This window comes from Nocardioides sp. R-C-SC26 (genome assembly GCF_021246465.1).
GTDB lineage: Bacteria > Actinomycetota > Actinomycetes > Propionibacteriales > Nocardioidaceae > Nocardioides.
Genome location: NZ_JAHRHK010000002.1, coordinates 1 through 57,671 on the forward strand (window position 1 = coordinate 1; position 57,671 = coordinate 57,671).

General features: G+C 69.6%; 50 protein-coding genes (1 of these 50 running past the window's edge). 40 read left to right on the forward strand and 10 right to left on the reverse strand.

Annotation, left to right across the window (positions count from 1 at the left end):
- Window positions 1-219 precede the first annotated feature (219 nt).
- The 18 genes from KSO97_RS01725 to KSO97_RS01810 all read left to right on the forward strand — a co-directional run bounded on the left by KSO97_RS01725 (window position 220) and on the right by KSO97_RS01810 (window position 24,346).
- A complete protein-coding gene (locus KSO97_RS01725) occupies window positions 220-1,005 on the forward strand; it encodes an ABC transporter permease (RefSeq protein WP_232676122.1) in 786 nt (261 codons plus the stop codon).
- A 5-nt stretch (window positions 1,006-1,010) separates the two neighbouring features.
- Window positions 1,011-1,838 carry an ABC transporter permease gene (locus KSO97_RS01730; protein WP_269781863.1) on the forward strand — a complete coding sequence of 276 codons (828 nt, stop codon included), beginning with the start codon at window positions 1,011-1,013 and terminating at the stop codon, window positions 1,836-1,838.
- A gap of 4 nt (window positions 1,839-1,842) precedes the next feature.
- A complete protein-coding gene (locus KSO97_RS01735; protein WP_232676123.1) occupies window positions 1,843-3,138 on the forward strand; it encodes an MCE family protein in 1,296 nt (431 codons plus the stop codon).
- Entirely contained in the window at window positions 3,135-4,166 is a 1,032-nt protein-coding gene (locus KSO97_RS01740; protein WP_232676124.1) for an MCE family protein, read from the forward strand. Before KSO97_RS01735 ends, KSO97_RS01740 begins: the two co-directional genes overlap by 4 nt.
- A gap of 18 nt (window positions 4,167-4,184) precedes the next feature.
- Window positions 4,185-5,162 (forward strand): MCE family protein, encoded by a 978-nt coding sequence (locus tag KSO97_RS01745; protein WP_232676125.1) that lies wholly within the window; start codon window positions 4,185-4,187, stop codon window positions 5,160-5,162.
- Window positions 5,162-6,298 carry an MCE family protein gene (locus tag KSO97_RS01750; protein WP_232676126.1) on the forward strand — a complete coding sequence of 379 codons (1,137 nt, stop codon included), beginning with the start codon at window positions 5,162-5,164 and terminating at the stop codon, window positions 6,296-6,298. Before KSO97_RS01745 ends, KSO97_RS01750 begins: the two co-directional genes overlap by 1 nt.
- Window positions 6,295-7,746: an MCE family protein gene (locus tag KSO97_RS01755; RefSeq protein ID WP_232676127.1), complete on the forward strand. Its 1,452-nt coding sequence runs from the start codon at window positions 6,295-6,297 to the stop codon at window positions 7,744-7,746. Before KSO97_RS01750 ends, KSO97_RS01755 begins: the two co-directional genes overlap by 4 nt.
- The gene (locus KSO97_RS01760) at window positions 7,743-9,044 is read left to right on the forward strand and encodes an MCE family protein (RefSeq protein WP_232676128.1); all 1,302 of its coding nucleotides are present in this window, start codon (window positions 7,743-7,745) and stop codon (window positions 9,042-9,044) included. The genes KSO97_RS01755 and KSO97_RS01760 overlap by 4 nt, the downstream gene beginning before the upstream one ends.
- Entirely contained in the window at window positions 9,011-9,766 is a 756-nt protein-coding gene (locus KSO97_RS01765; protein WP_232676129.1) for a hypothetical protein, read from the forward strand. The genes KSO97_RS01760 and KSO97_RS01765 overlap by 34 nt, the downstream gene beginning before the upstream one ends.
- Window positions 9,763-10,752, forward strand: coding sequence for a J domain-containing protein (locus KSO97_RS01770; protein WP_232676131.1), 990 nt, complete (start codon window positions 9,763-9,765; stop codon window positions 10,750-10,752). The genes KSO97_RS01765 and KSO97_RS01770 overlap by 4 nt, the downstream gene beginning before the upstream one ends.
- A gap of 337 nt (window positions 10,753-11,089) precedes the next feature.
- Entirely contained in the window at window positions 11,090-14,551 is a 3,462-nt protein-coding gene (gene rpoB / locus KSO97_RS01775; protein WP_374198439.1) for a DNA-directed RNA polymerase subunit beta, read from the forward strand.
- Between the two features lie 108 nt (window positions 14,552-14,659).
- Window positions 14,660-18,532, forward strand: a complete 3,873-nt coding sequence (locus KSO97_RS01780; protein WP_308188244.1) for a DNA-directed RNA polymerase subunit beta' — start codon at window positions 14,660-14,662, stop codon at window positions 18,530-18,532.
- Window positions 18,533-18,821: 289 nt separating this feature from the next.
- Window positions 18,822-19,346 (forward strand): DUF4232 domain-containing protein, encoded by a 525-nt coding sequence (locus KSO97_RS01785; RefSeq protein WP_232676135.1) that lies wholly within the window; start codon window positions 18,822-18,824, stop codon window positions 19,344-19,346.
- A 69-nt stretch (window positions 19,347-19,415) separates the two neighbouring features.
- Window positions 19,416-20,657, forward strand: coding sequence for a geranylgeranyl reductase family protein (locus KSO97_RS01790; protein ID WP_232676137.1), 1,242 nt, complete (start codon window positions 19,416-19,418; stop codon window positions 20,655-20,657).
- A 140-nt stretch (window positions 20,658-20,797) separates the two neighbouring features.
- A complete protein-coding gene (locus KSO97_RS01795) occupies window positions 20,798-21,685 on the forward strand; it encodes an NUDIX domain-containing protein (protein ID WP_232676139.1) in 888 nt (295 codons plus the stop codon).
- A gap of 189 nt (window positions 21,686-21,874) precedes the next feature.
- Window positions 21,875-23,137 (forward strand): hydroxyacid-oxoacid transhydrogenase, encoded by a 1,263-nt coding sequence (locus tag KSO97_RS01800; RefSeq protein ID WP_232676141.1) that lies wholly within the window; start codon window positions 21,875-21,877, stop codon window positions 23,135-23,137.
- Entirely contained in the window at window positions 23,137-23,631 is a 495-nt protein-coding gene (locus tag KSO97_RS01805) for a DUF1648 domain-containing protein (protein ID WP_232676486.1), read from the forward strand. Before KSO97_RS01800 ends, KSO97_RS01805 begins: the two co-directional genes overlap by 1 nt.
- A 43-nt stretch (window positions 23,632-23,674) precedes the next feature.
- Window positions 23,675-24,346 (forward strand): VOC family protein, encoded by a 672-nt coding sequence (locus tag KSO97_RS01810; protein WP_232676143.1) that lies wholly within the window; start codon window positions 23,675-23,677, stop codon window positions 24,344-24,346.
- Between the two features lie 43 nt (window positions 24,347-24,389).
- Here the strand turns inward: KSO97_RS01810 and KSO97_RS01815 are convergent, their stop codons facing one another.
- Window positions 24,390-24,569, reverse strand: coding sequence for a DUF5999 family protein (locus KSO97_RS01815; protein ID WP_232676145.1), 180 nt, complete (start codon window positions 24,567-24,569; stop codon window positions 24,390-24,392).
- Window positions 24,570-24,744: 175 nt separating this feature from the next.
- On the opposite strand from KSO97_RS01815, the gene dapE reads away from it, so the two are divergent.
- The 7 genes from dapE to KSO97_RS01850 all read left to right on the forward strand — a co-directional run bounded on the left by dapE (window position 24,745) and on the right by KSO97_RS01850 (window position 30,079).
- Window positions 24,745-25,830, forward strand: a complete 1,086-nt coding sequence (gene dapE, locus KSO97_RS01820; protein WP_232676147.1) for a succinyl-diaminopimelate desuccinylase — start codon at window positions 24,745-24,747, stop codon at window positions 25,828-25,830.
- Window positions 25,830-26,558, forward strand: a complete 729-nt coding sequence (locus KSO97_RS01825) for a TIGR00730 family Rossman fold protein (RefSeq protein WP_232676149.1) — start codon at window positions 25,830-25,832, stop codon at window positions 26,556-26,558. The genes dapE and KSO97_RS01825 overlap by 1 nt, the downstream gene beginning before the upstream one ends.
- A 4-nt stretch (window positions 26,559-26,562) precedes the next feature.
- Window positions 26,563-26,874, forward strand: coding sequence for a DivIVA domain-containing protein (locus tag KSO97_RS01830; RefSeq protein ID WP_232676151.1), 312 nt, complete (start codon window positions 26,563-26,565; stop codon window positions 26,872-26,874).
- A 13-nt stretch (window positions 26,875-26,887) separates the two neighbouring features.
- On the forward strand, window positions 26,888-27,319 hold the full coding sequence (locus KSO97_RS01835) for a hypothetical protein (protein WP_232676153.1): 432 nt from the start codon (window positions 26,888-26,890) through the stop codon (window positions 27,317-27,319).
- Window positions 27,320-27,348: 29 nt separating this feature from the next.
- Window positions 27,349-28,140 carry a M14 family zinc carboxypeptidase gene (locus KSO97_RS01840; RefSeq protein WP_232676154.1) on the forward strand — a complete coding sequence of 264 codons (792 nt, stop codon included), beginning with the start codon at window positions 27,349-27,351 and terminating at the stop codon, window positions 28,138-28,140.
- A 117-nt stretch (window positions 28,141-28,257) separates the two neighbouring features.
- Window positions 28,258-28,425, forward strand: a complete 168-nt coding sequence (locus KSO97_RS01845) for a DUF3117 domain-containing protein (RefSeq protein WP_166191440.1) — start codon at window positions 28,258-28,260, stop codon at window positions 28,423-28,425.
- Window positions 28,426-28,477: 52 nt separating this feature from the next.
- On the forward strand, window positions 28,478-30,079 hold the full coding sequence (locus KSO97_RS01850; protein ID WP_232676155.1) for a M17 family metallopeptidase: 1,602 nt from the start codon (window positions 28,478-28,480) through the stop codon (window positions 30,077-30,079).
- A gap of 34 nt (window positions 30,080-30,113) precedes the next feature.
- On the opposite strand, the gene KSO97_RS01855 is transcribed toward KSO97_RS01850, so the two are convergent.
- On the reverse strand, window positions 30,114-30,773 hold the full coding sequence (locus KSO97_RS01855) for an O-methyltransferase (RefSeq protein WP_232676156.1): 660 nt from the start codon (window positions 30,771-30,773) through the stop codon (window positions 30,114-30,116).
- Window positions 30,774-30,944: 171 nt separating this feature from the next.
- Between KSO97_RS01855 and sigE the strand changes: the two genes are divergently transcribed.
- The 3 genes from sigE to KSO97_RS01870 all read left to right on the forward strand — a co-directional run bounded on the left by sigE (window position 30,945) and on the right by KSO97_RS01870 (window position 33,601).
- Complete coding sequence (gene sigE / locus KSO97_RS01860) at window positions 30,945-31,571, forward strand: RNA polymerase sigma factor SigE (RefSeq protein WP_232676157.1); 627 nt, start codon at window positions 30,945-30,947, stop codon at window positions 31,569-31,571.
- A complete protein-coding gene (locus tag KSO97_RS01865; RefSeq protein WP_232676158.1) occupies window positions 31,568-32,011 on the forward strand; it encodes a hypothetical protein in 444 nt (147 codons plus the stop codon). The genes sigE and KSO97_RS01865 overlap by 4 nt, the downstream gene beginning before the upstream one ends.
- Window positions 32,012-32,080: 69 nt before the next feature.
- The gene (locus tag KSO97_RS01870; protein ID WP_232676159.1) at window positions 32,081-33,601 is read left to right on the forward strand and encodes a S1C family serine protease; all 1,521 of its coding nucleotides are present in this window, start codon (window positions 32,081-32,083) and stop codon (window positions 33,599-33,601) included.
- Window positions 33,602-33,729: 128 nt separating this feature from the next.
- Here the strand turns inward: KSO97_RS01870 and KSO97_RS01875 are convergent, their stop codons facing one another.
- Window positions 33,730-33,972 carry a helix-turn-helix domain-containing protein gene (locus KSO97_RS01875; protein ID WP_232676160.1) on the reverse strand — a complete coding sequence of 81 codons (243 nt, stop codon included), beginning with the start codon at window positions 33,970-33,972 and terminating at the stop codon, window positions 33,730-33,732.
- A 242-nt stretch (window positions 33,973-34,214) separates the two neighbouring features.
- On the opposite strand from KSO97_RS01875, the gene KSO97_RS01880 reads away from it, so the two are divergent.
- Together KSO97_RS01880 and KSO97_RS01885 are read left to right on the forward strand one after the other, a co-directional pair.
- Window positions 34,215-34,829, forward strand: a complete 615-nt coding sequence (locus KSO97_RS01880; RefSeq protein ID WP_232676161.1) for a hypothetical protein — start codon at window positions 34,215-34,217, stop codon at window positions 34,827-34,829.
- A complete protein-coding gene (locus KSO97_RS01885; RefSeq protein WP_232676162.1) occupies window positions 34,826-36,100 on the forward strand; it encodes a ParA family protein in 1,275 nt (424 codons plus the stop codon). Before KSO97_RS01880 ends, KSO97_RS01885 begins: the two co-directional genes overlap by 4 nt.
- 3 nt (window positions 36,101-36,103) lie before the next feature.
- Here the strand turns inward: KSO97_RS01885 and KSO97_RS01890 are convergent, their stop codons facing one another.
- Together KSO97_RS01890 and KSO97_RS01895 are read right to left on the reverse strand one after the other, a co-directional pair.
- Complete coding sequence (locus KSO97_RS01890) at window positions 36,104-37,555, reverse strand: hypothetical protein (RefSeq protein ID WP_232676163.1); 1,452 nt, start codon at window positions 37,553-37,555, stop codon at window positions 36,104-36,106.
- 2 nt (window positions 37,556-37,557) lie between these two features.
- Window positions 37,558-37,986, reverse strand: coding sequence for a hypothetical protein (locus KSO97_RS01895; RefSeq protein ID WP_232676164.1), 429 nt, complete (start codon window positions 37,984-37,986; stop codon window positions 37,558-37,560).
- A 147-nt stretch (window positions 37,987-38,133) separates the two neighbouring features.
- On the opposite strand from KSO97_RS01895, the gene KSO97_RS01900 reads away from it, so the two are divergent.
- The 4 genes from KSO97_RS01900 to KSO97_RS01915 all read left to right on the forward strand — a co-directional run bounded on the left by KSO97_RS01900 (window position 38,134) and on the right by KSO97_RS01915 (window position 41,959).
- Complete coding sequence (locus tag KSO97_RS01900; protein ID WP_232676165.1) at window positions 38,134-39,642, forward strand: wax ester/triacylglycerol synthase family O-acyltransferase; 1,509 nt, start codon at window positions 38,134-38,136, stop codon at window positions 39,640-39,642.
- A complete protein-coding gene (locus tag KSO97_RS01905) occupies window positions 39,639-40,010 on the forward strand; it encodes a hypothetical protein (protein ID WP_232676166.1) in 372 nt (123 codons plus the stop codon). The genes KSO97_RS01900 and KSO97_RS01905 overlap by 4 nt, the downstream gene beginning before the upstream one ends.
- 80 nt (window positions 40,011-40,090) lie before the next feature.
- On the forward strand, window positions 40,091-41,725 hold the full coding sequence (pruA, locus tag KSO97_RS01910; RefSeq protein ID WP_232676167.1) for an L-glutamate gamma-semialdehyde dehydrogenase: 1,635 nt from the start codon (window positions 40,091-40,093) through the stop codon (window positions 41,723-41,725).
- Window positions 41,726-41,749: 24 nt separating this feature from the next.
- On the forward strand, window positions 41,750-41,959 hold the full coding sequence (locus tag KSO97_RS01915; RefSeq protein ID WP_232676168.1) for a hypothetical protein: 210 nt from the start codon (window positions 41,750-41,752) through the stop codon (window positions 41,957-41,959).
- A gap of 149 nt (window positions 41,960-42,108) precedes the next feature.
- Here KSO97_RS01915 and KSO97_RS01920 read toward each other — a convergent pair whose 3' ends face one another.
- On the reverse strand, window positions 42,109-42,591 hold the full coding sequence (locus tag KSO97_RS01920; protein WP_232676170.1) for a DUF2505 domain-containing protein: 483 nt from the start codon (window positions 42,589-42,591) through the stop codon (window positions 42,109-42,111).
- A 60-nt stretch (window positions 42,592-42,651) separates the two neighbouring features.
- Entirely contained in the window at window positions 42,652-43,677 is a 1,026-nt protein-coding gene (locus KSO97_RS01925) for a hypothetical protein (RefSeq protein WP_232676173.1), read from the reverse strand.
- Window positions 43,678-43,779: 102 nt separating this feature from the next.
- On the opposite strand from KSO97_RS01925, the gene KSO97_RS01930 reads away from it, so the two are divergent.
- Window positions 43,780-48,834, forward strand: a complete 5,055-nt coding sequence (locus KSO97_RS01930; RefSeq protein WP_232676175.1) for an NAD-glutamate dehydrogenase — start codon at window positions 43,780-43,782, stop codon at window positions 48,832-48,834.
- Window positions 48,835-49,055: 221 nt separating this feature from the next.
- Here the strand turns inward: KSO97_RS01930 and KSO97_RS01935 are convergent, their stop codons facing one another.
- Window positions 49,056-49,409: a hypothetical protein gene (locus KSO97_RS01935; RefSeq protein WP_232676177.1), complete on the reverse strand. Its 354-nt coding sequence runs from the start codon at window positions 49,407-49,409 to the stop codon at window positions 49,056-49,058.
- 346 nt (window positions 49,410-49,755) lie between these two features.
- Here KSO97_RS01935 and nrdR point away from each other — a divergent pair, with 346 nt between their 5' ends.
- A complete protein-coding gene (gene nrdR / locus KSO97_RS01940) occupies window positions 49,756-50,268 on the forward strand; it encodes a transcriptional regulator NrdR (RefSeq protein WP_232676180.1) in 513 nt (170 codons plus the stop codon).
- Between the two features lie 270 nt (window positions 50,269-50,538).
- Window positions 50,539-53,430 (forward strand): vitamin B12-dependent ribonucleotide reductase, encoded by a 2,892-nt coding sequence (locus tag KSO97_RS01945; RefSeq protein WP_232676182.1) that lies wholly within the window; start codon window positions 50,539-50,541, stop codon window positions 53,428-53,430.
- A 391-nt stretch (window positions 53,431-53,821) separates the two neighbouring features.
- On the opposite strand, the gene KSO97_RS01950 is transcribed toward KSO97_RS01945, so the two are convergent.
- Together KSO97_RS01950 and KSO97_RS01955 are read right to left on the reverse strand one after the other, a co-directional pair.
- A complete protein-coding gene (locus KSO97_RS01950; protein ID WP_232676184.1) occupies window positions 53,822-54,931 on the reverse strand; it encodes a HigA family addiction module antitoxin in 1,110 nt (369 codons plus the stop codon).
- Window positions 54,932-54,981: 50 nt separating this feature from the next.
- Window positions 54,982-55,299: a type II toxin-antitoxin system RelE/ParE family toxin gene (locus KSO97_RS01955; RefSeq protein ID WP_232676186.1), complete on the reverse strand. Its 318-nt coding sequence runs from the start codon at window positions 55,297-55,299 to the stop codon at window positions 54,982-54,984.
- Between the two features lie 356 nt (window positions 55,300-55,655).
- Here KSO97_RS01955 and KSO97_RS01960 point away from each other — a divergent pair, with 356 nt between their 5' ends.
- From KSO97_RS01960 to KSO97_RS01970, 3 genes are all read left to right on the forward strand, one after another.
- Window positions 55,656-55,901 (forward strand): DUF2188 domain-containing protein, encoded by a 246-nt coding sequence (locus KSO97_RS01960; protein WP_232676188.1) that lies wholly within the window; start codon window positions 55,656-55,658, stop codon window positions 55,899-55,901.
- A 7-nt stretch (window positions 55,902-55,908) separates the two neighbouring features.
- Window positions 55,909-56,700, forward strand: a complete 792-nt coding sequence (locus KSO97_RS01965; RefSeq protein ID WP_232676189.1) for a DUF1883 domain-containing protein — start codon at window positions 55,909-55,911, stop codon at window positions 56,698-56,700.
- Between the two features lie 520 nt (window positions 56,701-57,220).
- Window positions 57,221-57,671, forward strand: the 5' portion of a protein-coding gene (locus KSO97_RS01970; protein ID WP_232676190.1) for a tyrosine-type recombinase/integrase. Its footprint extends 203 nt past the window's final position; only the first 451 of its 654 coding nucleotides appear in the window; it begins with the start codon at window positions 57,221-57,223; its stop codon lies off the right edge, out of view.

Genomic DNA, 57,671 nt, shown 5'->3' on the forward strand with positions numbered 1-57,671 from the left:
GCAATGGGATTCCGCGTCGTTCGCAGCGTGAGCCGGGTGGGTGGTGCCGGGAGAATGGCGTGACCCCGCCTCCAGGGTCGTTCCAGGCTGGGATGTCGATGACCCCCGGCGGCAACTGACAGCTATCTCGTAGGATCAGCCGGCTTGGCCGCCCGGGACGCAGTCCCGCCGCGACCGAGCCGAACCACACCGTTCCACTAGACCTGGGAGACCCGACAGGTGGCTTCGCTCACCGCGACACGTGCGCTCGCGCCCTTCAGCGCCGCGGGCAACCTCTTCGCGTTCGCGCTCGACGTGCTGCGCGCGCTGTTCCGCCGACCCTTCCAACTGCGCGAGTTCATCCAGCAGGCCTGGTTCATCGCCTCGGTCACGATCATCCCGACGGCGCTGGTGGCCATCCCGTTCGGTGCGGTGATCGCACTCCAGGTCGGCGCCCTCATCAAGCAGTTCGGTGCCCAGTCGTTCACCGGCTCGGCCTCGGTGCTCGCCGTCATCCAGCAGGCAGGTCCGATCGCCACGGCGCTGTTGATCGCGGGCGCCGGGGGTTCGGCCATCGCGGCCGACCTCGGCGCGCGGAAGATCCGCGAGGAGCTCGACGCGATGATGGTGCTGGGCATCGACCCGATCCAGCGCCTCGTCGTGCCGCGCGTGCTGGCCTGCATGCTCGTCGCGGTCTTCCTCAACGGCATGGTCAGCGTCGTCGGTGTCGCGGGTGGCTACGTGTTCAACGTGGTGCTGCAGGACGGCACCCCTGGCGCCTACCTCGCCAGCTTCACAGCGCTGGCTCAGCTCCCCGACATCTGGGTCGGCATGGTCAAGGCCCTGATCTTCGGTCTCATCGCCGCGATCGTGGCCTCCTACAAGGGCATGAACGCCGGCGGTGGCCCCAAGGGCGTGGGCGACGCCGTGAACGAGTCGGTCGTCATCACGTTCCTGCTGCTCTTCGTCGTCAACTTCATCCTCAGCACGGTGTACCTCGAACTCGTGCCCCCGAAGACAGGCTGACGGCGATGGCGAACTTCAAGGCGGTCTACCAGAAGCCGATGAGCGCCCTGGACGACATGGGCGTCCAGCTGGCGTTCTACCTGCGCGCGCTGGCGGCCACGCCTCGCTCGATCCTTCGCTACCCGCGCGAGATCCTGCGGATCCTGGCCGAGGTCACCCTCGGGTCGGGTGCGCTCGCGGTCATCGGCGGCACGGTCGGCGTGATCATCGGCATGACCTTCTTCACCGGTGCCCAGGTCGGCCTCTCCGGATACGCCGCGCTCGACCAGCTCGGCACCGCGAACCTGGCCGGCTTCGTCTCGGCGTACTTCAACACCCGCGAGATCGCACCGCTGGTCGCGGGCATCGCGCTCGCGGCGACCGTCGGCTGCGGCTTCACCGCGCAGCTCGGTGCGATGCGGATCTCCGAGGAGGTCGACGCCCTCGAGGTGATGGCCATCCCGTCGATGCCGTTCCTCGTCACCACCCGGATCGTCGGTGGCCTGATCGCGATCATCCCGCTCTACGTCGTGGGGCTGCTCTCGTCCTACTTGGCGGCACGCCTGGTCGTGACCGGTTTCTACGGCCAGTCGACCGGTACCTACGACCAGACGTTCAACATGTATCTCCCAGCCGTCGACGTGCTGTGGTCCTTCGGGAAGGTCCTGGTCTTCGCCGTCGTCGTCATCCTGATCCACTGCTACTACGGCTACACGGCCTCAGGCGGCCCGGCAGGAGTCGGCGTGGCCGTGGGACGTGCCGTCCGCACCAGCATCGTGGCCATCAACGTCATCGACCTGCTCCTGTCGATGGCGATCTGGGGGACCACCGTCACCGTGAGATTGGCGGGATAGCGCCATGAATGCAGTCCTTCGCATGCACAAGACGCTCGGCATCGTGTTCATCGCGTTGCTGGTCCTCTCGGCCTACCTGACCTACGCGGTCTTCACCAAGAAGTTCGCCAGCTACGAGGAGGTGACGCTCCGTACCTCGAACATCGGCCTTCAATTGCCTCAGCGCGCCGACGTGAAGGTACGCGGCGTGATCGTCGGCGAGGTGCTGGACTTCCGCTCGACCGAAGCCGGCGCCGAGGTGACCCTGGGTCTCTACCCCGACAAGGCCGACCTCGTCGACCGACGGGTCACCGGGTCGATCCTGCCCAAGACCCTCTTCGGCGAGAAGTACGTCTCCCTGGTGCCGCCCGGCGGCGCGATCGAGCCGATCCGGGCCGGCGCCGTCATCGAGAAGAGCCAGGTCAGCGTCGAGGTCGAGCGCGTGCTCTCCGACCTGTACCCGTTGCTCACCGCCGTGCAGCCCGATCAGCTCAACCTGACGCTGACCGCGGTGGCGAACGCCCTCGAGGGCCGCGGCGAGCTGCTCGGCGAGAACCTCGAGACTCTCGACTCCTACCTCAAGCGGTTCAACCCCGAACTGCCGACGCTCGTGGAGGACCTGCGCAAGACGGCGGAGGTCTCCGATGTGTACGCGGACGTGCTGCCCGAGGTCGCGACGATCCTCGACAACACGATCACCACCACCCAGACGCTCGAGACGCGTGAGCAGAAGCTCAACCAGCTCTTCCGCGACGTCGCCGGTCTCGCCGGCTCCGCGCGTGTCTTCCTCGACGACAACGAGGACAACCTGGTGAGGTTCGCCGAACTGAGCACCGCGACGCTGCGGGTGCTCTCGCGCTACTCCTCGGTCTTCCCCTGCCTGGCCGGTGGCCTGGTCAACGCCGGGAAGCTCGAGGCCGAGGCGTTCCGCAACTACAAGCTCCACATCGTGTTGGAGACGCTGCCGCGCCAGCCGCGCGCCTACGACGCGAATGACGTGCCCGTGATCGGTGAGAACCGCGGTCCGAACTGCCTGCACCTGCCCAATCCGCCGTGGAGCCAGTCGAACCCGAACAAGCGGGTTCCGAACTTCAACGACGGCGTCAACCGGCCGACGGGCAAGGGCACCTCGCGGGTCGCGCCCGAGTACGCCCAGTACGCCGTCGTCGACGGCGAGGGTTACGTCGGCAGCGCGGCCGAGGCCGAGCTCTACCGCTCACTGGTGGCGCCGACCTACGGCGTGAACGCGGACGAGGTCGACGACCTGGGCTCGCTGCTGCTGGGACCGATGGCTCGGGGGGCGACGGTGACGACGCGATGAAGTTGCTCGACAAGAAGACCAGCGTCGATCTGGTCAAGCTCGTGGTGTTCCTCGTGGTCACCGCACTGGCGACCAGCATCCTGGTGATCACGATCGGCAACCTCGGCTTCGGCGGCTCGCAGCAGTACCGGGCCGTCTTCTCCGACGTGACCGGCGTGGTGAAGGGCGACGACGTCCGTGTGGCCGGCGTGAAGGTGGGCACGGTCAAGGACATCGAGATCATCGATCGCGACCGCGCGCGGCTCACGTTCACCGTCGAGGAAGGGACCCCGTTGACGACGTCGACGGCGGCCGCGATCCGCTACCGCAACCTGGTCGGTCAGCGCTATCTCGCGCTGACGCCGGAGCCCGGTGACGGCAGCCTTCTCGACGCAGGTGCGACCATCCCCGTCGACCAGACGACGCCCGCGCTCGACCTGTCGGTGCTCTTCAACGGGTTCAAGCCCCTCTTCCAGGCGCTTTCGCCCGACGACCTGAACACGTTCTCGTTCGAGATCATCCAGGTCTTCCAGGGCGAGGGCGGCACGCTGGAGAACCTCCTGCGCAGCACCGCCTCGGTCACCCAGACCCTGGCCGACCGGGACGACGTCATCGGCGATCTGCTCGAGAACCTGGACTATGTGCTGGACCACATCGCCGACCGTGACGACCAGCTCACGGACCTGATCGTGAGCTACCGCGACCTGGTGCGTGGGCTTCGTGCCGACCGCGAGGCGATCTTCGGCTCGTTGGACCAGATCAGCCAGCTGTCGGTGCAGACGGCCGACCTGGTCAAGGGCATCCGTGCTCCGTTCGTCGAGGACATCAAGCAGCTGCGTCGTCTGACCACGAACATCGACCGGAACAAGGCGGAGCTCGACCGTGCTCTTCAGGTGCTCCCGATCAAGCTCAACAAGATCGGACGCACGGCGATCTACGGCTCGTGGTTCAACTTCTTCCTGTGTGACTTCAAGGGTCGCGTCAAGCTCCCCGGAGTCACTGTCCCCGTCAACTACACCGTCGGCGCCAAGCGCTGCGATCTCGGCTGAGCGGGGAGTGATCGAGTCATGAAGCCGTTCCGCGAACGCAATCCCGTCATCGTCGGCATGGTCAGCATCGGCGTGCTGGTGCTGCTGTTCGTCGCGACCTTCCGCCTGCAGGACCTCCCGATCATCGGGGGCGGCACCATCTATCGCGCCGACTTCTCCGAGGCCGGAGGCCTCAAGGAGGGTGACGAGGTGCGCATCGCCGGCGTCCGTGTGGGCAAGGTCGAGTCGATCGAGCTCGACGGTGACCACGTCGAAGTCGCCTTCAGGATCACCAGCGACGCCGAGTTCGGTCCCGACACCCGAGCGCAGGTCAAGGTGCAGACGATCCTCGGTTCGATGTTCCTGGCCCTCGAGCCCGAGGGCGAGGGCCAGCTCGACGCAGACGACGCGATCCCGCTGGAGCGCACGACGTCCTCCTTCGACGTCGTCGATGCCTTCTCCGGGCTGGCCGAGACCGCCGAGGACATCGACACCGACCAACTGGCCGACTCGCTGACGACCATCGCCGACCTGACGCGCACGACCCCGGAGTCCTTCCAGAAGGCGCTCGACGGCGTCTCCGCGCTCTCGGAGAACATCGCTGCCCGCGACGGCCAGATCAACTCGCTGCTGAAGAACCTCAACCGGGTCTCCGGGGTCCTGGACGAGCGCGACGACGACATCATCAAGCTGATGGAGGACTCCGACGTCCTCTTCCGCGAGCTGGTGGCGCGACGCGCCCAGGTCCACGATCTGCTGACCTCGACCGCGCAGCTCTCCGATGAGCTGACCCAGCTGGTGCGTGGATCGCGCGAGGATCTCGCACCCGCTCTGGCGAAGCTCGAGAGTGTGCTGGCGGTCCTCAACAAGAACGAGGACAACCTCGACAACAGCCTGCGGCTGATGGCGCCGTTCTACCGGGTCTTCGCGAGCACGCTGGGCAGCGGTCCGTGGTTCGACACGTTCATCTACAACCTGCCGCCCATCCCGAACATCCCGAACGGAGGAGTCAGCTGATGAACGCTCTCCGTCGGTTCCTGGTTCCGATCCTGGCCCTGGCCTTCGTGGTCGTCGCCGCCGTCGTCGTCTTCGGCGGTGGCAGTGACCAGCGCACGTTGACCGCCTACTTCCCGCGCACCATCGCGCTCTACGAGGGCAGCGACGTGCGCGTGCTCGGCGTTCCGATCGGCCACATCGAGGAGGTCACGCCCGACGGCACCCGCGTCAAGGTCGTGATGTCCTACGACGCCGACGTCAAGGTGCCGAGCACGGCCGAGGCCGTGATCATCTCGCCGTCGATCGTCGGCGACCGCTACGTCCAGCTCACGCCGGCGTACAAGAACGGCGACGTCCTCGAGGACGACGCCGTCATCGACGTCGGACGGACCGCCGTGCCGCTCGAGCTCGACGAGATCTACTCCAGCATCGATCGGCTGACGGTCGCGCTCGGCCCTGACGGCGCCAACGCCGATGGCGCCCTGACCGACCTGCTGCAGCAGACCGCGAAGAACTTCGGCGGCCAGGGCGAGAAGTTCAACGAGACACTGAAGAACTTCAGCCGGCTCAGCGAGACGTTGGACGACAACAAGGAAGAGCTCTTCGGCTCGACGGCCGCGCTGCAGCGCTTCATCACCAAGCTCGCCGAGAACGACCAGACCGTCCGTGACTTCAACAGCTCGCTCGGTCAGGCCTCCGAGGTGCTCTCCGCCGAGCGCGACGACCTCGCCCAGGCGCTGAAGTTCCTGGCGGTCGCGCTGGACGAGGTCGGGGGCTTCGTGGCGGAGAACCGCGCCTCGCTCGGTCGCAACATCCGCGGTCTCAACCGTGTGGCCAAGGTCCTGGTGCGCCAGCGCGCTGCGCTGGAGGAGACATTGGAGGTGGCGCCGCTGGCCCTGAACAACCTCCAGCTGACCTACAACCCCGACGCCGGCACGCTCGACACGAACGCCAACATCGGCAACCTCGAGCACGACCTCGTGAGCAACCCCAAGGACCTGCTGTGCGCGCTGATCTCCTCCAATGACGAGAGCGGCACCCTGTGCGACCTGATCAACACGCTGCCGCTGCCCCGCGTGACGCCGTTCGGTACCGGCTCGTCCTCGGGTGCGGTCAGCGACCCGACGTTGGGTGGACTCGTGGAGGTGGCCCGATGATCGGCACACGGAGGACGACCCGGCGTGCTGCCCGGGTCGGTGCGGTGGCCCTGGCCGGGGCACTCGCCCTGAGCGGGTGCGACTTCGATGTGTACCACCTGCCGCTGCCCGGAGGCACCGACGTCGGAAGCGACCCGATGACGGTGACCGCCGAGTTCAGCGATGTGCTGGACCTGGTTCCCCAGTCGACGGTGAAGGTGTCCGACGTCAGCGTCGGCAAGATCACCGACGTCGACCTGGACGGCTACACCGCCGTCGTCACGATGGAGTTGCGCAACGACGTCGACCTGCCCGAGGACACCGTCGCCGCCATCCGTCAGACCAGCCTGCTCGGCGAGAAGTTCGTCTCCCTCTCCGCACCCGCAGGGGGCGGCAGTGCCGAACGGCTCGCCGACGGCGACCGCATCGACCTCGACCGCACGGGCCGCAATCCGGAGGTCGAGGAGGTACTCGGCGCCCTGAGCATGGTGCTCGCGGGCGGCGGTGTGGCTCAGCTCAAGACGATCACCACCGAGCTCGGCAAGGCACTCGAGGGTCGTGAGGACTCCGCCCGCTCCGTGCTCACCCAGATCGCCGACCTGATGGGCGAGCTCGACGACAACAAGGACGACATCGTCGACGCGATCGAGTCGCTCAACCGACTCGCGGTCTCCGTGCGTCAGCAGCAGGACTCCATCGACGCCGCACTCGAGGAGCTGCCCAGTGCGCTGAGGTCGCTGGACAGCCAGCGCGAGGACCTCGTGAACATGCTCACCGCCCTCGACCGCCTCGGGCAGGTCGGAGTGCGGGTGATCAAGCGGTCCAAGGTCGCCACCATCCAGTCCTTCCGCCAGCTCCAGCCGGTGCTCACCCAGCTGGCCGACAGCGGCGACGACCTGGTGAACGCGTTCAACGTCTTCTTGACCTTCCCATTCGTCGACGAGGTCGTCGGACGAGACCCGCAGGTGGCGCGCAACCTGCAGATGGGCGATTACACCAACCTGTCGGTCCAGCTCGACGTCGACCTGGCCAACCTTCCCGATGTGCCGGGCCTGCCCTGCTTCGAGCTGGACGCCATCCCCGACGCACTGCCGATCGACCTCACCCGGCTGTGCACCGATGCGCAGGACGCCTTGGCCGACTGCCTGAACACGCCGTCCACGCGCACGTGTGCCGCACTTCCGGGCGGCCTGGTCCGCTCGGTGTGCAACTCGCTCCCGACCAAGATCCCGATCCTGTGCGGCGGTGGTCGCAAGACGGGTGCGTCGGGCAACGCGCGTGGCAACGGCAAGGACACCAAGGGCTGGGGGCTGCTCGGGGGCATCGCCGATCTGCTCGGCGGTGGCCTGCTGGGCCGTGCACCGGTCGCGTCCTCGTCGCAGATGGCGGCCGACGCTCGGGTGGAGTCCTTGAAGCAGACCTATGACCCGGCTCTGGTGAGCCTGCTCGCACCGGGAGCACTGCGATGATCACTCGTCGGACCAAGCTCCAGCTGTTGATCTTCGCGATCATCACAGCGGTGGGCGTGACCTACGTCGGGGCGCGGTACGCCCGGCTCGACAAGCTCGTGCGCGACGACAGCTACACCGTCGTCGCCTCGTTCAGCGACTCGGGCGGCATGTTCGCCGGTAGTCAGGTGACCTACCGCGGCGTCGCCGTCGGGAGCGTCGACAAGCTGGTCCTCACCGACGACGGCGTCGATGCCTATCTCGACATCGAGAAGTCGTGGGATGCGATCCCTGCGGACGCCAAGGCCGTGGTCGGGAACCGTTCGGCGATCGGTGAGCAGTACGTCGAGTTGCAGCCGCAGGTCGACGACGGCCCGTTCCTCGCCGAAGGCTCGACGATCGACGAGTCGATGACCGAGCTTCCGATCCAGACCGACGTACTGCTCGAGAATATCTCCAACACGGTCGAGTCGGTCGACCTCGACGCGCTGCGCACCTCGGTGAGCGAGCTCGGCAAGGCGTTCGGTGGGTCCGGGGAGGACCTCCAGCGGATCATCGACACCGGAACCTCCTTCATCCAGGCCGCGGACGACAACTTCGAGATCACCCGCCAGCTGATCCGTGATGGCAACACCGTGCTCGACGGTCAGCTCGCGAGCGAGAGCGCTCTGCGCACGTTCGCCTCGCAGCTCGCCCTCTTCAGCACCTCGCTGGCCGACGCCGACCCGGATCTGCGCAAGATCATCGACGACGGCTCCTTCGCCGCCAACCAGTTGCGCGGTTTCCTCGACGAGAACCGGGTCGAGTTCGGCGACCTGCTCAACAACCTGATCACCACCGGCGAGATCACGGTGCGCAACCTGCCGGGGATCCAGCAGGTGCTGGTGATCTACCCCTACGCGGTCGAGGGTGCGTTCACCGTCGTCTCCAAGGACAGCGACACCGGGCTCTACGATGCTCACTTCGGACTCATCATCACCACGAACACGCCGTGTCACGGGGGATATGAGTCGACCGTGCGCCGCAGCCCCAGCGACGGGTCGAACCTGCCGATGAACACCAAGGCGGGCTGCACCGAGCCGGCGACCAAGAGCAACGCGCGTGGTCCGCAGAACCTCCCGCAGAACCGCAACCGCGTGAGCACCGACTACGACCAGCCGGTGGCTGCCTTCGACCCGGAGACCGGCGAGGTCACCTGGGCCGACGAGGCCGACCTCTCGACTCTGCCGACCCGAGGTGCAGCGACTACCGTGGCCCCGCGGACGAGCGGAGAGGAGTCCTGGACGTGGCTGTACCAGCAGCCGATGGTGGGTCCCTGACCCCCCACGGACGCGACGCCGAGCCAGGCACCTCCCAGCACGACCAGGCCCCGCGGGGCTGGGCGGTGCGCGCCGTCGCCAGCGCGGTGCTCCTCGCCGTCGCGCTCGCCGCCGCGGTCGTCCTGATCATCGGCGCGTTCGACGACGAGGAGACGCAGGCGGGGGACGGGCAGGCCGCGCGCGAGGCGCTGATGGCTCGCGCCACCGAGTTCGTCGTCGCGGTCAACAGTTACGGGCCGGCAGATCTCGATGAGCAGAACCGGCTCACCGACTATGCCGCCAAGGTGAAGGCGGTGATCACCCCGAAGTTCGGTGTCTCCTTCGACGACGGACTGCGCTATGCCGAGCAGACCGTCGCCCAGGCCGGCTACGCGCGGACCGTGCAGATCTTCTCCTCCGGTGTGGCCTCGACCGGTCCGACCTCGGCGCAGGTGCTGGTGGCCGGCCAGTTCAGCGGCTCCTACCCCGACCCGCAGGACACCGACCGCCGCCTCACCTTCGAGCCGGACCCCTTCCGACTCGAGGTCAGCCTGGTACGTATCGACGGGGAGTGGCTGGTCGACGACTTCACCCCCCTGACGGGTCAGGACACCGATCCGGGTCAGGCGCCCGTGCCCGACGACGGCGCGAGTGAGCCGTCACCGTCTCCCCAGACCTCCACGCCGACCGGCACCCCGCGCCCGGGCGGGGCGGCGTCGCCGACCGAGGGGAGCACGCCGTGAGCGAGTCGACCCCGAGCTGGTACGACGTCCTGGGCGTCGAGCCGACCGCGTCCGCCGAGGAGATCAGGTCCGCCTGGCGCTCCGCGATCGCCGACCTCGATCCGGGCGACCGTAGGTTCCAGTCGCTCAGCCGGGCTGCCGAGGTGCTGCTCGACGCCGAGCGGCGTCGTCAGCACGACGAGGCCCTGGCGGCGTCCGCGGCGCCCGCCTCGTCCGCGGCCCCCGCGCCGATGACGACGACGGCCGCCGAGCCTGCGACACCGGCGCCGGCCCCGGAGCACGCACCGCCGTCCTCGGCGCCGACATCGGCGCCGATGAGGGCGACCACGACGCGGGTCCCGTCGCGCGCCGTCGCGATCCTCGCCGAGACGTGGGTGCTCGCCTCGGCCGCCGTGCTCGCGGTCGCGCTCGTCGTCTCGGCCGTGCTCGTGCTGCGGGACGACGCAGGGCCCGTCTCGACGCTGCCTGACTCCCGTGAGGTCGCGGCGGCTCGGGCGGCCGCCGAGGCCGCGATCGTGCCGGTCCTCTCCTACGACTACCGCGACCTCGACGCCTCCCGTGCCGCCGCTCAGGGCTACCTGACGGAGGGGCAGCAGGAGCGTTACGACCTGCTCTTCGATGAGCAGATCGCGCCGAACGCGGCCTCCACCCAGTCGGTCGTCACCACGCGGGTGATCGCCTCGGGTGTCGTGCGCACAGGGCGTGATCGCGTGGACGTGCTGCTCTTCGTCAACCGGCCCACCACGAACCGACAGCGGACCGTGGAGTATCGCGACCAGGTGACGGCGCGCATGGTCGAGGTGAGCGGCGACTGGTTGGTCGACTGCCTGATCACCCAGCCCGGGGGCTCGTGCGGCGACGAGGAGCCGGGGGCCGAGACACCGCAGCAGCCCGAGGGCCAGCCGAGCTCGACCGCGACGGATCCGGTCACGCCGCAGCCGAGCGGTTCGCCCCGGGCCACCCCGCGCGGCGACGCCACGCCCTGATCGGGGCACGGTCCGCCCACGCGTCGACGGATCGGTTCCCGGTCTGCAGCGCAGTAGGCCGTCCCCAGGGGGAGGCGGGGTGCTTGCCAAACCGGCGATCGCGGGCCATGATCATGCGAACGCGATCGGCTTGCCTGCGCTATTGAAGCGCGCCCGGATTTCGTGTAACGTGGCGCTTTGCGCCTGCCCTCAAATGCTCATCTGCCTGCCCGGTGGCCGATGATGTGGGGGAGCCGGTGCCTTCCGCCCGCGTTTGTACGAAGGACGTGTCTTGGCCGCGCGCAGTTCCTCTGCCTCCAGCACCACCCACCCGAACAACGTCGACAATCCCCGGCGGATCTCGTTCGCCAAGATCGACGAGCCTCTCGAGGTCCCGCAGCTCCTCTCGCTCCAGACGAACAGCTTCGACTGGCTGATCGGCAACGAGCGCTGGGCCGAGGTCGTCCGCCGCCGGCAGGAGGCCGGGGAGGACGTGTCGACGAAGTCGGGACTGACCGAGATCTTCGAGGAGATCTCGCCGATCGAGGACTTCTCCGAGACGATGTCGCTCTCGTTCGAGAACCCGGTCTTCTACGACCCCAAGTACACCGTCGAGGAGTGCAAGGAGAAGGACTTCACCTACTCCGCCCCTCTCTACGTCTCGGCAGAGTTCACCAACAACGACACCGGTGAGATCAAGGGCCAGACGGTCTTCATGGGCGACTTCCCGCTCATGACGCCCAAGGGCACCTTCGTCATCAACGGCACCGAGCGCGTCGTGGTGAGCCAGCTCGTGCGCAGCCCGGGCGTCTACTTCGAGCGCACCGCCGACAAGACGTCCGACAAGGACATCTACACCTCGCGCCTGATCCCCTCGCGCGGCGCGTGGCTCGAGTTCGAGATCGACAAGCGCGACATGGTCGGCGTCCGTCTCGACCGCAAGCGCAAGCAGAACGTCACCGTCCTCCTCAAGGCGCTCCAGGCTGTCGCCGAGGAGACCGGCGAGGCCTACGACTACGAGGCCGTCATGGCCGAGCTGCGTGAGTTCGAGTCGATCCAGCTGACCGAGGAGAAGGACAACACCCAGGGTCCTGACGACGCGCTGCTGGACATCTACCGCAAGCTGCGTCCCGGCGAACCGCCCACGCGCGAGGCCGCGCTGACGCTGTTGAAGAACTACTACTTCAACCCCAAGCGCTACGACCTGGCCAAGGTCGGTCGCTACAAGATCAACAAGAAGCTCGGTCTGGTCGAGGCGTTCGACCAGCAGACGCTGACGATCAGCGACGTCGTCGCCGCCATCCGCTACATCGTGGCGCTGCACGACGGCCGCGACGAGATCGCCGCTCCGCAGGGCGAGATCGAGGTCGGCCCGGACGACATCGACCACTTCGGCAACCGTCGCATGCGCACCGTCGGCGAGCTGATCCAGAACCAGCTCCGCACCGGCCTGGCCCGGATGGAGCGCGTCGTCCGCGAGCGGATGACGACCCAGGACGTCGAGGCGATCACGCCGCAGTCGCTGATCAACATCCGCCCCGTGGTGGCGGCGCTCAAGGAGTTCTTCGGAACCTCGCAGCTGAGCCAGTTCATGGACCAGACCAACCCGATCGCGGGCCTGACGCACAAGCGTCGTCTCTCCGCGCTCGGCCCCGGTGGTCTCTCCCGCGACCGCGCCGGCATGGAGGTCCGTGACGTCCACCCGTCGCACTACGGCCGGATGTGCCCGATCGAGACCCCTGAGGGTCCCAACATCGGTCTGATCGGCTCGCTGGCCTCCTACGGTCGGATCAACCCGTTCGGCTTCGTCGAGACCCCCTACCGCAAGGTCGAGGGTGGCCTGGTCACCGACCAGATCGACTACCTCACCGCCGACGACGAGGACCGCTACGTCATCGCCCAGGCCAACGCGGCGCTGGACGAGGCCGGCCGCTTCGTCGAGGAGCGGGTCCTGGTCCGTCAGCGCGATGGCGAGGTCTCCGAGATCCTGGCCGGCGAGGTCGACTACATGGACGTCTCGCCGCGTCAGATGGTCTCGGTCGCGACCGCGCTGATCCCGTTCCTCGAGCACGACGACGCCAACCGCGCGCTCATGGGCGCCAACATGCAGCGTCAGGCAGTGCCGTTGATCCGCACCGACAGCCCCGTGGTCGGCACCGGTATGGAGTACCGCGCCGCGGTCGACGCCGGTGACGTGCTGGTCTGCGACAAGGCCGGTGTGGTCAAGGAGGTCTCGGCCGACGTCGTCGAGGTCATGAACGACGACGGCACCTACTCGGCCTACAAGCTGGCCAAGTTCCGCCGCTCCAACCAGGGCACCTGCATCAACCAGCGCCCGCTGGTCAATGAGGGCGACCGCGTGGAGGCAGGCTCGCCGATCGCCGACGGTCCGTGCACCGACAACGCCGAGATGGCGCTGGGCACGAACCTGCTGGTCGCGTTCATGCCGTGGCAGGGCCACAACTACGAGGACGCGATCATCCTCAGCCAGCGTCTGGTGCAGGAGGACGTGCTCACCTCGATCCACATCGAGGAGCACGAGGTCGACGCGCGCGACACCAAGCTCGGCCCCGAGGAGATCACCCGGGACATCCCCAACGTCTCCGAGGAGATGCTGGCCGACCTCGACGAGCGCGGCATCATCCGCATCGGCGCCGAGGTCACCACCGGTGACATCCTGGTCGGCAAGGTCACGCCCAAGGGCGAGACCGAGCTCACCCCCGAGGAGCGTCTGCTCCGCGCCATCTTCGGCGAGAAGGCGCGCGAGGTGCGCGACACCTCGATGAAGGTGCCCCACGGTGAGTCCGGCACGGTCATCGGCGTGCGTGTCTTCGACCGCGAGGACGGCGACGAGCTGCCCCCGGGCGTGAACCAACTGGTCCGCGTCTACGTCGCGCAGAAGCGCAAGATCTCGGTCGGCGACAAGCTCGCCGGACGCCACGGCAACAAGGGCGTCATCGCCAAGATCCTGCCCATCGAGGACATGCCGTTCATGGAGGACGGCACTCCGGTCGACGTCGTCCTGAACCCGCTCGGCGTTCCGCGACGGATGAACATCGGCCAGATCCTCGAGCTCCACCTGGGTTGGCTCGGCAAGCAGGGGTGGGACCTCGACCTCTCCGACGACAAGTCGAACGACCCCGACGGCTGGAAGCAGCGCCTGATCAAGATCCACGCCGACAAGGCGCGGCCGGGTCAGAAGCTGGCGACCCCGGTCTTCGACGGTGCCCGCGAGGACGAGATCACCGGTCTGCTCGGCGCCACGATCCCCACCCGCGACGGTGTGCGGATGATCGACGAGTCGGGCAAGGCCCGCCTCTTCGACGGCCGTTCCGGCGAGCCGTTCAGCGACCCGGTCTCGGTCGGCTACATGTACATCCTCAAGCTGCACCACCTGGTGGACGACAAGATCCACGCGCGCAGCACCGGCCCGTACTCGATGATCACCCAGCAGCCGCTCGGCGGTAAGGCCCAGTTCGGTGGCCAGCGCTTCGGTGAGATGGAGGTGTGGGCGATGGAGGCGTACGGCGCCGCCTACGCCCTCCAGGAGCTGCTCACGATCAAGTCCGACGACGTGCCCGGTCGCGTCAAGGTCTACGAGGCGATCGTCAAGGGCGAGAACATCCCCGACTCCGGTATCCCCGAGTCGTTCAAGGTGCTCGTCAAGGAGATGCAGTCGCTGTGCCTCAACGTGGAGGTGCTGTCCCAGGACGGCTCCACCATCGAGATGCGCGACGCGGAGGAGGACGTCTTCCGTGCTGCCGAGGAACTCGGCATCGATCTCTCTCGCCGCGAGCCCAGCTCGGTCGAAGAAGTCTGAGTGGCGGTCTCGGCAGGCTCGACCACCGGCCCCCGGGCCGTCGAGCCTGCCGAGACGCCCTCGGTCCCTCAGCTTGAATCACAGAACTAACGAAGGATTGCAGCCATCGTGCTCGACGTGAACTTCTTCGACCAGCTTCGGATCGGCCTGGCCACTGCGGAAGACATCCGCACGTGGAGCCACGGCGAGGTCAAGAAGCCGGAGACCATCAACTACCGCACGCTCAAGCCCGAGCGTGACGGCCTCTTCTGCGAGAAGATCTTCGGTCCCACCCGGGACTGGGAGTGCTACTGCGGCAAGTACAAGCGCGTGCGCTTCAAGGGCATCATCTGCGAGCGCTGCGGCGTCGAGGTGACCCGTTCGAAGGTGCGTCGCGAGCGGATGGGCCACATCGAGCTCGCCGCCCCGGTCACCCACATCTGGTACTTCAAGGGTGTCCCGAGCCGTCTGGGCTACCTGCTCGACCTGGCTCCGAAGGACCTCGAGAAGGTCATCTACTTCGCGGCCTACATGATCACCTCCGTCGACGAGGACGCACGCCACCGCGACCTGTCCTCGCTGGAGACCAAGGTCGCCCAGCAGCGCGAGATGCTCGAGAAGCGTCGCGACTCCTCGCTGGAGGACCGCACCAAGAAGCTCGAGGAGGACCTCGCCGCTCTCGAGGCCGAGGGTGCCAAGGCCGACCAGCGCCGCAAGGTGCGCGACGGGGCCGAGCGCGAGATGAAGCAGATGCGCGACCGCGCACAGCGTGAGCTCGACCGCCTCGACGAGGTCTGGTCGACCTTCAAGTCGCTCAAGGTCCAGGACCTCATGGGCGACGAGCTGCTCTACCGCGAGATGAAGAACTGGTTCGGCAAGTACTTCGAGGGCTACATGGGCGCCACGGCGATCCAGAAGCGCCTGGAGAACTTCGACATCGAGGCCGAGGTCGAGTCGCTGCGCGACACGATCGCCAACGGCAAGGGCCAGAAGAAGGTCCGCGCCCTCAAGCGACTCAAGGTCGTCGACGCCTTCCGCAAGACCGGCAACAAGCCCCAGGGCATGGTGCTGGACGCCGTCCCGGTCATCCCGCCGGACCTGCGCCCGATGGTGCAGCTCGACGGTGGTCGGTTCGCGACGTCGGACCTCAACGACCTGTACCGCCGTGTGATCAACCGGAACAACCGACTCAAGCGTCTGCTCGACCTCGGTGCGCCCGAGATCATCGTGAACAACGAGAAGCGGATGCTCCAGGAGGCCGTCGACTCGCTGTTCGACAACGGACGTCGCGGTCGTCCGGTCACCGGTCCGGGCAACCGCCCGCTCAAGTCGCTCTCCGACATGCTCAAGGGCAAGCAGGGTCGCTTCCGTCAGAACCTGCTCGGCAAGCGCGTGGACTACTCCGGTCGTTCGGTGATCGTCTCGGGCCCGCAGCTCAAGCTGCACCAGTGCGGTCTGCCCAAGAACATGGCGATCGAGCTGTTCAAGCCCTTCGTGATGAAGCGCCTCGTTGATCTCTCACACGCCCAGAACATCAAGTCCGCCAAGCGGATGGTCGAGCGCGCGGTCCGCCCCGAGGTCTGGGACGTTCTGGAAGAGGTCATCACCGAGCACCCCGTGCTCCTCAACCGTGCGCCCACGCTGCACCGACTCGGCATCCAGGCTTTCGAGCCGCAGCTGATCGAGGGCAAGGCCATCCAGATCCACCCGCTCGTCTGCACGGCGTTCAACGCCGACTTCGACGGTGACCAGATGGCGGTGCACCTGCCGCTGTCGGCCGAGGCCCAGGCCGAGGCGCGGATCCTGATGCTGTCGACCAACAACATCCTCAAGCCGTCCGACGGCCGTCCGGTGACCATGCCGACGCAGGACATGATCATCGGCCTGTTCTTCCTCACCACCGACCGCGAGGGCGCCCCCGGCGAGGGTCGCGCGTTCAGCTCGGTCGCCGAGGCGATCATGGCCTTCGATCGTGCCGAGATCGCGCTGCAGAGCAAGATCCGGATCCGCTTCGACGACATCGTGCCGCCGCTGGAGTTCGGCGAGGACTGGGAGCAGGGTCAGTCGCTGACCCTGGACACCACGCTCGGTCGCGCGCTGTTCAACGAGACCCTGCCCGCCGACTACCCGTTCGTGAACTACGAGGTGGGCAAGAAGGCCCTCGGCTCGATCGTCAACGACCTGGCCGAGCGGTACAGCAAGGTCGAGGTCGCAGCGTCCCTGGACGCACTCAAGGACACCGGCTTCCACTGGGCGACCCGCTCGGGTGTCACCGTCTCCATCGAGGACGTCGTCACCCCGGGCAACAAGGCCGAGATCCTCTCGAGCTACGAGGCCCAGGCCGCGAAGGTGCAGAAGCAGTTCGAGCGTGGTCTGGTCACCGACGAGGAGCGCCGTCAGGAGCTCATCGAGATCTGGACCGAGGCCTCGAACGACGTCGGCAAGGCCATGGAGGCCAACTTCGACCGGGCGAACCCGATCTACATGATGGTCGACTCCGGGGCGTCGGGAAACATGAACCAGATCCGTCAGGTCGCGGCCATGCGTGGTCTGGTGGCCAACCCCAAGGGCGAGATCATCCCGCGGCCGATCAAGTCGAACTTCCGCGAGGGCCTGACCGTCCTGGAGTACTTCATCGCCACGCACGGCGCCCGCAAGGGTCTGGCGGACACCGCGCTGCGGACCGCCGACTCGGGATACCTGACGCGCCGTCTCGTCGACGTGTCGCAGGACGTCATCATCCGTGAGGACGACTGCGGCACCGAGCGAGGCCTGCCGAAGGTCATCGGCGTCGTGGGCGAGGACGGTGTGGTCCGCAAGGACGACAACGCCGAGACCGCTGCCTACGCACGTTCGGCAGCCACCGAGGTCACCCACCCCGAGACCGGCGAGGTGCTGGTCGAGGCGGGCGGCGACCTGGGCGACGTCAAGATCGGCGAGCTCATCGCGGCCGGCATCCCGACCGTGAAGGTCCGCTCGGTGCTGACCTGCGACGCCCGCACCGGCACCTGTGCCAAGTGCTACGGCCGCTCGCTGGCGACCGGCAAGCTCGTCGACATCGGTGAGGCCGTCGGCATCATCGCGGCGCAGTCGATCGGTGAGCCCGGCACGCAGCTGACCATGCGTACCTTCCACACCGGTGGGTCCGCCGCGGCCGACGACATCACGCAGGGTCTGCCCCGTGTGGTCGAGCTCTTCGAGGCGCGCGTGCCGAAGGGTCTCGCGCCGATCTCCGAGGCTGCCGGCCGGGTCGAGATCGACGAGTCCGACAAGGCCCGCAAGGTCCTCGTCACTCCCGACGACGGCTCGGAGGTCCTGGAGTACCCGGTCTCCAAGCGCTCGCGCCTGCTGGTCGCCGACGGCGACCACATCGAGGTCGGCCAGAGGCTGATCGTCGGCACCGAGTCTCCGCAGGACGCCCTGCGCACCCTCGGTGTCCGCAAGGCGCAGGAGCACCTCGTCGACGAGGTCCAGAACGTGTACCGCAGCCAGGGTGTGTCGATCCACGACAAGCACATCGAGATCATCGTGCGGCAGATGCTGCGCCGGATCACGGTGATCGAGTCCGGTGACACCAACCTGCTTCCCTCGGACCTGGTCGACCGGGTCATCTTCGAGGAGGAGAACCGTCGCGTGGTCTCCGAGGGCGGCAAGCCGGCCTCGGGTCGCCCGGTGCTGATGGGCATCACCAAGGCCTCGCTCGCCACCGAGTCGTGGCTCTCGGCCGCCTCCTTCCAGGAGACGACCCGAGTGCTGACCGACGCTGCCATCAACGGTCGCTCGGACTCGCTGCGCGGTCTGAAGGAGAACGTGATCATCGGCAAGCTGATCCCGGCGGGTACCGGCCTGGAGCGGTACCGCAACGTCCGGGTGGAGCCCACCGAGGAGGCGCGCGCTGCCGCGCACGCCGTCACCGGCTACGACTCCTATGACTATGAGTTCGGTGGTGGCTCGCAGGCCGTCGCGCTCGACGACTTCGACTTCGGCTCGTACCAGAACTGAGCGAGCGAAGCCGGCTCAGCTCTGGTGGAAGAGCCGGGTCGAGGAGCCTCGAGGTGGATCGCGCGCCAGCGCGAGACACGTGAGGCGTCTCGAGACCAGCCGTACCAGGACTGAGCTCAGCCGAGTCATCACACCGAGGCCCTCTCCCGCAGTCGCGGGGGAGGGCCTCGGTCCGTTCACCGAGCCGGAGGTTCTTCGCGTTCTCTCAGGCGCGATGCGCAACTCCATCGCCGCGACGGCAGTCCCATCACCGTGGGGCCCACGGTAGGCCCCGGAGGAGATGAGCCAGATGAACGAGCGCAGGACAGTGGCACGGGTGGCGGTCGGGCTGGTGCTGGCCGGCAGCCTGGTGATGGTGCCGGGACCGTCGGCCGACGCGGCCGCTCCGGCTCGCGTCCCGCAGTGCGGCAACGCCGACCTGACGGCGTCCTACCGGGTCACCGACGCAGGCGTCGGACACCGGTACGGCGTCCTGGTGCTGAGGAACACCTCGGACCACGAGTGCCGCACCGGCGGCTACGGCGGACTGTCCTACGTCGGGGGTGGTGACGGCGTGCAGGTCGGCGCAGCCGCCGATCGCACGCCGGGGAGGTCGCGCACCTTCGTGGTCGAGCCTGGTGAGCGGGTACGGAGCCGCGTCGACGAGGTCGTCGCCGAGAACTACCCGCGGCGGATGTGCGAGCCGACACCCGTCGACGGATTCCGCGTGTACGTGCCCAACGCGACACGCAGCCAGTTCGTCGAGCACACGACGACGGGCTGCGCCTCCGACCAGGTGCACCTCATCCAGCACGGTCCGTTCCGGGCTGCGTGATCAGGCCCGTCGGTGCCACCGGGCAGAGACGGTTCGGTGGGGTGACAGGTCACCTGGGAGGATGGGCACGTGACCACGCGCCCGACTTCCACCGACGTCCTCGTGGTGGGCGCGGGCCCCGCCGGCTCGGCGGCGGCGGCCTGGGCAGCCCGCGCCGGACTGGACGTCGTCCTGGCCGACGCCGCGGTGTTCCCGCGCGACAAGACCTGCGGGGACGGTCTGACCCCGCGCGCCATCCACGAGCTGTGCGGCCTGGGCCTGGGAGACTGGTTGCGCGCGCACACCGTCAACCACGGTCTGCGCGCACACGGCTTCGGCCAGACGCTTCTGCTGCCCTGGCCCGGTGGGACTCTGCCGAGCTGGGGAAGTGCGGTCGCGCGCACCGAGCTCGACGACCACCTCCGCACGGTGGCGATCAAGAGTGGGGCGCTCGCCCTGGACGGCGCGCGTGCGGTCGACGTGCGTCGCGACGGCGATCGGGTCGCTGCGGTCATGTTCCGCGGCGCCGGGGGCGCGACCTACGAGATCGCGTGCCGCCGTCTCGTCGTCGCGGACGGTGTGCGTTCACCCTTGGGCAAGGTGCTGGGCCGGGAATGGCACCGCGACACCGTGTACGGCGTGGCGGGACGCTCCTACGTCGCGTCCGACATGTCCGACGATCCGTGGATCAGCAGCCACCTGGAGCTGCGCGGCGAGAAGGACGAGATCCTCTCGGGGTATGGCTGGATCTTCCCGCTCGGCACCGGCGAGGTGAATCTGGGCGCGGGCACGCTCGCCACGGCCAAGCGGCCCGCCGACGTCGCGATCAAGCCGTTGATGGAGCACTACGCGCGCCAGCGTCGCGAGGACTTCCAGCTCACCGGCGAGCTGCGTGACAAGACGTCCGCGCTGCTGCCGATGGGGGGAGCGGTCAGCAATGTCGCGGGCGCGAACTGGGCTCTGATCGGCGACGCCGCGGGGTGCGTCAACCCGCTCAACGGCGAGGGCATCGACTACGGCCTGGAGACCGGTCGTCTCGTCGCCGAGATGATCGCCGACGACGGCGACCTGGCGACCTTGTGGCCCGCGCTCCTGCGCGACCACTACGGCGAGGCGTTCTCGATCGCACGGCGGATGGCGGGGCTGGTGACCGTGCCCCGTCTGCTGCCGGCCCTCGGCCCGATCGGCATGCGCTCGGACACCTTGATGACGCTCGCGTTGCGCTGGATGGGCAACCTGGTCACCGACGAGGACCGAGACCGGTCGGCGCGCGTGTGGCGTTGGGCCGGCCGCCGTTCGTTGGCTCGCGACGCTCGTCCGCCCTTCAGCTGATCCGCGTTGACCCGTCTTCACGTAGAGACGGGTCAACAGGCCGGATCCGCGTTGACCCGTCTTCACGTAGAGACGGGTCAACGCCGAGCGCGTTACTGGAGAGTTCTGTGGGGCGCCTGGTGCCCCGATAGGTTGGCAGCATGGTCGAGCAGGTGCAGCGGGTCGCGGCGTACGCCGTCATCGTGCGCGACGGCCACGTCCTGCTCAGCCGACTGGCGCCGAAGGTCTCCCGCACCGAGCAGTGGACCTTGCCCGGCGGTGGCCTCGACCACGGTGAGGATCCCCGCGACGCCGTGGTGCGCGAGGTGCACGAGGAGACCGGGCTCGCCGTCACGATCGGCGAGACCGCACATACCTTCTCGCTGCACCTGCCCGACACGTGGCGACGGGGACGGCGCGTAGACGCGCACTCGCTGCGAATCGTCTACCAGGGCTGGGTGCCGCTCGACTCGCCCGCGCCGCGCGTGCTCGAGGTCGACGGCTCGACCATCGAAGCCGCCTGGCAGCCGCTGGAGGCGGTGCTGACCGGCCGCGTGCCGACCGTGAGCCTGGTGCGCGAGGCGCTCGCTCACTACCGGCCCTTCCCTCACCAGCGCGTCGCGGCCTACGGCTTGATCCGGCGGGTGCGCGACGTCGAGCCGGAGGTGCTGCTGGTGCGCACCTCGACGTCGGGCTTCCACCGCGGGCGTTGGACCTTCCCCGGTGGCGGTGTCGAGCACAACGAGCACCCGACGGCGGCCTTGGTACGAGAGGTGCGGGAGGAGACCGGCCTCGACGTGGTCGCCGGGCGAGTGGTGCTGGTCGACGACGTCCAGGTGCAGGGCACCGCTCCCAACGGGCGCGACGAGTCGTTGCAGTCGATCGGCCTGCTCTACGCCGCTTCTCCCCGCGATGCCGACGCCGTCCTGGTGGCGGAGGCCGGTGGCACCAGCGACGCCGTCGCCTGGGTCCAGGAAGCCGAGATCATGTCGGGCACGCTCGACGTCCTGCCGATCGTGCTCGACGGCCTCCGTACCTACCCCGGGTGAGCAGACGCCGACACGAGTACCGCGATCGCGACGTTCGTGGACGGTCGACGCCGCCATGGCACGCGCCTCGCCGCGGCGGCGTCGCTGGTGACGCACTCGGTAGCCCTGTCCGAGGCCGCCTGGCGATGCACGCACCCTGACGACGCGCACCATCCGGCGACGTCGCACCCGCGACACTAGGGTGTCGGGGTGAGCGAGACCGTCTTCACCTACGCCGCGCCGGCCCTCAAGTTCGGCTCGGGTGCCTCGGCAGAGATCGGCCACGACCTGGCGGTCTTCGGCGCCCGTCGCACCCTGCTCGTCACCGACGCCGGGGTGGCCGCGACCGGGGTTCCAGCCCGGATCGCCGAGGAGATCGGCCGGTCCGGCATCGAGGTCGTCCTGTTCGACGGCGCCCGCGTCGAGCCGACCGACGAGTCGATGCTCGAGGCGATCGCCTTCGCCCGCGACGCCGGGCCGTTCGACGCCGTCGTGGCGGTCGGCGGCGGGTCGGCGATCGACACCGCCAAGGCCGTCAACCTGCTGACCACCAATCCGGGCGACCTGTTCGACTACCTCAACGCGCCGGTCGGCAAGGGCCTCGCCCCGACGCAGCCGCTGCTCCCGCTGGTCGCGGTGCCCACGACGACCGGCACCGGCAGTGAGAGCACCACGATCTGTGTGCTCGACGTCCTGAGCCTCCAAGTGAAGACCGGCATCAGCCATCCAGCGCTCCGCCCACGCCTCGCCGTCGTCGACCCGACGCTGACGATGACCCAGCCTGCGATGGTCACCGCGGCCTCGGGGCTCGACATCCTCTGCCACGCGCTGGAGAGCTACACCGCCAAGTGGTTCGGCGACTTCGAGGCCAAGGCACCCGAGCAACGCGTGCCGTACTGCGGCTCGAACCCGATCGCCGACATGTGGTCGGAGAAGGCGCTGACCTTGCTGGCCGGTTCGTTCCGCGAGGCCGTGCGCGACGGCGGCGACGTCCGGGCGCGCGAGCAGATGGCCCTGGCCGCGACCTTCGCCGGTCTCGGCTTCGGCAACGCCGGCGTGCATATCCCGCATGCGAACGCCTACCCGATCGCGGGTCGTGTCCGCGAGTACCGCCCCGACGGCTACCCGCAGGACGCCGCCATCGTGCCGCACGGCATGGCGGTCTCCCTGACGGCGCCCGAGGCGTTCCGCTTCACCTTCGACGCCGCTCCCGAGCGCCATCTGCGCGCGGCACAGCTGCTCGCGCCCGACCTGCCGGCCGGCGACGCCGACGCACTGCCCGCGGCGATCGCGCGCCTCATGCGCGACGTCGGCATCCCCAACGGCCTCGCCGCGGTCGGATTCGGCGAGGGCGACGTCGACGACCTGGTCGAGGGCGCGTTGAAGCAGCAGCGGCTCCTGGCGACGGCGCCGAAGGCCGTCACCGACGAGGACCTCGCCGCCATCTTCGGCGCCTCCCTGGAGCACTGGTGATGGTGCGGCGCGCCTTCGCGGTGAGTTGCGCCGCCTACGTTGCGGCGTGGGTGCTCGCGGCGGTGCGCTTCCCCGCGGTCGTGCCGATGCACTTCGACGTCGCCGGCGAGGTCGACCGGACGGCGTCGCGCGGGCTCGCGCTGTTCTTCTTCGCGGTGCTCGGTGTCGCGATGGGCGGCCTCATGGCGTGGCTCGGTCGGACGATGCGGTCGACATCGACGGCCTGGATGAACGTCCCGCACAAGGACTGGTGGACCGCGACCCCCGACCGCGAGCAGCGGATGCGCACGATGATGGGACACGACCTGTGGCTGGTCGGCACGGCCACCATGACTCTCCTGACGACGCTGCTCGCCTGGACGGCGCTCGTCTCCCGGCGGGCCGATCCGTCCGTCGGCCCAGTCCTCTGGATCGCCTTGGGTGCCTACCTGGCCCTCATTCTCGGCTACAGCGTTCATGCGAGCAGATCGCGGTACCGGCCGCAGGAGCACTGACGGGAGGGGGCGCAGGCGGTTCCTGCCGGCGTAGCCTCGGTCGATGACCGCGCGATGGCACGAACTCTGCCTCGACGTCACCGAGGGCACCGACTACTCGGCGATGGAGGCCTTCTGGGCGACGGCGACCGGTCTGCGGATAGCACCGCCGTCGACGCCGGGATCGCCGGGCGATCTGGTGGACCACACCGGTGCCGGCATCGCGCTCTGCCCGGTGCCGGAGCCGAAGGCCGCCAAGCACCGGGTGCATCTCGACGTCCACACCGCCGACATCGCGAGCCTGATCGCTGCGGGCGCGACCGTCGTGGAGGAGCTCGAGCGGTGGACGGTGCTCGCCGATCCCGAGGGCGGCGAACTGTGTGCGTTCGGACGGCCGACCGTGGCGGATTACCGCATCTACGAGCTCTGCGTGGACTCGGTCGATTCGGCGTCGATCGCGGCCTGGTGGGCGCAGCGCTTCGGCGTCGAGGCACGCGACGAGGGTCAGGGCTGGCGCTGGCTCGAGGGTGTGCCAGGCATGCCGTTCGAGGCCTGGGTCTTCGTCGACGTCCCGGAACCGAAGACGGTCAAGAACCGCCTGCACTGGGACGTCTTCGGCGACGTCGCCGAGTTCACGGCGGCAGGCGCCACACTGCTGTGGGACATGCCGCGGTGGAGCGTGCTCGCGGACCCGGAGGGCAACGAGTTCTGCGTGTTCCCCGAACCGCCCGGCTGAACCCGCGGCGCCCGTCGGCCGACCGGGAGGGGCCGAGGTCGGATCAGGCCGTGCGCTGCAGCCGGGAGGCGTGGCCGTCCGGCGTGAGGTAGCCGCCGTCGCTGAAGAGGATCACGCCGTTGCAGAGTCGGCACCAACCCTGCTCGCTGTGATCGACGACGACGTGGGCGCAGGCGCAGTCGGGCGACTGGGCCTCGGGACAGGCGGGGGAGTGGTCGCACATCGTTGTGCTCCTTCGGTGCTGGCCGTGAGATCGAGACCTCTTCTATCGGCACCGGGCATCGCCGACCTGACGTGAATGCGTGCGTGAGGTGTCGGCGATGTGTCCGCCTCTGCTCCGTGTCCCGCGGCCCTCACCGCTCGCGGAGACGGCGCGGCGCCCTGCTTGACTGAGGGTCATGTCCGCACGCCCCACGCTCGACCTCAGCCAGGACGCCGTCGGCATCACCCGACAGCTCGTCGACATCGAGTCGGTGAGCCGCGACGAGCAGCAGATCGCCGACGCCGTCGAGGACGCCCTGCGCGGCCTCCCGCACCTCGACGTCGTGCGCCGCGGCCACACCATCGTGGCGCGCACCCGACTGGGTCACGGTGAGCGGGTCGTGATCGCGGGCCATCTCGACACCGTGCCCGTCAACGACAACCTGCCGAGCCGTCTCGACGAGGCCGCCGGCCTGCTTCACGGCCTCGGGACCTGCGACATGAAGGGTGGCGACGGCGTCATCCTGCGGCTGGCCGCGACGCTGCCCCAGCCGGTGCGCGACGTCACCTACATCCTCTACGAGGCCGAGGAGATCGACGCGCAGTACAACGGGCTGCGGCTGCTCGCCGAGAGCGATCCCGAGCTCCTGGAGGCGGACTTCGCGATCCTGATGGAGCCCTCCAACGCCGTCGTGGAGGCCGGGTGCCAGGGCACGCTGCGCGTGGAGGTCGTCAGCCGCGGGGAGCGGGCGCACAGCGCGCGGTCGTGGCGCGGAGTGAACGCCATCCACGGTGCCGCCGAGGTGCTGAACCGGCTCGCCGGCTACCAGGCCCGCCGTCCGGTGATCGACGGGCTGGAGTACCACGAGGGGCTGAACGCGGTGTTCATCCGCGGCGGGGTGGCCGGCAACGTGCTGCCCGACGAGTGCGTCGTCGAGGTCAACCACCGGTTCGCGCCGGACCGGAGCGAGGCCGAGGCCGAGGCGTTCGTGCGGGAGTTCTTCGACGGCTTCGAGGTCCGCTTGACCGACTCCAGCCCCGGCGCTCTCCCCGGGCTCGACCGACCGGCCGCGCGCGCCTTCGTCGACGCCGTCGGCGGCGAGGTGAACCCCAAGTTCGGGTGGACCGACGTCGCCCGCTTCACCGCGCTCGGCGTGCCTGCTGTCAACTTCGGTCCGGGAGACCCGATGCTGGCACACAAGCAGGAGGAGCACGTGCCGCTCGCCGACATCGAGCGCTGCGAGGCCACCCTCCGCGCCTGGTTGAGTGGAGAGGACAGCTGATGGCCAAGCACAAGGGCCCGATCATCCAGCGCCGCGCGCAGGTCGACGGCACCACCACCGACCAGCGCCTGCTGGACTCACGTGGCCCGAGCGACTGGGTGCACACCGATCCCTGGCGGGTACTCCGCATCCAGGCGGAGTTCGTCGAGGGCTTCGGCGCCCTCGCCGAACTGGGGCCGGCCATCGCGGTCTTCGGATCGGCGCGCACCAAGCCGGACGATCCCTTCTACGCGCTCGGCGAAGAGGTGGCGCGCAAGCTCGTCGAGGCCGACTTCGCCGTGATCACCGGCGGCGGGCCCGGAGCCATGGAGGCCGCCAACAAGGGAGCCAGCCAGGCGGGCGGCGTCAGCGTCGGGCTCGGTATCGAGTTGCCGTTCGAGTCCGGCCTCAACGAGTGGGTCGACGTCGGCATCAACTTCCGGTACTTCTTCGCCCGCAAGACGATGTTCGTGAAGTACTCCCAGGGCTACATCGTGCTGCCAGGCGGGTTGGGCACGCTGGACGAGATGTTCGAGGCGTTGACCTTGGCGCAGACGCAGAAGATCACCGAGTTCCCGGTCGCCCTCGTGGGCACCCGCTACTGGGGTGGGTTGGTCGACTGGCTGCGCGAGACCGTCACCGCTGACGGCAAGATGTCGCCCGGCGACCTCGACCGGCTCCTGGTCACCGACGATCTGGACGAGGCGGTGGCCCTGATGGTCGACGCCCGCGACCAGCACCGGGGCTGACGTCGTGGTCTGGCTCTGCGCGATCGTCGCGATCCTCGTGCTCGGCGCGGTCGCCGCGGTGGCGGCCGGCCGCGGCGCGCCGATGGCCGTCGAGCACGGCGATCGCCCGGACGTGCTCCCCGGCAGCGTCGGACGCGATGGCACCCTCCCGCTCACCGGCGAGCACCTTCGGCGGGTGCGATTCCCCGTCGTCCTGCGCGGCTACCGCATGGACGACGTCGACGCGCTGCTCGATCGCGTGGCGCGGCAGCTCGACGGCGGGCCGGTCGCGGAGGACGACGACGCGGGTCACCAGGGACCCTCCGGCGCACTCTGAGAGACTCCCTCGCATGTCGCAGACCGTGGTGGTGTGGGTGCTGACGGCCTTGGCCGCCGTCGTGGTCGTGCTCACCCGCCTGCGTCTGCGCCGTACCGCGAGGGGGGGCGGTCGCGTCGACATCGCGCGCGCCCCGGTCGCGGTCCACACCGGTGCCGGCGCGCTGGCGTTGGTCAGCTGGGTCGTCTTCCTGGCCAGCGGCGATCGGCTCAGCGAGGACACCACCACGCTGATCGGTCTGGTCTCCCTCGCGCTGTGGTGGGTCGTCGCGGTCGCGGGGGTCCTGCTGCTGGCGCGCTGGCTGCCGAGTCGTGGGCGGCACTCCGCCGACGAGGCGCTCGCCGACTCCTGGACCGGCGGACCGGGGCTCTCCCTGCTGGGGCACCTGGGGATGGTGGGCGGCGCCGCCTACTTCACCTACGCCTACCTCGTCAGCGCTGTGTGAGAGCCGTGCCCCGCACGAGGAACGGTCTCGTGGGGATCCTGGCGCTCGCGAGCGTGGCGGCCGGTGCGCCACCGTCGGTCGCCGAGCAGGTCGCCGGAGCGTCGGCTCGCGTCGGTCAGGGAGCCGAGCGGGTGGTCATCGGGCACTCTGTGCAGGGCCGACCGATCTCGGCGTACCGCCTCGGCGACGCACTCGTCGGGGAGGTCGACGCCGATGTGCCCACGGTCGTCGTGGTGACGAGTATGCACGGCGACGAGGGCGACGTCCGTGCGATCGCGCGCGGTCTCATCGCAGGCCCGCCGATCGTCGGTCTGGACCTGTGGGTCGTGCCGAGCCCCAACCCCGACGGGTTGGCGGCGGGCGCCCGAGCCAACCGCCGAGGTGTCGACCTCAACCGCAACTTCCCCTACCGCTGGGTCGATCTCGACGGGCGCTACGAGTCCGGCGCAGGGCCGGCCTCGGAGCCGGAGACCCGGGCATTGATGCGCTTCCTGAGACGTGTGCGTCCGGACCGGTTGCTGAGCTTCCACCAGCCGTTGTACGGCGTGGACACCGACACCAAGGACGCCGCCTTCGCCCGCCGGATCGCCGCGCAGCTGCATCTTCCGCGCCGTCGCTTCGACTGCGGGGGCACCTGCCACGGCACGCTGACCATGTGGTTCAACCAGAACTTCGCCGGTTCGGCACACACGGTGGAGTACGCGGCGCGACCCTCTCGACGACACCTCTCCACGACGGTTCCGCGCCAGATCCTGCACCTGTTCGGAGCCCGCCGAGCGATCGACGCGGGTGAGCGGTGGGTGCCCGGGAGCGGCACCTGAGGCACCCGGGCGCACCGGAGGTGCGTCCGCTTCGCCCGATGGGCGATAATGGTCGAGCCGGACGGCCACGGGCGCCGTCCAGCGACGCGTTCGGCATCTGATGAGGAAGAGGTCCCCATGGCGGCGATGAAGCCCCGGACCGGCGACGGTCCGCTGGAAGTCACCAAGGAAGGCCGCGGCATCGTGATGCGCGTGCCCCTCGAAGGCGGCGGTCGCCTCGTCGTCGAGCTGAATGCCGAGGAAGCCGGCGCGCTGGGGGATGCCCTCAAGGCCGTCGTCGGCTGACGCGCTGCTCGTGCGGTCCGCGTCGAAGACCCCAGCTCCCGATCGCGGCGCGGTGACCTCGCCGACGTCGGGGGTGCTGCCGCCGCAGGTGGGCGCGCCCGGCTTCGCTCTCTCCGCCGGCCCCCGGCACGGCGTCGGCGGGGTCGACGTCGTCGCGCTTCCGGTGCTGCCTGCCCCGATCACTCCCGACGAGGGAGCGCCCGGTGAGGCGGCGGTACTGCTCGGCCCGGGCGCGGCCGATCTCGGCGAGGCCCTGGGCGTCGATCTCCTCGCGCTGGCCGAGGCGTCCGGACTGACCGGTCGTACCGGCGAGACCGCGACGATCCCGCTCGCGCTCGGCGCGCCTGACAACCCCGACCTGCGCCTCGTCGTGCTCGTCGGTGTCGGCGACGCCACCCCGACCGACCTGCGGCGAGCCGCAGCCGCGCTCGCGCGGCCGTGCCGTGGGCGCGTCGCCGTCGCGACCACGCTCGCCGGCCTGGACGCCGAGCACGGGATCGAGGGCGTCGTCGTCGGGCTCAGCCTGGCCTCCTTCGGGTTCTCCTGGCGCTCCGCGCCGCCCCCGGCCGTCGAGCGTCCGGTGACGCGCGTCGTCCTGGCTGGCCGGGAGCACGATGTCGCCGACGACGCCGCGCTGCGCCGCGCCGTCGCCCTGGCAGGTGCGGGCTGGTACGCCCGCCACCTCGCGACGGTGCCCTCGAACCTGAAGAACCCCGCCTGGATGGCCGAGCAGGCAGCGCTGCTCGCCGAGCGGCACGACCTGACGCTGCGGGTATGGGACGAGCACGAGCTGGAGAACGAGGGGTTCGGCGGCATCCTCGGTGTCGGCCAGGGCTCGGTGTCCCCGCCGCGGCTCATCCGTCTGGACTACACCCCTCCCAAGGCAGGCCGTCGCACCCCGACCGTCGTCCTGGTCGGCAAGGGCATCACCTTCGACTCCGGAGGCATCTCCATCAAGCCCGCCCAGGGCATGGAGACGATGAAGCGCGACATGACGGGCGGTGCCGTCGTCCTCGCCACGATGGCCGCGCTGCACGCCGTCGGCTGCCCGGTGAAGGTCGTCGGACTCGTGCCGTCGGCCGAGAACGCGATCTCCGGGAGCGCCACGCGCCCCGGCGACGTGCTGCGTCACTACGGCGGACGCACCACCGAGGTCACCAACACCGACGCCGAGGGGCGCCTGGTGCTCGGCGACGCCCTCGCCTATGCCGTGCGTGAGCTGAAGCCCGCCGCCGTCGTCGACGTCGCGACGCTCACCGGAGGCATCAAGGTCGCCCTGGGCCAGCAGGTCGGCGGTCTCTTCGCCAACGACGATGCCCTCGCCGACGCTGTCTTCTCCGCCGCGGAGCAGGCGGGCGAACCGCTGTGGCGCTTCCCGCTCCACCCCGCGTACGAGGAGAAGCTCGCCTCGAAGGTGGCCGACGCCGACAACGGCCCGTCGGGCCCGCAGGCGATCATGGCGGCGCTGTTCCTCCAGCACTTCGTGCGTGGCCCCGGCGGCCCCGTTCCGTGGGCGCACCTCGACGTCGCCTCCGTGGGCGATGCCCCCGAGGAGCGGCACGAGTGGACCAAGGGCCCGACGGGCTTCGGTGCTCGCGCGCTGCTCACCTGGCTCGGCAGCGCCGACCCGCTGGCCGGCGTCGGCACGTCCTGAGCGGTTGCGAGCAGGGATCTGCCGACCTGCCGGATCAGGCCTCGGGGACCCAGACCTTCTTGGCGAGCAGCAGGCCGTCTCCGACGGGCAGCAGCAACGGCACGAGGTTCTCGTCCTCGGCGATGCGACGACCGAGGTCGCGGATGACGACCGTCTCCTCGTCGCGACGTGAGGGGTCGGCGACCCGGTCGTGCCACAGGGCGTTGTCGAAGGCCACCACGCCGCCGGGGCGCAGCAGGCGGAGGGCCTCGTCGAGGTAGGCGCCGTACTCGGCCTTGTCGCCGTCGCAGAAGACGATGTCGTAGTGGCCGTCGGTCAGTCGCGGCAGGACGTCGAGAGCGGACCCGGCGATGGTGCGCACCCGCTGGGAGGCGATGCCGGCCTCGGTGAAGGTCTCGCGGGCCAGGCGCTGGTGCTCGGCCTCCAGGTCCACCGTGGTGAGGACGCCGTCGGCGCGCATGCCGCGCAGCAACCAGAGGCCGGAGACGCCGGTGCCCGTGCCGACCTCGACCACGGCACGTGCCTCGATCACCGAGGCCAGGAACGAGAGTGCGGCCCCTGCCCCCGCCCCGATGCCGACGACGCCCACCTCGTCGGCCCGGGCCCGCGCCGCAGCGAGCACGGCATCCTCGGCCACGAAGTTCTCCGCGTAGATCCAGCTCTCCGTGGCGATCGGCTCGGTGGGGGTCGACATGGCACGCACCGTAGCGCGAACCGTGCTTCGCGCGGGGGACGACCGCGCCGGTGCTCGACGGCCCGACGGACGTGGGGGAACACGGCCGGAACACCGGGCCCGACTGGATCGTTGGACAGGATGCAGGTCACTCACAGGCAAACCTCAGCAAGGATCCCTACCGTGAAGCTCATGGAGCGCACGCCCGCCGTCCCGCCGGCCACCTCGGCCACGCCGCGTGAGGACGCGCTGCCGTCGTGGCAGGAGATCGTCGAGCAGCACTCCGACCGGGTCTACCGGCTCGCCTATCGTCTGACGGGCAACCGTCACGACGCCGAGGACCTCACCCAGGAGGTCTTCGTCCGGGTCTTCCGCTCGCTCTCCACCTACACCCCGGGCACCTTCGAGGGCTGGCTCCACCGCATCACCACCAACCTCTTCCTCGACCAGGCGCGCCGCCGCCAGCGCATCCGCTTCGACGCCCTCTCCGACGAGCGTGCCGACCGGTTGCGCAGCGCCGGCCCCAGCCCCGACGACGCGCTGGACGCGCAGACCTTCGACGACGACGTCGAGCGAGCGTTGGCCACGCTGCCGCCGGACTTCCGCGCGGCCGTCGTGCTGTGCGACGTCGAGGACCTCAGCTATGAGGAGATCGCCGAGGTGCTCGGCGCGAAGCTCGGCACGGTCCGCTCGCGGATCCACCGCGGCCGCGCCCTGTTGCGCGAGGCGCTGGCCCACCGCGCGCCGACGTCGGGCCGGGAGAGGTACGCCGGCCCGGCGCCGACCGTGCCCGAGGGCCCCCGGGGAGCGCGCGCGTGATCGGCGGTCACCTGGGTCACCGCGTCAGTGCGCTCCTCGACGGCCAGCTCGGCGCCGAGGAGACCGAGCGGGCGTGGGCGCACGTGCACCTGTGCCACATATGTCGCGACCAGGTGGAGCGCGAGGGCTGGATCAAGACCCGGCTCGCCGGGCTCTCGGTCGACCCCGACGACGAGCTCGGTGCGTCCGAGCGCCTCAAAGGGTCACTGCTCGGGATGCCCCCGGGCGACGTGCTGCTCGCGATGTCGCAGAGCCCCGACCGGCGTCCGCGCCGCACGGCCGGACTGGTCGCGATCGGGGGAAGCGCCGTCGGTGCGGCGGTGATGGGCGTTCTCGCACTGGGCACGGCTCCGGCCGACGTACCCGAGCGTCGGACGCCGCCGGCCCAGATCTCCACGCCGGCCCCGCACCCCGTCAAGCTGCCCCGCCTCACGCCCTGAGCGCCCCCGTGGCTCGTCAGGCCCTGGGCACCGCCGTCGGGGTGACCAGGGCCTTGCGAAGATGACCGGGTGAATGGCGAGCACGACGACCCGACCCCGCGGCACTCCGCGGGCGACGATGGTCTTGAGTCCGCGGAGAGAACGAGCGAGGCAGCGGGCGTCGAGTCCTCGCCCACCGACGGCATGACGACGCCCGAGGGCACGCCCGTCGACCCCGCCTGGCCGGCGCCGACCGCCGCGCCGCCCGGGACGGTGCCGACCGCGGGCCCGGTCGACTCGAGCAGTGGTCGGTCAGAGGCGCAGGACGGCTATCGGCCGCCAGGCCAGCACGCGGCGCCCCCTCAGCCCCCGCATCAGTCGGGATACCAGCAGCCCTATCCACCCCGGCCGTACGCGCAGGGGCCGGTGCTCGCCCAGGGGCCGGTGGCCTGGCACGACTATGCGCCCCCGCGGACTGCCGCGACGTCGCCGTTCCTGGCCGACGTGCCGGCGCGCCCGCGCCGCCGTCTGCTCTCGGTGGGCGCCACCGCCCTGCTGGTCGGGATCGCCGGCGGGCTGGCCGGCAGCGCGATCTACGACCGCATCGAGGGTCCCGGAGGTGTCGGTCGCTACGAGGGCGGCCTGGCCGACGTCGACCTGGCCGACCTGCCGCCGGTCAAGCCCGGCGGCGTGGCCGCGGTGGCCGAGGCGCTGTTGCCGAGCACGGTTCAGATCTTCGCCGAGGCGGGCAGCGCGGGCGACAGCGCGACCGGTTCGGGCTTCGTGCTCGACAAGCAGGGACACATCGTCACCAACAACCACGTGGTGGAGGGCGCCGCCGACGAGGACGGCCAGATCCAGGTCGTCGATTCCGAGGGTGAGCGCTACGACGCCCAGCTGGTCGGTCGTAGCCCCGTCTACGACCTCGCGGTGCTCTTCTTGCCCGACGCCGACGGCCTGGAGCCCGCGGCGCTGGGCGCCGCCGAGCAGTTGCGTGTCGGGGATGGCGTGGTCGCGATCGGGTCGCCGCTCGGCCTCAGCTCGACGGTGACCGCCGGCATCGTGAGCGCGCTGAACCGTCCGGTGACCACCGGCGCCCTGGGCGACGTCTCCTCCTACATCAACGCCGTGCAGACCGATGCCGCGATCAACCCCGGCAACTCGGGCGGCCCGCTGGTGAACCTCGCCGGCCAGGTGGTCGGCGTGAACACCGCTATCGCGACGGCGGGCGGCGGCAGCATGGGCGCGCAGTCGGGCAACATCGGCGTCGGCTTCGCCATCCCGGTCGAACAGGTGCGCGTGACCGCCGACCAGATCCTCAAGACGGGTGAGGCGCGCTACCCCGTGATCGGTGCGCAGGTGCGCACCGCGGGCACGCAGACGCTCATCGGGGCCACGATCGACGAGGTGTCCTCCGGAGCACCTGCCGACGACGCCGGCCTGGAGTCGGGCGACATCGTCGTCGCCGTCGAGGGGGTGCGGGTCACCGACGGGATCTCGCTGATCGTCAATATCCGCACGCACCAGCCGGGAGACACGATCGAGGTGACCTACCTGCGCGGCGGTGACGAACGGACGGCGAAGGTGAAGCTCGCCGCCGAGGTCGGCTGAGCGAGGACGGGCCGGGGTTCGAGACGCCCCGCTCGTTCCTCGCGGGGCTCCTCGACCACCTACCTCCCCACCACCGGCGGTTGAGGAGGTCGCTCTGCGAACGTCTCGAAGCCGGGTGAGCCGAGGATTCAGTCGATGCCGGCCTCGGACTCGCTCTCCAGGAAGGGATGCTGGGCGACGAACTCGGCGGTCTCGGTGTACATCCGCGCGATGTACTCCTCCAGCTTGTCGGCCTCGACGCGCCACTGACCCCGCCCGCCGATCTTGATGGCGGCGATCTCGCCGCGGCGCACCATGGCGTAGACCTGTGCGCTCGAGGTGTTCAGCGCCTCGGCCACGTCGGCCAGCGTGAGGAACCGCGGAGTGCCCATGGGGTCATCGTCGCACCTCAGGGGTCCCGTCCGTCACCTCTGTCCCCTGCGTTGTGGACGGCAGGCGGTCCGGTGGACGAAGGCGTGACCCGCGCCGCGGAGTGTGGTGCGATGGCGAGGTGTCCACTCTCGGGTTCGGGGGCACAGCCCCGTCGTCCTCACCGCCGCCGTCCGGCTCCTCGGCGAGCCACCGTCTCAGCAGTGCTCCCGCCGCACTTCCGTCCGTCGCCGAGCAGCGCGCCGTGCGTGTGCACCGCCCCGGGTGGCGCGATGCGCGCGTCTGGATCGGGATCGCGATCATGGCCGCCTCGGTGCTCCTGGGCGCACGCGTGCTCGCAGCCGGCGACGAGACCGTGTCGGTATGGAGCCTCGTGCGCGACGTCGCGCCGGGGGAGGAGCTGACGACGGAGGATCTGCAGGCGCGGGACGTGCGCTTCGCCGACGCCGACGCGGCCGGCGCCTACCTTGGGGTCGAGGAGGAGCTGCCCGACCTGGTCGTCACGCGGGCGCTCGGAGCCGGCGAGCTGCTGCCCCGCGGGGCGCTCGGCGCCACGGCGGGCTCCGAAGAGGTCCAGATCGCCGTGCCGGTCTCCGCACTCCGACTGCCGCCGTCCGTGGGTCCCGGCACGATCGTCGACCTCTACATCGACGGACTCGGCCGCACGGGACCGGACGCCGGGTCCGGCCCGGTGCTGCGGGAGGTGCGGGTGGTCGCCGCGCCTCGATCCGATGACGGCCTCGGTCTGGCCGAGGAGCGACGGTTGGTACTGGCCGTCGCGCCTGACGACGTCGCGCCCTTCCAGCAGGTGCTCGCGGATACCGAGGAGCCGCAGATCTCGGTGGCGGTGCATCCGTGATCGTCACGATCGTGCTCGGCTCCGGCGCGGCCTGGGAGTCCGCCGCGATGCGCGTTCTGGACGCCGCCCGCCAAGTCGCCGTGCTCAAGCGGTGCGTCGACGTCGACGACCTCCTCGCCGTGGCGTCGTCCGGGCAGGGCGACGCCGCGATCGTGGCGGTCGAGTCGCCCGGCCTCGACGCCGCGACCCTCGCGCGACTGCACGGACACGGCCTCCGGGTTCTCGCGGTCGTGCCGCCGCCGAGCGAGTTCGGCTCCGACGCTGCTGCGGCACGCGCGGTCGCTGTCGGCGTGCGCGAGACGGTGCGATCCGATCGGCTCGAGACCATCCCGGCCCTGCTCGCCGGTCCCGCGCCGCTGGCGGGTTCGCAGGTCGCGTCGGCGGACGTCGCCGACCCTGGAACGGCGATGGTGGGCGGGGGTGCGCCCCCGGGTGGTCGCGGCCGCGTGCTCGCCGTCTGGGGTGCCGCCGGTGCGCCGGGCCGGACCGTGGTGGCATGCGCGGTCGCCGCCGAGATCGCCCGTCGCGGGAGGCTGGTCGCCCTCGTCGACGCCGACCCCTACGGGGGCGCGGTCGCCCAGACGCTCGGCGTGCTCGACGAGGTGTCCGGACTGCTCGCCGCGGCCCGCGCGCAGACGGCCGGGCGACTCGAGGAGCAGGTCGGCAGCGTAGTGCGTGGCCTCTCCGAGCGCCTGGCCGTGGTCACCGGGCTCCCACGCGCCGACCGGTGGCCCGAGGTACGGGGCGAGGTGCTGGAGGAGTTGGTCGAGGCGCTGCGCCGTCGCGCCGACGTCGTGGTGGACACCGGATTCTGCCTGGAGCGCGACAACGCAGATCCCGGGAGACCCGGACGCCACGACCTCACCCTCGCGGCGATCGAGGTGGCCGACGAAGTGCTCGTGATCGGGAGCGCCGACCCGGTCGGGCTCACCCGGCTGGCGCGCGCCATCCACGACCTTCGTGAGGTGCGTGCGGACGTCGCAGTGCGGGTGGTCGTGAACCGGATGCGCCCCGGGCTCGGCTGGTCCGAGCGCGATGTCGCGGCGATGCTCGGCGGGGTGGACGTCGCCGCGGTGGCAGGGGTGGCGTTCCTGCCCGACGACCAACCGGCCTGCGACCGCGCCGCGATCTCGGGCCGGGGCCTGCTCGAGTGCGGGGAGTCGTCGCTGACCCGTGCGGTCGAGTCGCTGGTCAGCGACCTGGGAGTCGACGGGGCGCGAGGCCCTCGTCGCGCACGACGGGTCGGGCGCCGGGTCGGGCTGCAGCGCTGATGCTCAGGAGGAGAAGAGCAGGTACAGCCCGCCGCTGGTGAAGCCGACCATGGCGATCAGCAGCGGGAGCTGGCCGGTGAGCTGATGCCGCGCGGGAAGCAGCCGCACCGCGCGGTCGTGGGCGGCGACAGCCGCGACCACGTGCCCGATCACGACCGCGAGCACCTTGATGTTGGCCAGCAGGGTCGGGTGATAGCTCAGCCAGGTGACTTGCTGCCAGTCGGCGGTGCCGAGCAGGTTGGATCCCCTGCTGAGCGGATCGCTGGCGAGGATCAACGTGCGTGATCCCGTCTCGATCAGGTAGGTCAGGTAGTGGGCGATCATGTAGCCGACGATGATCGGCACGATCGAGTGTGCGAACAGGCTCGGAAGTGCCCGGCGTCGGACGCCGTCAGGCAGCAGCGAGTCGGCGGGCGTGGGTGCGGTCCCGGAGCGCACCCTCGCGAGCACCGCTCGTACAGGGGCCGGAACCCAGGAGGAGAGCCCCATCGCCATGGTGCCGAGGATCAGCGCCAGTGTCGCGCCGATGCAGAACACGATCAGCGCCGCGTTGCGCAGCAGGTCGCCGTGCAGGGAGGACTCCTGCACGAAGGTCACGAAGGTGGGCGACTCGCGGAACGAGTCGTAGCCCGTACTGCCGAACAGGATGCCGACGACGACGATCAGGCCCGGTCCGGGGACCGTCGTCGCGAGGTTGGCCAGCGGGTTGCGGAGGAGCAGTCGACCTTCGTGGGTGGCCCACGGGGAGAGCTTGGCGACCAGCGTCGAGTAGACCTCGAAGGGGTCGGCGCGCTCGTAGAAGCGCTCGCCGAACAGCGCGCCGCCGATCAGCATGATCGCGACGTAGGTCGCGCACCAGAAGCGGGCCGGGCCCAGCTCGGTCAGGTGCGGGTAGACCAGCTCGAACCAGACGAACGCGTAGAGCCCGATGGCCGCGGGCCAGTAGCCCCACCGCTCCCGGTAGGAGTAGAGGCCCTCCGCCGGGTCGGTGCCGGCGATCGCGGCGAACGCGCGGTTGATCGTCCGGACCGGGCTGATCGCCTTCCAGAACGGCCCGAACAGCAACGACATCGGCACGAGCCCGACCCAGAGCCAGACGAGGAAGATGCCGAAGAACGGGTTGATCGTGGAGTCGCGCCCGAACACGGCGGCGAACGCGGTGTAGGCGAAGACCACCATGCCGAAGCCGCGCAGCGCGAGGGTGAACGCACGCGAGCCGACGATGGTCTGCAACCAGGCCGGGGCGGGGCGGCCCGCGGACTCGGCGTCGGGGCGGTCGAAGCGCGAGCGTCGCCATGCGAGTGCGAGCACGGTGAACGACACCACCAGCGCCGCCACAGCTCCCGCGACGGCGAGGTCGAGGGGGATCGGGAGGTCCTTCTGGCCGCCGAGGCCGTGGGCCTGCAGGTCGGTCCACGTGCCGTCGGGAGGGAGACCGGTCGAGCCACCCCTCACGGTCAGCTGACCTCGAGCGAGACGACCAGCTCGTCGAGGTCGTGGGACTCGACCTCGACCACGCCGGGCCGGGCGATCTGCAACTCGATCGTGGTCGTCGCGCCGCCGCCCTCGTACTCGAAGCTCTGCTCGGGCTCGGAGTGCACGTGCAGCTCGCCCGGCTCGTCGGCGGTGACGATCAGGTCGATCGGCTGGTCGACGTCGACCTTCACCCGGTCGCCGTTGGGGGTGACGCTGGAGCCCGAGAACGTGATGTCGATCTTCTTCACCGTCGTGGACCCGCCGTCGCCGCCGCACGCGCTGAGGCCCAGCGCCACCGCGCCGGCGGCCAGGGCGGCGGCGATCCGTCGCGCTGTGCGACCGCTGACGGCGGGCCGTGGCGTCGTGGGGCCGCTGGGCTGCGGGCTGTGCTGTGAGCCGACGTGCGACACGGTCGTCCTCCACTGTGTGTGTGGGTGCGCTCGGTAGGCGCTTCTTCTGCCAGAATCCCATGGCGGGCAACGGGTCCGGCACGGGGTCGGGCACGAGCACGGCAGTCGATGCGACGTCGCATCGCGGTCGACGGGTAGGAGGTCGGGATGGGTGAGCGTCTACGCGCCCGCGATCTGTCGTTCCTGGCGACCGAGACGGCGACCGCTCCGCGCCACAACGCCACGATCGAGATCTTCGAGCCCGGTGCCTCCGGCTTCGACTACGACCGGTTGCTGGAGCTGATCGCCGACCGGATGTCGTTCGTGCCGCGTTACCGGCAACGTCTGGTCGAGGTGCCCGGTCACCTGGCCGCACCCGTCTGGGTCGACGACAAGCACTTCGACCTCGCCTACCACGTGCGGCGCTCCGCGCTGCCCCGCCCGGGCAGCGACGAGCAACTGCTGGAGCTGGTGGGGCGCATCGTCTCGCGCCCGTTGGACCGCTCGCGTCCGTTGTGGGAGATGTACTTCGTCGAAGGACTCAGCGGTGACCGTGTCGCGGTGCTGTCGAAGTCGCATCAGGCGCTGGTCGACGGCGTCCACACCGTCGACCTCGGCCAGCTGCTGCTCGACGTCACGCCCGAGCCGAAGGCGTTCGAGCCCGACGAGTGGTACCCGCGTGGCGCGCCCTCGACCGCGGGCGTCGTCGTCGACGCGATCCGCGACACCCTCACCGACCGCACGACCCTGGTGGACACCGCCAGCATGGCGACGGCCGCCGCGCTGAGGTCGGCGCAGCAGGCCCGACGTCGGGCTCGCAAGGTCGCGCGCGGACTGACCGGACGCCGCACGCGCCGCTCGGCGATCTTCGGTCCGCTCTCGCAGCAGCGCCGGGTGCTCACCCTGGAGACCTCGCTGGCCGACTACCGCACAGTGCGGGCCGCTCACGGCGGCACGATCAACGACGTCATCCTCGCGACCATCGCCGGCGGGATGCGCTCCTACCTGATGACACGCACCGAGTCGATGAGCGGCATCCGCCAGGTGCGCACCCTCGTCCCGGTCTCGGTGATCGACGAGGAACTCGAGGCGACGTCGCTGGGCAGCCAGATCGCCGCGCACTTCGTCGATCTCCCGATCGCCGAGCCGAGCCCGATCGTGCGGCTGCACCAGGTCTCCTACTCCTTCCAGGCGCACAAGGAGACCGGGCGGAGCGTCGCGGCCAACCGGCTCGCCGGCATCGCCGGGTTCGCGCCGACGACCTTCCACGCCATCGGCTCGCGGGTGGCGAGCGAAGAGCTGAACCGCGGCTACGACCTGTGCGTGACCAACGTGCCTGGCCCGCAGACACCGCTGTACGCGGCCGGAGCCCGGATGGTCGCGACCTATCCGGTCGCGCCGCTGCTCGAGCGGCACCCGCTCTCGATCGCCGTCACCTCCTACGACGGTCGCGTCTTCTACGGCATCACCGCCGACCGCGACCTGCTGCCCGACATCGACGTGCTCGGCGGCTGCCTGATCGAGTCGCTCGACGAGCTCCTCGCCGCCTCCACCGCGACCCGCGCGCCACGCGGTCGCACGACGGCGGCGAAGAAGGCCGCGGCCGCCCGGGCCAGCGTGACGAAGGCGGTCAAGCGGGCCGCCGGTGGCGCCGAGGAGCCGGAGTCGGACCGATGAGCGCGGCGACGCGACTCTACGTGCCCGTGACGGTCGAGGAGCTGCGCAGCCTCGCCGAGGCCGGGACGCTCGACGTCGTGCTCGATGACGCGGTGGTCGCGGAGTCCGACGCCGAGGACGACGAGTACGCCGCGCTCATGACCGCAGCGGACCTCTCGGCCGAGCGTCTGGCCGGCGCTCCCGGTCGGCGCATCGTCGTGGTCGTCGAGCTCGACCCGGCCGCCGTCGGTGGCGGCGCGATCGGGGCGATCAGGCTGCGCGACGTCGTCGCCCTGCACGCCGACGGCGAGGTGCGCCCGGCCGATGGCGACCCCGACGAGGATCTCGGGTGGTACGCGACCCAGGAGATCGCTGCGCTGCTCGGCTGAGCCCACGACCCGCGTGCCGTGGCCGGTCTGACACTGCCACTCGGCTGGACTTCCCCCCAGGCGTGGCGTAGGACGTTGGTATGGATGCGATCACGACACCGCCCGTGCCCGTGAACGAGCCGAACCTGACCTACGCGCCGGGGAGCGCCGAGCGCGAGGAGCTGCAGGCCGAGCTGGCCCGGATGGAGCGCCGTCAGCACTCGCTGCGAGCGCACATCGGCGGACGCCGGCGCCACGGCGGCGGCGAGGAGATCGAGGTCGTGCAGCCGCACGATCACGCGCACGTGCTCGGCGTCCTGCGCAACAGCACGATCAAGGACGCCGAGGCGGCGGTGAAGGCCGCCGGCCAGGCGGCGCCGGACTGGCGCCGGATGCCGCTCGACGACCGGTGCGCGATCCTGCTCAAGGCCGCCGACCTGCTGGCCGGCCCGTGGCGTCAGCGCCTCAACGCGGCGACCATGCTGGGCCAGTCGAAGACCGCGTTCCAGGCCGAGATCGACAGTGCGTGCGAGCTGATCGACTTCTGGCGCTTCAACGTGCACTACGCCCGCCAGATCGTCGCCGAGCAGCCGATCGCGAACAGCCCGGGCGTGTGGAACCGCACCGACCACCGCCCGCTCGAGGGCTACGTCTACGCGATCACCCCGTTCAACTTCACCGCCATCGCCGGCAATCTGCCGACCGCGCCGGCGTTGATGGGCAACACCGTGCTGTGGAAGCCCAGCCCCACCCAGCAGCTCGCGGCCTCGGTGACGATGGAGCTGTTGGAGGAGGCGGGCATGCCACCGGGCGTGATCAACATGCTGCCCGGCGACGGCCTCGAGGTGTCCCAGGTCGCGCTGGCCCACCCCGACCTGGCCGGCATCCATTTCACCGGCTCGACCGCGACGTTCCAGCACCTGTGGCGCACCGTCGGCGACAACATCGCCGGCTACCGCTCCTACCCCCGCATCGTGGGCGAGACGGGGGGCAAGGACTTCGTGCTCGCCCACCCCTCGGCCGATCCCGCCGTCGTGCGCGTGGCGCTGATCCGCGGCGCGTTCGAGTTCAGCGGGCAGAAGTGCTCCGCCGCCTCGCGCGCCTACGTGCCGGCGTCGCTGTGGAAGCAGATGCGCGAGCAGTTCGTCGCCGACGTCGACGCGCTCGCCGTCGGCGACGTCACCGACTTCGGCAATTTCACCCGCGCCGTGATCGACGCTCGTGCCTTCGCCCGGCACGCGGCGGCGATCGACCGCGCGCGTGATGCGCGTGGCGTCGAGATCGTCGCGGGCGGCGAGGTCGACGACACCGTCGGGTACTTCGTGCGGCCCACGGTCGTGACGGCGAGCGATCCGCGTGACGAGCTGTTCACGACCGAGTACTTCGGCCCGATCCTGGCCGTGCACGTCTACGAGGACGGCGCGTTCGAGAAGGTCGCGCGCCAGCTCGAGTCGGTCGCGTCCTACGCCCTCACCGGCGCCGTGATCGCACGCGACCGGGCGGCGATCGCGTGGGCGAGCGAGGAGCTGCGGTTCGCCGCCGGCAACTTCTACATCAACGACAAGCCGACCGGCGCCGTCGTGGGCCAGCAGCCGTTCGGCGGTGGTCGGGCCTCCGGTACCAACGACAAGGCAGGTGCCGCCTCGAATCTGCTGCGCTGGACCTCGCCGCGCTCGATCAAGGAGACGTTCGTGCCCGCCGTCGAGCACCGGCACCCGCACCAGGGCCCGCGATGAGGTGCGTTCGGACCTTGTGAGTCAATGGTCGGTGTGGACGTGCTGATGAGCCTGGGGCTCACGCTCTGGCACCTGGGTGCGCTGCACCCGGTGGAGAAGGCGGTCACGCTCGTGCTCGCCTTCGGTCCGGTCCTGGTGCTCGCGATCGTCGTGGTGCTGCGCCGTCGCGCCGACGACGCCGCCGCTCACGACCCCGACGCCGTTCCGGCCGACGCGCCCACCGGCCGACCCTGACCGCTGGCCGAGGGTGTCGCTCCGACTGGTGGAGCGGGCCGGTGGTCGAGAAGGTCGCTCTGCGACGTCACGAGACCTGGCGGCTCGGGCGGCTGCTACCGGTTTCGTGACGGCCTCGTTCCTCGGCCTCCTCCACCACCGTGAGGGACTCAACCTGCGAGGTACTCCCGACCCACGCGGTGCTCGGACTTCAGCGCGCGCACCAGCTTGTCGGCGATCAGTCCTTCGATCTTGCCGCCGATGAGCGGGATGCTTGCAGTGACCGTGAGCTCGACGGTCTCGATCGTGCCCTCGCCCGACGCGGCGAGACGCGCGGTGCCGACCATGTCGCCGGGCTTGCCGGGGATGGTGACGGTGACGGTGCCCTGCTCCGGCGTCGTCCAGTGCTCTTCCTGGATGATGTCGATCGAGCTGCCCGCGATCTTGCGCGCGAACGAGGGGATGCCCTCGGCGGGCTGGCTCTGCTCGATGCGCACGTGGGTGCCGTCGGCACGCTTCTCGATGGTGGCCGAGGTCGACGTCGCGTTCTGCGCACGGCACACGGCCTCGCGGAACGCAGGGTCGGCCAGCATCGCCGCGACGGCCTCGATCGGTGCCTCGTAGTGCATCTCGTGGCTGACGGTCTTGGACATGGGTGCTCCTGTCTCTCGGACTCGCGGACGGCGTGCGTGGGGTAGCGGGGGACCGTGCGGTCAGTCGAACGGCGACGACAGCGGATCGCCCGACTCGGTCGAGTCGGCGGTGGGGCTCTCGTCGGTGGTCGGGGCGTCGGCCTCCTCGACCGGGTCGCCCAGGCTGCCGGACTCCTCGTCCGTGCCGTCGGTCGACTCGTCGGAGGCCACGTCGTCGGACTCGTCGGTCGCGTCGGACTCGACGTCCACCGCGCAGGACTCCAGGAAGGCGGCGACCTGGCTGTCGGAGCGCTTGGTGTTGATGGTGCGGTCGGTGGCGGGCGGCGAGAAGTCCACGGAGATTCGTGGCTCGGTGAACACCACCTCGATGGCGTCGCTGTCGCCGACGTCGTCGAGAGCCTCGCCGTCGGGGGCGGCCTCGGCGATGTCGCTCAGCAGGATCCGCCAGCCGACGATGCGGTCGTCGTCGAGGGTGATCGTGGCGGGCACGTCGATGCGGGCCCGGGTGAGGCCGAGGCTGCGCATCACCTGCGGGCCCAGTGCCGCGGCGGCAGCGCGCAGATTCGCCTGGGCGATCAGTTCGTCGTCGCTCTCGCCCTCCTCGGCCGCACGGAGGCTGAGGACGACCTCCACCGCGGGCGAGCTGTTCGGCACGTCGGCGACGGCGAGCGGGTCGACGCCGGCGACGGGTGCGGCGTCGACGAGGTCGCCGCGCACCCAGCAGCTGTTGCGGACGTCGGCCACCGCGCTCTCGGGCACGAGGAGGAAGGTGTCGGCGACGGTGCGCAGGAACCGTGCGCTCACGGCCTCGCTCCCTCCCGCGGTGTCGATCACCGTGTGCAGGGTGCCGTTGGAGTCGGGAGCGACCCGGTAGTAGCCGTGGTCGGTGCGGGCGGTTCCGTCGAGGGTGTAGTCCAGCTGGTAGGAGCCGGTGTTGTCGTCGTTGAACTCGTTGATCGCATCGTCGAGCCGGAGCTGCGCCGTGATGGGCTCTGTGTCGCGCTCGGCGCACGCCGACGCGGAGAGTGCGCAGCCGGCGAGCACGGCCGCGACGGCGAGGGGCCGGGCGGACAGGGACACGCGCATGGAGGGAACCGTATCGGCCCGGCAAGCGCGGGGTGCGTGGGTCCCGATTGTTCGCGCTCGCGGGCGTTGTCCTCGCGGTGCCACGCCCCTACCGTGGCGAGTGTGTCAACGTCGACGCACCTCCCGGGCCTGTCCGAACTGATCGACCAGGCGGCGGAGCACGCGCGCCACGGCAAGGGGAGTGGAGGGCCGCCGCACGGCGACATCGACGAGCTGCTGCGCTGCTACTTCCGGCAGACCACCGCCGAGGACCTCGCCGACCGGACCGCCGCCGACGTGTTCGGCGCCTTCGCGTCCCACTACCGAGTCGCTCGACTGCGGACGCCGGGTCAGGCCGTCGTGCGGGTCTCGACGCCGTCGGTGAGCACGCACGGGTGGTCGGCGGGCGGGCACTCGGTGGTCGAGGTCGTCACCGACGACATGCCGTTCCTCGTCGATTCGCTCACGATGGAGCTGTCTCGTCAGCTGCGCGACGTGCATCTCGTGGTGCACCCCAACCTCGACGTCGAGCGCGACGGGGACGGCGAGCTGCTCGCCGTCCGCCCGGTCGAGGACGGCGCGGCGCCGCCCGCCGAGGGCTGGTTGCGCGAGTCGTGGATGCACGTGGAGATCGACCGGGTGCGCGAGGGCGACGCCCTCCCCGAGATCGTCGCCCAGGTCGAGCGCGTGCTCGGCGACGTGCGCGTCGCCGTCGAGGACTGGCCGCAGATGCAGGCGCGGATCCAGGGCGTCGTCGCGGGACTGTCCGAGGCGCCCCCGCCGGTACCTCGTCATGAGATCGAGCAGGCGGCGGAGCTGCTGGGCTGGCTGGCCGCCGGACACTTCACGTTCCTGGGCTACCGCGAGTACGTGCTCGAGCGGGTCGAGCCCGAGCCCGGAGGGCCGGACCGCTCGACGGCGACCGACGGCGAACCGGGGGAGGACGACGTCCTGCGACCGATCGAGGGCACCGGGCTCGGCATCCTGCGGGCATCGCGGTCACGAGCCGGCACGGGTTCGGCGCGGAACACGACCGGGGTCGAGCAGGCGGCGAGCGCGTCGTTCGCGCGGCTCCCCGACCCCGTGAAGGCCAAGGCACGTGAGAAGCACCTGCTGGTGCTGGCCAAGGCGAACTCCCGCGCGACGGTGCATCGGCCGGCCTACCTCGACTACGTCGGCGTGAAGACCTTCGACGAGTCCGGCGAGGTGCGCGGGGAGCACAGGTTCCTCGGGCTGTTCTCCAGCGCGGCCTACACCGAGTCGCTGCTGCGCATCCCCTTGGTGCGGGAGAAGGTTGCGGAGGTGGTGCGGCGCAGCGGGTTCGACCCCCAGAGTCATGACGGCAAGACGCTCCTCGACACCCTCGAGACCTATCCGCGCGACGACCTGTTCCACACGCCGGTCGGCGAGCTCGGGCCGCTGGTGCGGGCGGCGATGCAGGCGCGCGAGCGTCGTGCCGTGCGGATGTTCGTCCGCCGTGACACCTACGGTCGGTACGCCTCGGTGCTCGTCTACCTCCCGCGCGACCGCTACAACACGGCCGTGCGCGAGAGGTTCTCCCGCATCCTCACCGAGCGCTTCGACGCCGACTCGGTGGAGTTCAACGCCCGCCTCGACGAGTCGACCACGGCGCGCGTGCACTTCGTCGTGCACGTCCCCCGCGGCGCGCTGGTGCCCGAGCTCGACGCGGGCGAGGTGGCCGACCTCGAGCGGCGCCTGGCCGACGCGGCCCGCTCCTGGCGCGACGACCTGACGACCGCCGTCCTCAACGAGTACGGCGAGGAGGTCGGTGCGATCCTGGGCCGCCGCTACGCCGACTCCTTCCCCGAGGCCTACAAGGAGGACTTCGCGGCCCGCGTCGCCTCGGTCGACATCGGGCGGCTGGAGGCGGTGATCGCCGATCCCACGATGCGCGGGGTCGACCACGCGCTCTACCAGGAGCTGGACGCCGCGCCGGGCGAGGCGCGGCTGAAGATCTACCGGATCGGTCCGCCGCTCTCGCTCTCCGAGGTGCTGCCCGTGCTCACCTCGCTGGGCGTCGAGGTGGTCGATGAGCGGCCCTACGGTCTCGACGGTCTCACTCAGCCGACGTTCATCTACGAGTTCGGCCTGCGCTACCCCGGGCGTCTCCCCGACGACGCGCGCGACCTCTTCCACGACGCCGTCCGAGCGCTGTGGGACGGCCGAGCCGAGACCGACGGGTTCAACCGGCTCGTGCTCGCGGCTCAGCTGACCTGGCGGCAGGTGAGCGTGCTGCGCGCCTACGCCAAGTACATGCGTCAGGGGCTGACTCCGTTCGGGCTGGACTCGCTGGAGGAGGCGCTGCTGGCCAACGCCGAGATCACCCGGATGGTGGTGGAGCTGTTCGAGGCGCGGTTCGACCCCGATCAGCACGTCGCCGAGGACCCGCGTGCGGACGGGTCCGCACGCGCCGCAGCCCAGGACGCCGTCGAAGCGCGCATCCTGGCCGCGCTGGACGACGTCGCCAGCCTCGACCACGACCGGGTGCTGCGCTCCTACCTGGCGCACGTGCGCGCGACGTTGCGCACCAACTACTACTCCACCTACGCCGAGGGCGCGCCGCAGCTGTCGTTGAAGTTGGAGCCGTCGACGATCCCCGACCTGCCCGAGCCGCGCCCGCGGTTCGAGATCTTCGTCTACGCGCCGCGGGTCGAGGGCGTGCACCTGAGATTCGGGGCGGTGGCGCGTGGAGGTCTGCGCTGGAGCGACCGGCGCGACGACTTCCGCACCGAGATCCTCGGCCTGGTCAAGGCGCAGATGGTGAAGAACACCGTGATCGTCCCGGTCGGTGCGAAGGGCGGCTTCTACGCGAAGAACCTGCCGGTGATCGATCCGGCCGATCCGGGGACGCGCGAAGCATGGCTGGCCGAGGGCGTCGACTGCTACCGCACGTTCATCCGCGGGCTGCTCGACGTCACCGACAACCTCGTGGAGGGTCAGACCGCGCCGCCGGCGCGGGTGGTGCGCCACGACGGCGACGACTCCTACCTCGTCGTGGCGGCCGACAAGGGCACGGCGACGTTCTCCGACATCGCCAACGGGATCGCGCTGGACTACGGCTTCTGGCTCGGTGACGCCTTCGCCTCCGGCGGCTCGGTGGGCTACGACCACAAGGCGATGGGCATCACCGCGCGAGGCGCCTGGGTCTCGGTGCGCCGGCACTTCCGCGAGATGGGCATCGACTGCCAGGCCGAGGACATCACCTGCATCGGCATCGGCGACATGTCCGGCGACGTCTTCGGGAACGGAATGCTGTGCTCGGAGCACATCCGTCTGGTCGCGGCCTTCGACCACCGCGACATCTTCATCGACCCCGAGCCCGACGCCGCGGCCTCCTTCACCGAGCGCCGCCGACTCTTCGACCTGCCGCGCTCGAGCTGGCAGGACTACGACCGATCGCTGATCTCCGAGGGCGGCGGGGTCTTCTCACGCAGTGCGAAGTCCGTGCCGCTCAACGCGGCGATCCGCACGGCGCTCGGCCTGCCCGACGACGTCGCCAAGCTCACCCCGTCGGAGCTGATCAAGGCGATCCTGCTGGCGCCCGTCGACCTGCTGTGGAATGGGGGCATCGGCACCTACGTCAAGGCGGTCGACGAGACCAACCTCGACGTGGGCGACAAGGCCAACGACGCCATCCGGGTGAACGGGGAGCAGTTGCGGGTGCGGTGCGTGGGGGAGGGCGGCAACCTCGGCCTCACCCAGGGCGGCCGGATCGAGTACGCCCTGGCCGGCGGTCGGGTGAACACCGACTTCATCGACAACTCCGCCGGCGTCGACACCTCCGACCACGAGGTCAACATCAAGATCCTGCTCGACCGGGTGGTCGCCACCGGCGACCTGACCGGCAAGCAGCGCAACGCCGTCCTCGCGGAGATGACCGACGAGGTGGCCGACCTGGTGCTGCGTGACAACTACGAGCAGAACCTGGCGCTCGCGAACGCGGCGGCGAACGCCGCGCCGCTGCTGCACGTGCACGAGTCGTGGATGTGGGAGCTGGAAGGTCGCGGCGTGCTCAACCGCGACCTGGAGGCGTTGCCCAGCAGCACCGAGGTCGCGGCCCGCCTGGAGCGCGGCGAGGGACTGACGGTGCCGGAGCTGTCGGTGCTGATGGCCTGGACCAAGATCGTGCTCGCCGACGAGCTGCTCGCCTCCGACCTGCCCGACGATCCGTACCTCGACCTGGACCTGCGCGCCTATTTCCCGACACCGATCCAGCAGCGGTTCCTCGACCGGATCAGCGAGCACCCGCTGCGCCGGGAGATCATCGTGACCCAGGTGGTCGGCGACCTGGTCAACGGTGCCGGGTTCACCTACTGGCCCCGCCTGGCGGGCGAGACGGCAGCCAGCGCAGCGGAGCTGACGCGGGCCAACTTCGTGGCCCGGGAGATCTTCGGGTCGCTGGCTCTGCGGACCCGCATCAGCGCATGCGACAACCTGATCGACGCCGCCGTGCAGACCAGGATGCGCATCGAGATGCGCACCCTGGTCGAGCGCGCGTCGCGGTGGCTGGTGGTCAACCGCCGCGCACCTCTGGAGAGCCAGGCGCTGGTCGACCACTTCTCCGACCGCGTGCAGCGGGTCATGGCTGCGCTGCCCGACCTCTTGGTCGGTGAGGAGAGATCCGCGTTCGAGGAGCGTCGCGACGCGTTGGCGGACTCCGATGTCGAGGACGCACTGGCGACTGCGGTGGCGGTGCTGCCACCCGCCTACATGCTGCTGCACGTCGTCGACGTCGCGGACTCCGTGGCGCGCGCGGTTCCCGATGACGCTGCCGCCGGTGACGGCGTGGACCTGCTGGAGGTCGCCCGGCTGCACCTCGTGCTCGGCGAGCGGCTCGGCCTGCCGCGTCTGGTGCGCCGCATCCTCGCGCTGCCGCGGGACGACCGCTGGCAGACGATGGCGCGCGCGACGCTGCGCGACGACCTGCACGCCGTCCACGCCGAGCTCACCCGCCAGGTCATCGAGGACGCCGGCAGCGGTGACGACAGCCGCGGCGACGCGCTCGACGTCGATGCCGCGATCGCGGCGTGGGAGGCCGAGCAGGTCGATCGGGTCGAACGCACCGCCTCCACCCTGGCCGACATCTGCGCCGACGACGCCGTCGACTTGGCCCGTATGTCGGTGGCCCTGCGCGTCGTCCGCGGTCTGCTGCGCTGACCTCGCACCGACGGTGGGAGCTGCCGGTGGTCGAGGAGATCGCGCGGGCGACCGTCGTCGCCGGTGGTTGAGGAGCGAGCGCAGCGAGCGTCTCGAAACCCGGTGAGCCGGGCGGGGTGGTTTCGAGACGGCCTCGTTCCTCGGCCCCCTCAACCACCGGGTGGTCTGGTGGTTGAGGAGCGAGCGCAGCGAGCGTCTCGAGACCCGGTGAGCCGACAGACCTACCGCGCCGCTCGCCGTCCGCCCGGCTGACGGGGCTCTCGCGGGGGCTTCGGCTGACGTGGTGGCGGGGCGGAGGTGATGCCGAGCGCCCGCGTGATCCGCGACAACAGCAGCAGCGCCAGGAAGAGGCAGGCGACGGCGCCGAGTCCGGCGAGCACGAGGAACAGCCAGGCCGCGCCCTTGCCGTCGCGTGCGGCGACGCCGAAGTCGATCGCGGAGTACACCAGGAACCCCCAGGCGACGAGCGCCGCGGTGCCCGCGAGAGCCAGGGGCAGCAGCGAGCGGAGGGCGGTGCTGGACGGCGCCTTCTCGGCTCGTCGCCCGCCTCCGCCGGTGCGCGGTGCCTGACTCACGGCGCCCATTCTCCCCGACGAGGCAACCCGGGCTCCGACCCGGAGCCCACGCGAGCCCCGCGACGCCGCCGCGGTGCTCACCCGCAGGGGTGGGAAAGCCGGCCGTCGACGGGTCAGACGTCGTGTCCGAGCGTGTCGGGGAACCCTCGTCGGGATCGCCGGCAGACACGCTGATCCACCTCTTGCGTCTCTGCGGACCGAGGCGTACGGTTGCCACAACATCTAGTAGTTACAACGATGTAGTTATCCACATCTAGTCCACATCGGATCGGATCTGGTGCACATCGAGCGGGACTTTATCCACAGGTTCTGCGTAGTTGTCGACAACGTCGGAGAGGAGACCGCGGTGCACTGCCCCTACTGCCGCGGCGTGGACACCCGTGTCCTCGACTCCCGGGTCGCCGACGACGGTTCCGCGATCCGACGCCGGCGCACCTGCTCGGCGTGCGAGCGCCGGTTCACCACGGTCGAGCAGGTCCAGCTGACCGTGCTCAAGCGCTCCGGTGCGACCGAGTCGTTCAACCGCGAGAAGGCCATCGGCGGCGTGCGGAAGGCCTGCAAGGGCCGCCCGGTCACCGAGGACCAGCTCGCATGCCTGGGCCAGGAGGTGGAGGACGCCCTCCGTCTCTCCGGCGCGGCCGAACTGCCCGCCCACGAGGTCGGCCTGGCCATCCTCGGGCCGCTGCGCGCGCTCGACGAGGTCGCCTACCTGCGGTTCGCGAGCGTCTACCGCGCTTTCGAGTCCGCTGACGACTTCATCCAGGAGATCGCCGAGATGCACGCCGAGGCTGCGCCCGCGATCGACGACGACGTCTCGCCCCCGCGGGCAGACGCCCCCCAGCCGGTTCCCACCGGCTGACCCCGATCCGCCCGGCAGGTAGTGGGGAAGCTGCCTGCCGGGCGCACCATCTCCCCGTCTCTTCCTCGCGTTCCACCACGCTTCCCCGTGTTCGTCGCTCCCGCCCCGCCCCCACCCTGTGCGCACCTTCCCCGCGCCCGATCGGCCCCCGACATCCGGCTGTCCCCGAGCCGGTCGGTCCCGCTGCTGCGGGTACCGCAGGAATGTCGGTGGTCACCACCAGACTCATCACCACGCCCACCACAGCACCACCTTTGAGGAGACGCGCTCATGACCGAGACCGCCCGCGACGCCGCCGCTGGCCTGAGCATCGAGCAGGTGTTCAGCACCCCGGGTACGCACCCCTATGACGAGGTCACCTGGGAGCGTCGCGACGTCGTCCAGACCAACTGGAAGACCGGCGAGACCGTCTTCGAGCAGCGCGGCGTGGAGTTCCCGGCCTCCTGGTCGCTGAACGCCTCCACGATCGTCACCACGAAGTACTTCCGCGGCGCGGTGGGCACCGAGGCGCGCGAGTGGAGCCTGCGTCAGCTGATCGACCGGATCGTGAAGACCTACACCGCGGCGGGCATCGAGCACGGCTACTTCGCCACCGACGCCGACGCCGAGGTCTTCGAGCACGAGCTCACCTGGCTGCTGGTCAACCAGTACTTCTCCTTCAACAGCCCGGTCTGGTTCAACGTGGGCACCGCCTCGCCGCAGCAGGTCTCGGCCTGCTTCATCCTCAGCGTCGACGACTCGATGGACTCGATCCTCAACTGGTACAAGGAGGAGGGCTTCATCTTCAAGGGCGGTTCGGGCGCCGGCCTGAACATCTCGCGCATCCGCTCCTCCAAGGAGCTGCTCCGCTCCTCCGGTGGCACCGCCTCGGGCCCGGTCTCCTTCATGCGCGGTGCCGACGCCTCGGCGGGCACCATCAAGTCCGGCGGCGCCACCCGCCGCGCGGCGAAGATGGTCGTGCTCGACGTCGACCACCCCGACATCGAGGAGTTCATCGAGACCAAGATGCGCGAGGAGGAGAAGATCCGCGTCCTGCGCGACGCCGGCTTCGACATGGACCTCGGCGGCAAGGACATCACCTCGGTCCAGTACCAGAACGCCAACAACTCGGTGCGCGTCTCCGATGAGTTCATGCGCGCGGTGGAGGACGGCACCGAGTTCGGCCTGCGGGCGCGCACCAACGGCGAGGTCATTGAGACCGTCGACGCCCGACAGCTCTTCCGCAAGATCTCCGAGGCGGCGTGGGCCTGCGCCGACCCGGGTCTGCAGTACGACGACACGATCAACGACTGGCACACCAACCCCGAGACCGGCCGCATCACCGCGTCCAACCCGTGCTCGGAGTACATGTCGCTGGACAACTCCTCGTGCAACCTGGCCTCGCTGAACCTGCTGAAGTTCCTCAAGGACGACGACACCTTCGACGCTGTCCGGTTCGCCCAGGCCGTCGAGATCATCATCACCGCGATGGACATCTCCATCTGCTTCGCCGACTTCCCGACCGAGGCGATCGGCGTCACCACCCGTGACTACCGCCAGCTCGGCATCGGCTTCGCCAACCTCGGCGCGCTGCTGATGGCGATGGGCCTGGGCTACGACTCCGAGGGCGGCCGCTCGATGGCCGCGGCCATCACCTCGCTGATGACCGGCCAGTCCTACAAGCGCTCGGCCGAGCTCGCCGGCATCGTCGGCCCCTATGCCGGCTACGCCCGCAACGCCGAGGCCCACCAGCGCGTGATGCGCAAGCACCAGGCCGCCAACGACGACGTCCGCACCCTGGCGATCGCCGACGGCGCGGTGCACAAGGCCGCGACCGAGGCGTGGGCCCAGGTCGTCGCGCTCGGCAAGGTCAACGGCTTCCGCAACGCCCAGGCCTCGGTGCTCGCGCCGACCGGCACCATCGGCTTCATGATGGACTGCGACACCACCGGCATCGAGCCGGACTTCTCGCTGGTCAAGTTCAAGAAGCTGGTCGGCGGCGGCTCCCTGCAGATCGTCAACCAGACCATTCCGCGGGCGCTGAAGAAGCTGGGCTACCAGCCCGAGCAGATCGAGGCGATCGTCGACTACATCGGCGAGCACGGCCACGTCATCGACGCCCCGGGCCTGCGCACCGAGCACTACGAGATCTTCGACACCGCGATGGGCGCGCGCTCGCTCAAGCCGATGGGCCACGTGCGGATGATGGCGGCCTGCCAGCCGTTCCTCTCCGGCGCGATCTCCAAGACGGTGAACCTGCCGGAGTCGGCCTCGGTCGAGGAGATCGAGGACGTCTACCTCCAGTCGTGGAAGCTCGGCCTCAAGGCCACTGCGGTCTACCGCGACAACTGCAAGGTGGGTCAGCCGCTGGCCGACGGTGGCGGCAAGGCCAAGAAGGACGCCGCCGACGCCGAGGCCGCCGTGGCCGAGGCCGCGGAGACCAAGGTGGTGGAGAAGGTCGTCTACGCCCCGACCCGCAAGCGCCTGCCGAAGTCGCGCGACTCCCGCACGACGTCCTTCACCGTGGGTGGGGCCGAGGGCTACATGACCTCGGGTGCCCACGATGACGGCGAGCTCGGCGAGGTCTTCCTCAAGCTGGGCAAGCAGGGCTCGACCCTGGCTGGCGTGATGGACGCCTTCTCGATCGCCGTCTCGATCGGTCTGCAGTACGGCGTCCCGCTGGAGACCTACGTCTCGAAGTTCACCAACCTGCGCTTCGAGCCGGCCGGTCTCACCGACGACCCCGACGTCCGGATGGCGCAGTCGCTGATGGACTACGTGTTCCGTCGTCTGGCGCTGGACTACCTGGACTTCGACGCCCGCTCGATGCTCGGCATCTACTCGGCCGAGGAGCGCCAGCGCCACCTCGAGACCGGCTCCTACGAGCTGCTCGCCGAGGAGACCGGTAACGCCGCCGAGCTGTTGGAGGACGCTCCTCGCGCCCCCCAGGCCTCGGTCGTCGAGCTTGTCGAGACCCCGGTGGTCGAGACGTCGTCGGTGGTCGAGCCTGTCGAGACCCCCAAGGCGGAGACCCACGAGGCCAAGACCTCTGCCGAGCTCCTGGAGAAGATCACCGGCACCGCCGTCGACTCCCCGCTCTGCATGACCTGCGGCACCAAGATGCGACCCGCCGGCTCCTGCTACGTCTGCGAGGGCTGCGGCTCCACCAGCGGCTGCAGCTGACCTGAGGCAGCGTCATCCGAGCCCGGGCGAGGTACTCACCTCGCCCGGGCTCGCTGCAATTCGGTGACATGTCTCTCCAGCGGCTGGCCTCGGGATCGCGTGTGCGCTGAGGTGCGTCACTTCGCCCACAAAGACGCACGTATGAGCGACAGCAGCAAATGTCCGACGAGTGGCCCATCGAGCCGTCGATGCGGCCTTGGCCGCGACCAGGCCGCGCTTGGTCCGCCTCGTATGGCCAAGGTGCAGGAGCGAATCGGAAACCGATTCCCGTCTCCACGGACGGACGCGCCGCTTGCCGACGCTCCAAAATCACGGCGCTCAATCGGAGTCGCGCGGTAGCGCCGGCGGCTGTCTTGGCAGGCCGTTGATCCCCACCCGAGCGCGCATTCACCTACCACGCCGAGCGTGTGAACGTCCCGCGGAGGTCCACGCACAACTTGTTGCCCCACTTGTAGTCGAGCAGCCTCATGCGATGCATCTGATGTACTGCAACACCGGGCGACACTCCGACCTCGCGAGCGATTCGCTCGATGGCACGGTCGGAGGTATGACCTTGGAATTGCTCCATTCCGCCCTGGCCGAAGAGGGTGTCCTTGGCGAAGAGATTCGCGTTCTTCTCCGCCACGCTGTTCCTTTGCTTCTCCGACTTGAAGTCGAAGTGCATCTCTCCTCGTGGATCGTTGAGTACATGGCCGAGTTCGTGAAAGAGGGTCCAAACGATGAAGCCGTCCTTGCCCCATCGGCCCGTTTGCTGAATGACGGGGACCTTCTTGTCGATCCATCTGGTCATCCCGAGTAGTGGGAACTTGGCCGGAGGCTCGACCATCATGAAGACGACACCGACTCGGGCGAGCATCTCTGCCAAGTCATTCAAGAGGTCTGCGTCAGACAATGCCGCACGTGCGCGAAGGTCGGGCAAGATGCGTTGCAGCTCGGCGGGGTCATAGTTGAAGCGCCGGCCTGCCTCGAAGCCTTCGGCTTGCTCGCCCGCGCGCAACCAAGTTGAAAGCAGCGTTGGCTCAATGGGGACATTCGCTCCTTGCTTGAGTGCGGCTAGTGCGTAGTCGCCTTGGCTCGCGGTCTCGTTGAGCAACTCGTATGCGCTCCATGTTCCGCAGCGATGAAACGCTAGAAAGTCGGAAACCAACTGACCGGGAGTTGTCTTGGTCGCCTTCGTGGCGCCGATCTTGCGGAGGTACTTGGCGGCTTCCGGATCGATCTGGTCCGCGTACTTCGCGAGTTCCTGTTCCTCGGCGATTCGGGTCTGGTCCGCTTTGTACAAAGCCTCGTATCGCAGCCACGCGTCTGCCGGTATCCCGACGACTCGTTCGAGTCGCATGGCGGTGTCGGGGGTGATTGGCGCACGTGCGTTGATGATTTCGTTGACCTGCTTGCGGCTGCAGCCGAGCATGTCGGCCACGCGTTGCTGGGAAAGGTCGTACTCGTCGATCCACTCCTCGAGGTACGCGCCAGGAGCGACTGCGTAGTTGGTGTTCGTCATGGTGTTCACTCCTTTCGGCTCTTCCTGTGCCAGTGGCGTGTGCCGATGGGTCAGTGGTAGTCGGTGATCTCAGTGACGGTTACTACGTGTGCTTCCCATGTCTCCCCGTCTCCTTCGGGGCGGAAGATCAGCCGGAAGTTGTCACTCACCTTCCCTGCCCAGTGCCCCGGGCGGTCAGCCTTCAACTCGTGCCACTTGCCAAGCGGGTCGATCGTTGGAAGGTCCCCCACGGTGCTTGCTGTCTCCAGCGCCTTGATTCGGAGCGGAAGCTTCTTCGCGACATCTGCCCGCTTGCGCCGCATCCAGGCGTCGTCGGTGCACAACCGCTCTAGCTTCGGGTCGTCATACTCGACTCGCACAGTTGTCACCGATCTCGTTACACACTACAACATGTCTGGGTGTATCATTCCCGAAAGAACAGGTTGGGGGCAGATGCGACGCGCGTCATACCGACGATCGCCGTGATGCAGAGACGAGTCAGTTCAAACAGAGGCTCGTCCCTGAAGCATGGGCAGCGCGTGGCTCGGATCCAGCGACCGGCCGGTCAGCAACAAGAAACAAAGAAGCGACCCCGCTCCAACGAGGTCGCCTCTTCATATCCGAGGTCAAGGACCGTCGGTCTGCATAGTTTGGGAACCAGCAGACCAAGAGCCTAACGGAGACCCCTGCCCGGCGGGAAGACGCCGGGCGCTCCTCCTCGGATGAACAGTTCGAGGAGAAGATCATGAGCGGCAACAACAACCGGCATGTGGTGCCAGGCAAGAACGGCGGCTGGGACGTCAAGAAGCCCGGCTCCAGCAAGGCCAGCGCCCACACCTCCACCCAGAAGCAGGCGCAGGACCGCGCCCGCGAGATCGTCCGCAACGCCGGCGGCGGCGAGGTGAGGATTCACGGCCGCGACGGCAGGATCCGCGACTCCGACACCATCGCGCCGGGTAACGACCCGAACCCGCCGCGCGACAAGAAGTGAGGCAACCATGCAGCACCTCTACTTCGACCTGAAGCAGCAGAAGAAGGGCGCCACTGCAGTCGTCACGCTCGACAAGCAGGCCAACGTTCGCCTGATGACGGCTTCCAACTACAGGTCTTTCAAGTCCGGCCGCCGCTACTCCTACCAAGGGGGAAAGGCGACCCAGTCGCCCGCCAGGCTCGCCATCCCAAGCAGTGGGCACTGGTTTGTCGTGGTGGACTTGGGCGGTCTCGCAGGCCGTGTGCGCGCGAGCGTCGCAGTTCAGCCTCCGCCGCCCGGCATGCTTCCGGCGCTGCGGCAGGAGAACCGCCTCAGGGACGTGCAGGTCCGCGAGCCGGTCGAGCCCGAGGGCGACGTGCTGGGTGGTCAGACCTGGGATGTGTTCATCTCCCACGCGAGCGAGGACAAGGAGGCGGTGGCCATCCCGCTACGCAACGCTCTCGCTGAGCTGGGCGTGACGGTGTGGTTGGACAAGACCGAGCTTCGCCTCGGTGACAGTCTGCGGCGCAAGATCGACGAAGGCATCCGCGCGAGTCGCTTCGGCATCGTCGTGCTCTCGGAGACGTTTTTCGCCAAGGGCTGGACCAACCACGAACTCGACGGACTCGTCACCCGCAACGTCGCTGGTGAGCAGTCCCTCCTGCCGATCTGGCACGCCCTCTCCGCCGACCAAGTACGAGCGCACAGCCCGTCTCTGGCCGACAAGGTGGCGCTGAGCACGGCGGAAACGTCGATCGACGAGGTGGCCAAGCAGATCGCCGCGGTCGTCAAGGGCGAGTCCGACGCGGAGGTCGCGTAGCGGCTGAACGAAGTCACAGCGTCGACCCTGAGGAATCTCTCCGCAGGGTCGACGCCCCGCGTCAGATCGTCGCCTCCCACCGGTTCAACGGACTTGCAGCTCCGCGACTTTCCGCCGCTTGCGCGGCTTGGTAGCAGCCGACTCATCAACACCGTCGGGTGCCACTGCTGCGCGTAGCGTCGATTCTCTGACCTCGTCGTGTCGACGGCGAGCACGGCAGGTCACCCCGGCATCGCCGCGGAGAACTCCATGACCAGCCAAGACGCTCTTCGGGAGCTGATGCCGTTCCAGCCAGCAAACCTGACGCCCGCGCAACTTGCCGCCGTCTCGTTCCTCGCCCGCTACTCCGGACTGACTCACCGCCTGTACGCCTACCAATTGCGCCGGTGGTTCGCCTGGTGCGAGACCAACGGGATTGACGCCTTGATCGGCGTAGAGCGTGCACACGTCGAGCTCTACGTCCGCTCGCTGTCCGAAGGTGGCCTAATGGCCTCCGTCGGTCGGCACGATGATGCATGGGGTGCGCGGGTACTTCCGATTCGCCCACATCGACGGCCTCACCTCCACCGACCCAGCGGTCTACGCCCGGCTACCCGAGGTGCATCGTGACGAGTCGCGTACCCAAGGACTCGACCGGCTCGAGCTCATACGGTTCCTCCAGGTTGCCAAGACGATCACCGTCCATCACGGCGCTCTCGCCTACCTGCTGGGCATCAACGCCTTGCGGGCCCCGGAGGCGGCAGCGGTCCGGATCGAGGACTACGCCGAGACACTGCGTGGCCACCGCGTCCTGCGCCTCGTCGGCAAGGGCAACAAGCCCGCCACCATGCCAATCACAGTCCCGGTTCTGCGAGTCCTTGAGGCATGCCGAGGCGAGAGGAGTACCGGACCCCTCATCCTGCGTCCGCTCACCGGCAACCCAGTTGATCGACGTGACGTGTATCGGATGGTCAAGCGCATCGCCCGAGCCG

What these genes read in the sequence shown, in the direction of transcription:
- pruA (WP_232676167.1), top strand. Translation starts at nt 40,091, where the DNA reads ATGGATGCGATCACGACACCGCCCGTGCCCGTGAACGAGCCGAACCTG.
- KSO97_RS01965 (WP_232676189.1), top strand. Translation starts at nt 55,909, where the DNA reads ATGCAGCACCTCTACTTCGACCTGAAGCAGCAGAAGAAGGGCGCCACT.
- KSO97_RS01925 (WP_232676173.1), bottom strand. Translation starts at nt 43,677, where the DNA reads ATGCGCGTGTCCCTGTCCGCCCGGCCCCTCGCCGTCGCGGCCGTGCTC.
- KSO97_RS01745 (WP_232676125.1), top strand. Translation starts at nt 4,185, where the DNA reads ATGAAGCCGTTCCGCGAACGCAATCCCGTCATCGTCGGCATGGTCAGC.
- KSO97_RS01855 (WP_232676156.1), bottom strand. Translation starts at nt 30,773, where the DNA reads ATGTCGACCCCCACCGAGCCGATCGCCACGGAGAGCTGGATCTACGCG.
- KSO97_RS01810 (WP_232676143.1), top strand. Translation starts at nt 23,675, where the DNA reads ATGACCGCGCGATGGCACGAACTCTGCCTCGACGTCACCGAGGGCACC.
- KSO97_RS01825 (WP_232676149.1), top strand. Translation starts at nt 25,830, where the DNA reads ATGGCCAAGCACAAGGGCCCGATCATCCAGCGCCGCGCGCAGGTCGAC.
- KSO97_RS01750 (WP_232676126.1), top strand. Translation starts at nt 5,162, where the DNA reads ATGAACGCTCTCCGTCGGTTCCTGGTTCCGATCCTGGCCCTGGCCTTC.
- KSO97_RS01905 (WP_232676166.1), top strand. Translation starts at nt 39,639, where the DNA reads ATGAGCGCGGCGACGCGACTCTACGTGCCCGTGACGGTCGAGGAGCTG.
- KSO97_RS01730 (WP_269781863.1), top strand. Translation starts at nt 1,011, where the DNA reads ATGGCGAACTTCAAGGCGGTCTACCAGAAGCCGATGAGCGCCCTGGAC.
- KSO97_RS01735 (WP_232676123.1), top strand. Translation starts at nt 1,843, where the DNA reads ATGAATGCAGTCCTTCGCATGCACAAGACGCTCGGCATCGTGTTCATC.
- KSO97_RS01950 (WP_232676184.1), bottom strand. Translation starts at nt 54,931, where the DNA reads ATGACGAACACCAACTACGCAGTCGCTCCTGGCGCGTACCTCGAGGAG.
- KSO97_RS01835 (WP_232676153.1), top strand. Translation starts at nt 26,888, where the DNA reads ATGTCGCAGACCGTGGTGGTGTGGGTGCTGACGGCCTTGGCCGCCGTC.
- KSO97_RS01740 (WP_232676124.1), top strand. Translation starts at nt 3,135, where the DNA reads ATGAAGTTGCTCGACAAGAAGACCAGCGTCGATCTGGTCAAGCTCGTG.
- KSO97_RS01755 (WP_232676127.1), top strand. Translation starts at nt 6,295, where the DNA reads ATGATCGGCACACGGAGGACGACCCGGCGTGCTGCCCGGGTCGGTGCG.
- KSO97_RS01945 (WP_232676182.1), top strand. Translation starts at nt 50,539, where the DNA reads ATGACCGAGACCGCCCGCGACGCCGCCGCTGGCCTGAGCATCGAGCAG.
- KSO97_RS01785 (WP_232676135.1), top strand. Translation starts at nt 18,822, where the DNA reads ATGAACGAGCGCAGGACAGTGGCACGGGTGGCGGTCGGGCTGGTGCTG.
- KSO97_RS01960 (WP_232676188.1), top strand. Translation starts at nt 55,656, where the DNA reads ATGAGCGGCAACAACAACCGGCATGTGGTGCCAGGCAAGAACGGCGGC.
- KSO97_RS01845 (WP_166191440.1), top strand. Translation starts at nt 28,258, where the DNA reads ATGGCGGCGATGAAGCCCCGGACCGGCGACGGTCCGCTGGAAGTCACC.
- KSO97_RS01900 (WP_232676165.1), top strand. Translation starts at nt 38,134, where the DNA reads ATGGGTGAGCGTCTACGCGCCCGCGATCTGTCGTTCCTGGCGACCGAG.
- sigE (WP_232676157.1), top strand. Translation starts at nt 30,945, where the DNA reads ATGGAGCGCACGCCCGCCGTCCCGCCGGCCACCTCGGCCACGCCGCGT.
- KSO97_RS01875 (WP_232676160.1), bottom strand. Translation starts at nt 33,972, where the DNA reads ATGGGCACTCCGCGGTTCCTCACGCTGGCCGACGTGGCCGAGGCGCTG.
- dapE (WP_232676147.1), top strand. Translation starts at nt 24,745, where the DNA reads ATGTCCGCACGCCCCACGCTCGACCTCAGCCAGGACGCCGTCGGCATC.
- KSO97_RS01815 (WP_232676145.1), bottom strand. Translation starts at nt 24,569, where the DNA reads ATGTGCGACCACTCCCCCGCCTGTCCCGAGGCCCAGTCGCCCGACTGC.
- KSO97_RS01760 (WP_232676128.1), top strand. Translation starts at nt 7,743, where the DNA reads ATGATCACTCGTCGGACCAAGCTCCAGCTGTTGATCTTCGCGATCATC.
- KSO97_RS01805 (WP_232676486.1), top strand. Translation starts at nt 23,137, where the DNA reads ATGGTGCGGCGCGCCTTCGCGGTGAGTTGCGCCGCCTACGTTGCGGCG.
- KSO97_RS01915 (WP_232676168.1), top strand. Translation starts at nt 41,750, where the DNA reads ATGGTCGGTGTGGACGTGCTGATGAGCCTGGGGCTCACGCTCTGGCAC.
- KSO97_RS01795 (WP_232676139.1), top strand. Translation starts at nt 20,798, where the DNA reads ATGGTCGAGCAGGTGCAGCGGGTCGCGGCGTACGCCGTCATCGTGCGC.
- KSO97_RS01920 (WP_232676170.1), bottom strand. Translation starts at nt 42,591, where the DNA reads ATGTCCAAGACCGTCAGCCACGAGATGCACTACGAGGCACCGATCGAG.